At 73.3% G+C, this 56,511-nt stretch carries 55 protein-coding genes, 1 pseudogene and 1 riboswitch (2 of these 57 running past the window's edge); of the genes and pseudogenes, 24 read left to right on the top strand and 32 right to left on the bottom strand.

Annotated elements, in window-relative coordinates:
- From HJG43_09045 to HJG43_09030, 4 genes are all read right to left on the bottom strand, one after another.
- Positions 1–310, bottom strand: partial view of a hypothetical protein gene (locus HJG43_09045; GenBank protein UER55852.1) — the 5' portion only. It extends 101 nt beyond the left edge of the window; 310 of the gene's 411 nt are visible here — the first part of the coding sequence; it begins with the start codon at positions 308–310; its stop codon lies off the left edge, out of view.
- Positions 311–402: 92 nt separating this feature from the next.
- Positions 403–1,284, bottom strand: coding sequence for a hypothetical protein (locus HJG43_09040; GenBank protein UER54662.1), 882 nt, complete (start codon positions 1,282–1,284; stop codon positions 403–405).
- Positions 1,281–1,844 carry a hypothetical protein gene (locus HJG43_09035; GenBank protein ID UER54661.1) on the bottom strand — a complete coding sequence of 188 codons (564 nt, stop codon included), beginning with the start codon at positions 1,842–1,844 and terminating at the stop codon, positions 1,281–1,283. Before HJG43_09035 ends, HJG43_09040 begins: the two co-directional genes overlap by 4 nt.
- A gap of 146 nt (positions 1,845–1,990) precedes the next feature.
- Positions 1,991–2,641 (bottom strand): hypothetical protein, encoded by a 651-nt coding sequence (locus tag HJG43_09030; protein UER54660.1) that lies wholly within the window; start codon positions 2,639–2,641, stop codon positions 1,991–1,993.
- 267 nt (positions 2,642–2,908) lie between these two features.
- On the opposite strand from HJG43_09030, the gene lepB reads away from it, so the two are divergent.
- Positions 2,909–3,601 (top strand): signal peptidase I, encoded by a 693-nt coding sequence (gene lepB, locus HJG43_09025; protein UER54659.1) that lies wholly within the window; start codon positions 2,909–2,911, stop codon positions 3,599–3,601.
- A 68-nt stretch (positions 3,602–3,669) separates the two neighbouring features.
- On the opposite strand, the gene glnA is transcribed toward lepB, so the two are convergent.
- The gene (gene glnA, locus HJG43_09020; GenBank protein UER54658.1) at positions 3,670–5,094 is read right to left on the bottom strand and encodes a type I glutamate--ammonia ligase; all 1,425 of its coding nucleotides are present in this window, start codon (positions 5,092–5,094) and stop codon (positions 3,670–3,672) included.
- Between the two features lie 141 nt (positions 5,095–5,235).
- Between glnA and HJG43_09015 the strand changes: the two genes are divergently transcribed.
- Positions 5,236–5,682: an RDD family protein gene (locus tag HJG43_09015; protein UER54657.1), complete on the top strand. Its 447-nt coding sequence runs from the start codon at positions 5,236–5,238 to the stop codon at positions 5,680–5,682.
- A gap of 64 nt (positions 5,683–5,746) precedes the next feature.
- Here the strand turns inward: HJG43_09015 and HJG43_09010 are convergent, their stop codons facing one another.
- Together HJG43_09010 and lipA are read right to left on the bottom strand one after the other, a co-directional pair.
- The gene (locus HJG43_09010; GenBank protein UER54656.1) at positions 5,747–6,481 is read right to left on the bottom strand and encodes a DUF4191 domain-containing protein; all 735 of its coding nucleotides are present in this window, start codon (positions 6,479–6,481) and stop codon (positions 5,747–5,749) included.
- 19 nt (positions 6,482–6,500) lie between these two features.
- Positions 6,501–7,502, bottom strand: a complete 1,002-nt coding sequence (lipA, locus tag HJG43_09005) for a lipoyl synthase (GenBank protein UER54655.1) — start codon at positions 7,500–7,502, stop codon at positions 6,501–6,503.
- Positions 7,503–7,560: 58 nt separating this feature from the next.
- Here lipA and HJG43_09000 point away from each other — a divergent pair, with 58 nt between their 5' ends.
- Positions 7,561–8,487, top strand: a complete 927-nt coding sequence (locus tag HJG43_09000) for an LLM class F420-dependent oxidoreductase (protein ID UER54654.1) — start codon at positions 7,561–7,563, stop codon at positions 8,485–8,487.
- A gap of 6 nt (positions 8,488–8,493) precedes the next feature.
- Here the strand turns inward: HJG43_09000 and lipB are convergent, their stop codons facing one another.
- Positions 8,494–9,144: a lipoyl(octanoyl) transferase LipB gene (lipB, locus tag HJG43_08995; GenBank protein ID UER54653.1), complete on the bottom strand. Its 651-nt coding sequence runs from the start codon at positions 9,142–9,144 to the stop codon at positions 8,494–8,496.
- 112 nt (positions 9,145–9,256) lie between these two features.
- Here lipB and HJG43_08990 point away from each other — a divergent pair, with 112 nt between their 5' ends.
- Together HJG43_08990 and HJG43_08985 are read left to right on the top strand one after the other, a co-directional pair.
- A complete protein-coding gene (locus HJG43_08990; protein UER55851.1) occupies positions 9,257–10,273 on the top strand; it encodes a Gfo/Idh/MocA family oxidoreductase in 1,017 nt (338 codons plus the stop codon).
- A gap of 78 nt (positions 10,274–10,351) precedes the next feature.
- Positions 10,352–11,965: a serine/threonine protein kinase gene (locus HJG43_08985; protein ID UER54652.1), complete on the top strand. Its 1,614-nt coding sequence runs from the start codon at positions 10,352–10,354 to the stop codon at positions 11,963–11,965.
- A gap of 10 nt (positions 11,966–11,975) precedes the next feature.
- Here HJG43_08985 and HJG43_08980 read toward each other — a convergent pair whose 3' ends face one another.
- The 3 genes from HJG43_08980 to lpdA are packed head-to-tail and all read right to left on the bottom strand — an operon-like array spanning position 11,976 to position 16,245.
- Entirely contained in the window at positions 11,976–12,866 is an 891-nt protein-coding gene (locus HJG43_08980) for a TIGR01777 family protein (GenBank protein ID UER54651.1), read from the bottom strand.
- A gap of 1 nt (position 12,867) precedes the next feature.
- On the bottom strand, positions 12,868–14,826 hold the full coding sequence (gene sucB / locus HJG43_08975; GenBank protein UER54650.1) for a 2-oxoglutarate dehydrogenase, E2 component, dihydrolipoamide succinyltransferase: 1,959 nt from the start codon (positions 14,824–14,826) through the stop codon (positions 12,868–12,870).
- Between the two features lie 33 nt (positions 14,827–14,859).
- Positions 14,860–16,245, bottom strand: coding sequence for a dihydrolipoyl dehydrogenase (lpdA, locus tag HJG43_08970; protein UER54649.1), 1,386 nt, complete (start codon positions 16,243–16,245; stop codon positions 14,860–14,862).
- A 147-nt stretch (positions 16,246–16,392) separates the two neighbouring features.
- On the opposite strand from lpdA, the gene HJG43_08965 reads away from it, so the two are divergent.
- Complete coding sequence (locus HJG43_08965; protein UER54648.1) at positions 16,393–16,752, top strand: hypothetical protein; 360 nt, start codon at positions 16,393–16,395, stop codon at positions 16,750–16,752.
- 39 nt (positions 16,753–16,791) lie between these two features.
- Here HJG43_08965 and HJG43_08960 read toward each other — a convergent pair whose 3' ends face one another.
- Entirely contained in the window at positions 16,792–17,598 is an 807-nt protein-coding gene (locus HJG43_08960) for a hypothetical protein (GenBank protein UER54647.1), read from the bottom strand.
- Positions 17,599–17,780: 182 nt separating this feature from the next.
- Complete coding sequence (locus HJG43_08955; GenBank protein UER54646.1) at positions 17,781–19,295, bottom strand: leucyl aminopeptidase; 1,515 nt, start codon at positions 19,293–19,295, stop codon at positions 17,781–17,783.
- Between the two features lie 110 nt (positions 19,296–19,405).
- Between HJG43_08955 and gcvT the strand changes: the two genes are divergently transcribed.
- On the top strand, positions 19,406–20,536 hold the full coding sequence (gene gcvT, locus HJG43_08950) for a glycine cleavage system aminomethyltransferase GcvT (GenBank protein UER54645.1): 1,131 nt from the start codon (positions 19,406–19,408) through the stop codon (positions 20,534–20,536).
- Between the two features lie 37 nt (positions 20,537–20,573).
- Here gcvT and HJG43_08945 read toward each other — a convergent pair whose 3' ends face one another.
- Genes HJG43_08945 through HJG43_08920 form a run of 6 tightly spaced genes read right to left on the bottom strand, consistent with a single transcriptional unit; the run spans position 20,574 to position 27,012 of the window.
- Positions 20,574–21,314 (bottom strand): adenosylcobinamide-GDP ribazoletransferase, encoded by a 741-nt coding sequence (locus tag HJG43_08945; protein ID UER55850.1) that lies wholly within the window; start codon positions 21,312–21,314, stop codon positions 20,574–20,576.
- Between the two features lie 8 nt (positions 21,315–21,322).
- Positions 21,323–22,672 carry an MBL fold metallo-hydrolase gene (locus HJG43_08940; protein ID UER54644.1) on the bottom strand — a complete coding sequence of 450 codons (1,350 nt, stop codon included), beginning with the start codon at positions 22,670–22,672 and terminating at the stop codon, positions 21,323–21,325.
- Entirely contained in the window at positions 22,672–23,445 is a 774-nt protein-coding gene (locus HJG43_08935; GenBank protein ID UER55849.1) for an ECF transporter S component, read from the bottom strand. Before HJG43_08935 ends, HJG43_08940 begins: the two co-directional genes overlap by 1 nt.
- A gap of 20 nt (positions 23,446–23,465) precedes the next feature.
- Complete coding sequence (locus HJG43_08930) at positions 23,466–25,085, bottom strand: ATP-binding cassette domain-containing protein (GenBank protein ID UER54643.1); 1,620 nt, start codon at positions 25,083–25,085, stop codon at positions 23,466–23,468.
- Positions 25,082–26,233: an energy-coupling factor transporter transmembrane protein EcfT gene (locus tag HJG43_08925; GenBank protein UER54642.1), complete on the bottom strand. Its 1,152-nt coding sequence runs from the start codon at positions 26,231–26,233 to the stop codon at positions 25,082–25,084. Before HJG43_08925 ends, HJG43_08930 begins: the two co-directional genes overlap by 4 nt.
- A complete protein-coding gene (locus tag HJG43_08920) occupies positions 26,233–27,012 on the bottom strand; it encodes a hypothetical protein (GenBank protein UER54641.1) in 780 nt (259 codons plus the stop codon). The genes HJG43_08925 and HJG43_08920 overlap by 1 nt, the downstream gene beginning before the upstream one ends.
- Before the next feature lie 103 nt (positions 27,013–27,115).
- Positions 27,116–27,215: riboswitch (cobalamin riboswitch) on the bottom strand.
- A 175-nt stretch (positions 27,216–27,390) separates the two neighbouring features.
- Here HJG43_08920 and HJG43_08915 point away from each other — a divergent pair.
- Entirely contained in the window at positions 27,391–27,588 is a 198-nt protein-coding gene (locus HJG43_08915; GenBank protein ID UER55848.1) for a hypothetical protein, read from the top strand.
- Between the two features lie 412 nt (positions 27,589–28,000).
- Here HJG43_08915 and HJG43_08910 read toward each other — a convergent pair whose 3' ends face one another.
- Positions 28,001–29,011 carry an aldo/keto reductase family protein gene (locus HJG43_08910; protein ID UER54640.1) on the bottom strand — a complete coding sequence of 337 codons (1,011 nt, stop codon included), beginning with the start codon at positions 29,009–29,011 and terminating at the stop codon, positions 28,001–28,003.
- Positions 29,012–29,078: 67 nt separating this feature from the next.
- Positions 29,079–29,669 (bottom strand): DUF3043 domain-containing protein, encoded by a 591-nt coding sequence (locus HJG43_08905; GenBank protein UER54639.1) that lies wholly within the window; start codon positions 29,667–29,669, stop codon positions 29,079–29,081.
- Between the two features lie 43 nt (positions 29,670–29,712).
- On the opposite strand from HJG43_08905, the gene HJG43_08900 reads away from it, so the two are divergent.
- From HJG43_08900 to HJG43_08870, 7 genes are all read left to right on the top strand, one after another.
- Entirely contained in the window at positions 29,713–31,101 is a 1,389-nt protein-coding gene (locus HJG43_08900) for a dipeptidase (GenBank protein UER54638.1), read from the top strand.
- 5 nt (positions 31,102–31,106) lie between these two features.
- The gene (locus HJG43_08895; protein ID UER54637.1) at positions 31,107–32,249 is read left to right on the top strand and encodes a glycerate kinase; all 1,143 of its coding nucleotides are present in this window, start codon (positions 31,107–31,109) and stop codon (positions 32,247–32,249) included.
- A gap of 23 nt (positions 32,250–32,272) precedes the next feature.
- On the top strand, positions 32,273–32,626 hold the full coding sequence (erpA, locus tag HJG43_08890; GenBank protein ID UER54636.1) for an iron-sulfur cluster insertion protein ErpA: 354 nt from the start codon (positions 32,273–32,275) through the stop codon (positions 32,624–32,626).
- Positions 32,627–32,699: 73 nt separating this feature from the next.
- Positions 32,700–33,401 carry a leucyl/phenylalanyl-tRNA--protein transferase gene (locus HJG43_08885; GenBank protein UER54635.1) on the top strand — a complete coding sequence of 234 codons (702 nt, stop codon included), beginning with the start codon at positions 32,700–32,702 and terminating at the stop codon, positions 33,399–33,401.
- Positions 33,402–33,530: 129 nt separating this feature from the next.
- Positions 33,531–34,430, top strand: a complete 900-nt coding sequence (gene coxB / locus HJG43_08880; protein ID UER54634.1) for a cytochrome c oxidase subunit II — start codon at positions 33,531–33,533, stop codon at positions 34,428–34,430.
- Positions 34,427–36,166: a cytochrome c oxidase subunit I gene (gene ctaD / locus HJG43_08875; protein ID UER54633.1), complete on the top strand. Its 1,740-nt coding sequence runs from the start codon at positions 34,427–34,429 to the stop codon at positions 36,164–36,166. The genes coxB and ctaD overlap by 4 nt, the downstream gene beginning before the upstream one ends.
- The gene (locus HJG43_08870) at positions 36,163–36,561 is read left to right on the top strand and encodes a cytochrome c oxidase subunit 4 (GenBank protein ID UER54632.1); all 399 of its coding nucleotides are present in this window, start codon (positions 36,163–36,165) and stop codon (positions 36,559–36,561) included. Before ctaD ends, HJG43_08870 begins: the two co-directional genes overlap by 4 nt.
- A gap of 372 nt (positions 36,562–36,933) precedes the next feature.
- Here HJG43_08870 and HJG43_08865 read toward each other — a convergent pair whose 3' ends face one another.
- The 5 genes and pseudogenes from HJG43_08865 to HJG43_08845 form a co-directional block, all read right to left on the bottom strand.
- Complete coding sequence (locus tag HJG43_08865) at positions 36,934–37,455, bottom strand: hypothetical protein (protein ID UER54631.1); 522 nt, start codon at positions 37,453–37,455, stop codon at positions 36,934–36,936.
- Positions 37,389–38,595, bottom strand: a pseudogene (locus HJG43_08860) (cytochrome b). The gene HJG43_08865 and the pseudogene HJG43_08860 overlap by 67 nt, the downstream one beginning before the upstream one ends.
- Positions 38,592–39,605 carry a ubiquinol-cytochrome c reductase iron-sulfur subunit gene (locus HJG43_08855; GenBank protein ID UER55847.1) on the bottom strand — a complete coding sequence of 338 codons (1,014 nt, stop codon included), beginning with the start codon at positions 39,603–39,605 and terminating at the stop codon, positions 38,592–38,594. The pseudogene HJG43_08860 and the gene HJG43_08855 overlap by 4 nt, the downstream one beginning before the upstream one ends.
- A gap of 44 nt (positions 39,606–39,649) precedes the next feature.
- On the bottom strand, positions 39,650–40,444 hold the full coding sequence (locus tag HJG43_08850) for a c-type cytochrome (GenBank protein ID UER54630.1): 795 nt from the start codon (positions 40,442–40,444) through the stop codon (positions 39,650–39,652).
- A gap of 56 nt (positions 40,445–40,500) precedes the next feature.
- Positions 40,501–41,145: a heme-copper oxidase subunit III gene (locus HJG43_08845; GenBank protein ID UER54629.1), complete on the bottom strand. Its 645-nt coding sequence runs from the start codon at positions 41,143–41,145 to the stop codon at positions 40,501–40,503.
- Positions 41,146–41,237: 92 nt separating this feature from the next.
- On the opposite strand from HJG43_08845, the gene HJG43_08840 reads away from it, so the two are divergent.
- Together HJG43_08840 and trpD are read left to right on the top strand one after the other, a co-directional pair.
- Positions 41,238–41,678, top strand: a complete 441-nt coding sequence (locus HJG43_08840; protein ID UER54628.1) for a response regulator transcription factor — start codon at positions 41,238–41,240, stop codon at positions 41,676–41,678.
- Positions 41,679–41,682: 4 nt separating this feature from the next.
- Positions 41,683–42,705 (top strand): anthranilate phosphoribosyltransferase, encoded by a 1,023-nt coding sequence (gene trpD, locus HJG43_08835; protein ID UER54627.1) that lies wholly within the window; start codon positions 41,683–41,685, stop codon positions 42,703–42,705.
- A 290-nt stretch (positions 42,706–42,995) separates the two neighbouring features.
- On the opposite strand, the gene HJG43_08830 is transcribed toward trpD, so the two are convergent.
- The 3 genes from HJG43_08830 to HJG43_08820 all read right to left on the bottom strand — a co-directional run bounded on the left by HJG43_08830 (position 42,996) and on the right by HJG43_08820 (position 46,547).
- On the bottom strand, positions 42,996–43,973 hold the full coding sequence (locus HJG43_08830; GenBank protein ID UER54626.1) for an aldo/keto reductase: 978 nt from the start codon (positions 43,971–43,973) through the stop codon (positions 42,996–42,998).
- Between the two features lie 453 nt (positions 43,974–44,426).
- On the bottom strand, positions 44,427–44,711 hold the full coding sequence (locus HJG43_08825; protein ID UER54625.1) for an Lrp/AsnC ligand binding domain-containing protein: 285 nt from the start codon (positions 44,709–44,711) through the stop codon (positions 44,427–44,429).
- Positions 44,712–44,729: 18 nt separating this feature from the next.
- A complete protein-coding gene (locus HJG43_08820) occupies positions 44,730–46,547 on the bottom strand; it encodes a DEDD exonuclease domain-containing protein (GenBank protein UER54624.1) in 1,818 nt (605 codons plus the stop codon).
- A gap of 143 nt (positions 46,548–46,690) precedes the next feature.
- Here HJG43_08820 and HJG43_08815 point away from each other — a divergent pair, with 143 nt between their 5' ends.
- The 3 genes from HJG43_08815 to HJG43_08805 all read left to right on the top strand — a co-directional run bounded on the left by HJG43_08815 (position 46,691) and on the right by HJG43_08805 (position 49,513).
- Complete coding sequence (locus HJG43_08815; GenBank protein ID UER54623.1) at positions 46,691–46,915, top strand: hypothetical protein; 225 nt, start codon at positions 46,691–46,693, stop codon at positions 46,913–46,915.
- A complete protein-coding gene (locus tag HJG43_08810) occupies positions 46,887–48,368 on the top strand; it encodes a hypothetical protein (protein ID UER54622.1) in 1,482 nt (493 codons plus the stop codon). The genes HJG43_08815 and HJG43_08810 overlap by 29 nt, the downstream gene beginning before the upstream one ends.
- A gap of 80 nt (positions 48,369–48,448) precedes the next feature.
- Positions 48,449–49,513 carry a glycosyltransferase family 4 protein gene (locus HJG43_08805; GenBank protein ID UER55846.1) on the top strand — a complete coding sequence of 355 codons (1,065 nt, stop codon included), beginning with the start codon at positions 48,449–48,451 and terminating at the stop codon, positions 49,511–49,513.
- Between the two features lie 64 nt (positions 49,514–49,577).
- On the opposite strand, the gene HJG43_08800 is transcribed toward HJG43_08805, so the two are convergent.
- From HJG43_08800 to HJG43_08790, 3 genes are all read right to left on the bottom strand, one after another.
- Entirely contained in the window at positions 49,578–50,204 is a 627-nt protein-coding gene (locus tag HJG43_08800; GenBank protein UER54621.1) for a response regulator transcription factor, read from the bottom strand.
- Positions 50,201–51,901: a GAF domain-containing protein gene (locus HJG43_08795; GenBank protein ID UER54620.1), complete on the bottom strand. Its 1,701-nt coding sequence runs from the start codon at positions 51,899–51,901 to the stop codon at positions 50,201–50,203. The genes HJG43_08800 and HJG43_08795 overlap by 4 nt, the downstream gene beginning before the upstream one ends.
- A 103-nt stretch (positions 51,902–52,004) precedes the next feature.
- Positions 52,005–53,810: a long-chain fatty acid--CoA ligase gene (locus tag HJG43_08790; GenBank protein ID UER54619.1), complete on the bottom strand. Its 1,806-nt coding sequence runs from the start codon at positions 53,808–53,810 to the stop codon at positions 52,005–52,007.
- A 166-nt stretch (positions 53,811–53,976) separates the two neighbouring features.
- On the opposite strand from HJG43_08790, the gene HJG43_08785 reads away from it, so the two are divergent.
- The 4 genes from HJG43_08785 to HJG43_08770 form a co-directional block, all read left to right on the top strand.
- Positions 53,977–54,327 carry a hypothetical protein gene (locus HJG43_08785; protein UER54618.1) on the top strand — a complete coding sequence of 117 codons (351 nt, stop codon included), beginning with the start codon at positions 53,977–53,979 and terminating at the stop codon, positions 54,325–54,327.
- 72 nt (positions 54,328–54,399) lie between these two features.
- Complete coding sequence (locus tag HJG43_08780) at positions 54,400–54,843, top strand: SRPBCC family protein (GenBank protein UER54617.1); 444 nt, start codon at positions 54,400–54,402, stop codon at positions 54,841–54,843.
- Between the two features lie 8 nt (positions 54,844–54,851).
- The gene (locus HJG43_08775; GenBank protein UER54616.1) at positions 54,852–56,045 is read left to right on the top strand and encodes an ArsA family ATPase; all 1,194 of its coding nucleotides are present in this window, start codon (positions 54,852–54,854) and stop codon (positions 56,043–56,045) included.
- On the top strand, positions 56,042–56,511 hold the 5' portion of the coding sequence (locus HJG43_08770) for a hypothetical protein (protein UER54615.1). 10 nt of this gene lie beyond the right edge of the window; 470 of the gene's 480 nt are visible here — the first part of the coding sequence; it begins with the start codon at positions 56,042–56,044; its stop codon lies beyond the right edge, outside the window. Before HJG43_08775 ends, HJG43_08770 begins: the two co-directional genes overlap by 4 nt.

The following is a 56,511-nucleotide window of genomic DNA, read 5'->3' as shown; positions in this document are numbered from 1 at the left end:
CGCTGCCGACGAGGTACCCCCCGAGGTTCGCGGCGACGAACGCGGCCAGGGCGACGGCGAACGCGAAGATGCCGACCAAGGACCGGTAGTGCGGCGCGAACCACGCCACGAGCCCGAAGCTGACCAGGGCACCGCCGAGGATGTAGCCGGCCGAGTAGCTCCAACCGCCCGAGACCGCCAGCAGCGGGCCGAACGACATCGCCCGGATGATCCAGACGCCGGCGAGCATGGTCCACAGGCCGCCCCAGAACGGGCGGGTGCGGCGGAACGCGCGGAACCACGCCCACGTCCCGGCGATCGTACGGGTCAGCCGGTGGCGCCCCGGCGCTGCCGCGGGCGTCGCTTGGGCGCTGCCGGCCGCCGCCGGCGCCGGGGAGAACCGGTGGACGCGCTGGGTGGGGTTCACGACGCCGCCCCCGGGCAGTCGGCCTGGGTCTTCTCCCCGAGGAACACCTGGAGCTTCAGCCTCGGCAGGGTGATCTCGCCGCCGAAGCTGACTCCGTACGTCGCTGCGTGGAGACCAGCGAGATTGAGCCTCTCCGCGGAGAGCCCGAAGGCACCGGGAGTCGGCTGCGTCTGACCCGTGGGCCAGTCCACCCTGGCGCTGCCGTAGACCGACTCGGCGGACTGGCCCAGGTTGAGTCCGCCGATCTGGTTTCCGTAACCGCCCAGGGCGTCGGAGTTCAGGAACAGGTTCGACGCCTGGATCGCGCCCTCGAGACTGTCGCCGGCGAGAGCCCCGTCCTCGTCCAGGGTGACGCCGTCGGGCACGCTGGTCCCGGAGAAGGAGTCGTGCACCGGCTCCCCGGCGGTGATGACCAGGGACATCGCGGTGCCGGCCGGGAGGTCCTGCGTGGCGATGGCGCACAAGCCCGCGAACGCCGCCTGCCCGATGCCGAACTCGGCGACCCCCGTCGTGCCGTCCTCCGTGCCGTTCTCCGCCAGGTACGCGGCGACGCTCGTGCCCTGCAGGTAGTTCGAGTACACCGCGAAGGTGTCGGCGCTGGTGGTGAAGTTCACGGCCAGCGCGTTCTGGCTGACCGCGCCGAACATCGTCCCCAACCCGGCCAGGCCCACGGCGATCGTCGGGATGGACCGCTTACGGGTGCCGCGCTGGTCCGCGGCGGCCGCCATCATGGCCGTGCGCCTCGCACTGGCCGCGTCGACGGCGTCGTGCCCGACCTTCTGCAACCAGCGGGTGATCCGGCCCCACAGCCGCGGCGCGCCTCCGTCCGGTCCCGACGAGGAGGTTCGCTGCTCGAGAAGGCGTCGCGGCTGTCTCATGCTGCCTTCCTGCTCTCCGCCCGCCGTGACCACCGGAGCGGCCGGCGTGAGGTGCGCGCCGCCTTCCGCTCGGCCTTGGCGGCGACGGTGGCGAGCTGCGTGTCGGTGTAGGGCGTCCAGGCGAAGATCATGCCGGAACCGACGATCCCGGCCGCCATGCCGATGACCCAGCCACCGAGGTTGGCGAGCGGGAGCGAGGCCACCGACAGCCCCATCGCGACGATCGCAGGGAAGTGTCGCTGCGCCGGCTGGAACATCGCCACCAGGGCCGCTGCCGCCATGCCGAAGGCCAGCAGCAGGGGTGTCAGCGCCCTGGCGCCGACGTCGACGACGAAGGCGAACCCGCCACCGACGATCGGGTTGGCGATGAAGTAGGCGCCCAGGAGCAGGATGACCGCACCCCAGAACGGGCGGGTGCGGCGGAAGCGCCGGAAGCCCAGCCGGATCCGGCGGGAGAGGCTGCGCGCAGAAGGGGCAGCCGGCTCCGCGCGCTTGGCGGCAGGGGCAGATACGGCGGCAGGCGGGGTGGCCGGCTCAGCGGCCTCGACGGCGTCGGTCATCATCGGGTTCCTCGAAGACGTGCTCATCGGTGCCGCAGCGGCGGGGGGCGTCGTGGGGCGGGTTGGCCCCCCAGACGCCACCCCGCCGCCCGGCTCAGTGTCGGGGTGTCGGGTCGGACGTCAGCTAGTTGCTAAGGCAACGTCAGCTAGTTGCTAGGCAGGAGTGACACGCCCAGCGAGAGGTCCTCGACCTCGAGGCCCTCCAGCTGGATCGCGTAGGTCTGCGCGTCGAGGTTGTTGAGGGTCGAGTCGCCGGCGGTGAGCGCGAAGCCGTCCGGCACGTAGCCGGTGTCGGGGTTTGCGGCGAACCCTGCTTTGGACTGGGCCACACCGAGGGCGACGCCGTCCAGGACCGCCCCGGAAGAACCTCCGTCGGCTCCATTCTCACCGTCAGTCATCGCGAGCGTCTTGGCGTTGAGGATGACGCTGCCGAGCCCGATGGTGGGGTCGGTGGAGTCGATGCGGAGCTCAGCGGTGCCCAGCACCGGGAGCGGGACCTGCGCGGTCACCGTGATGCCGTTCGCGTTGGTCGTGCCGCCGGTCTCGGCGTAGACCGTCTCGTCGTAGACCGTCTCGTCAGCGCCGGTGGTGGCGGCTACGGCCTGACCGGGGCGCACCTTCAGCGAGTCACTCGTGATCGCCTTCGACTGCAGCGAGAAGCCGTCCGCCGAGGAGATCGCCGCGCCGACCATGCCCTGCACCATGGCCAGACCGAGCCCGCCTGCGGCGACCGTGGCCGGAACCGTGATCGCCGCGAAGCGGCTGAGCCGCGTGCGCCCCGCTGTCTGTCCTTCCATCCTTGCTCCCTCGCTCATTCGGCCGGATCGTCCCGACCGAGGTCATCTCACCGACATCGGCGGTAACCTCACCGACATCCCGGTTAACGGATCTGGACAGTGGCATGCGTCACAGCAGACTGTCAAGACATGTTCCCAAGAACTGTCAACGATGTAGACAAGGTGGATGGCGACGACAACGGGGACTGTGTCAGGAGGCGGCACGGTCGCGGCGACGGCGGTTACTGTGCCCCGAGTTGTCTGGTACCGCGCGGGGAGAGGACGAGCATGACGCAGTCGACCTCGGACCCCGTAGCCGGCGCCTCCCCGGAGCGCGGCAGGTGCCGCGGGGTCGTCGCGGTCGGAGCCCTGGTGCTGTTCCTGCTCGCCATGCTCGCCGTCGTCGCCGGCCTGACCTTCTCGGTCATGGTGACGGGCAGCAGCATGGAGCCGACCTTGCAGCAGGGTGACCGCCTCGAGCTCGACCTGCTCAACCGGCACGCGATCGAACGGTTCGACCTCGTCGAGGCGCTTCAGCCGGGCCCCGACGACGAGGGCGGCGGTCGCCCGATCGTCAAGCGGGTGATCGGTCTGCCCGGGGACCGGGTGGCGATCGTAGGAGACCCTGTCGCGCCGCAGGTGCTGATCAAACCGGCCGGCCAGGACGACGTCTTCCGCGTCGAGAACCCTGCCTGGCCGCCGCGCGTCGGTGCCGGCACCGAGTCGTGCTGCACCCCAGAGGGAGCCGTCGTGCGCGGTGGCGCGCAGGCATGGGCCACCGTGCCGGAGAGCTCCTACTGGGTGCTGGGGGACAACTGGGGGGCCTCCACGGACTCACGCATCTTCGGGTGGGTACCTCGAGAGGACATCCAGGCGCGGCTGTGGTTTCGGATCCTGCCGGTCAGCCGCTTCGGTACGGTGGACAACGACGTCCGCCTAGTCCCCGTGCCCGACCCCCCGCCGGTAGCCGGGGGCGCCTGAGACGCACCGACAGGGCCCCTCACCCTGTAGGTGCGCGGGAAGGTGCCCTGTCGGTGCGCCGGTGACGGTCAGATGTCGAAGTAGAGCTCGAACTCGTGCGGGTGCGGGCGCAGCCGGATGGGGTCGACCTCGTTCCGCCGCTTGAAGTCGATCCAGGTCTCGATGAGGTCGGGGGTGAACACGTCCCCCTCGGTGAGGTAGTCGTGGTCGTCCTCGAGCGCGTCGAGCACGGCGGGCAGCGACGAGGGCACCTGGTCGATGGCGGCGTGCTCGTCGGGCGGCAGTTCGTAGAGGTCCTTGTCGACCGGCTCGGGGGGCTCGATCCGGTTGCGGATCCCGTCCAGGCCGGCCATGACCATCGCCGAGAACGCCAGGTACGGGTTGGACGACGGGTCCGGCACCCGGAACTCGATGCGCTTGGCCTTCGGTGACGTCCCGGTCACCGGGATGCGCACGCACGCCGAGCGGTTGCGCTGGGAGTACACGAGGTTCACCGGTGCCTCGTACCCCGGCACCAGCCGGTGGTAGGAGTTGACGGTCGGGTTGGTGAACGCGAGCAGTGACGGGGCGTGCCGCAGCAGGCCGCCGATGTACCAGCGGGCGGTGTCGGACAGGCCGCCGTAGCCGCGCTCGTCGTAGAACAGCGGCTCGCCGTCCTTCCACAGCGACTGGTGGCTGTGCATGCCGGAGCCGTTGTCGCCGAACAGCGGCTTGGGCATGAACGTGACCGTCTTGCCGGCCCTCCACGCCACGTTCTTCACCACGTACTTGAAGATCATCAGCTGGTCGGCGGCGTGCTTCAGCGTGGAGAACCGGTAGTTGATCTCCTGCTGCCCCGCGGTGCCGACCTCGTGGTGCGCCCGCTCGACCTGCAGCCCGACGGCCTGGAGGGTGGTCGTCATCTCGTCGCGCAGGTCGGCGAAGTGGTCGACCGGCGGCACCGGGAAGTAGCCGCCCTTGTACCGGGTCTTGTACCCGCGGTTGCCGCCCTCCTCGGCGCGGCCGGTGTTCCAGGCCGCCTCGACGGAGTCGATGAAGTAGTACCCGGCGTTCTGCTTGGTCTCGAAGCGCACGTCGTCGAAGACGTAGAACTCCGCCTCCGCACCGAAGTACGCCGCGTCGGCGATCCCGGTGTTGCGCAGGTGCGCCTCTGCCTTCGCGGCGATGGTGCGCGGGTCGCGGGCGTACGGCTCGTCGGTGAACGGGTCGACGATCGAGTGGTTGATGACGAGGGTCTTGCGCTCACGGAACGGGTCGACGAACGCGGTCGCGGCGTCCGGGACGAGCTTCATGTCCGACTCGTGGATGGCCTGGAACCCGCGGATCGACGAGCCGTCGAACATCAGCCCGTCGGTGAACGCGCTGGAACCGAACGACTCCGCCGGCATGTTGAAGTGCTGCATCACCCCCGGCAGGTCGCAGAACCGCACGTCGACGAACTTCACGTCGTCGTCCTTGAGGTAGCGCAGCACCTCGTCGGCGTCCTTGAACATCGATCCTCCTTGTCACCCTCGGCGCGGTCCGGCCGTGGTGGCGTGAACCTAGGCAGCCGTAGTTTCCCGCCGGTGTCCCGAGTGTTTCACCGCCGTTACGGTGCCTGCCGCGAGCCTCCACGGCGCCAGTAGGCTGGCGCCGTGGTGGGTCGCCGGGACGTGGGGTCGTGGATCTCGGGGCCCTCCAGCGTGGCGCAGGGCCGGGACGACGACTGGCCCGGACGCCGGCTCGGCCGCCCCCGGCAGGGGGCCGGCTCGGTCGCCCGGGTGGGCCGCCGGCTGCTGGCCGTGGGAGTCGACTGGGCCCTGGCGTCGGCGATCTCCGCGGCGTTCCTCGACGGCGACCCGTGGGGCACCCTCGCGGTCTTCGGCCTGGCCCAGCTGGTCCTCGTCGGCACCCTGGGGATGGGCGTCGGCCACGCCCTGCTCGGGATGCGGGTGGTGCGCCTGGACGGCGGGTGGGCCGGACCGGGGCGAGCCGCGGTGCGCACCCTGCTGCTCTGCCTCGCCGTCCCGGCCCTGGTCTGGGACCGCGACCAGCGGGGGATGCACGACCGGGCCGCCGGGACGGTCCTCGTCCTGCGCTGAGCGCACGGTGTGACGCAGCAGGCGTCACGAACGAGCCGGCACGCAGGGCCGCAGCCGGGCCTCCTCAGCGGCCCCGCATCTGCTTGCGGTTCGGCCGCACCCGGAACGGGTCGATGCCCTGCGGGATCGGCGGGCGCAGCCCGCCGAGCGAGCGCAGCCGCTTGACGACCTGCGCCACCTCCGCCTTCGTCAGCTGCCGCTTGAGCTTCTGCACCTGGCGGGGGACCTTGCGCAGCGGCACCTGGCCCTCGCCGTTGCCGGCCTGGATGACGTGCACGGGGACACCGGGCAGGACCCGGGCGACCTTCCTGCGCTCCGCCTCCAGCAGCCTGCCGACCCGGTGCGGTGGCCCGTCACCGACGAGGACGACGCCCGGGCGCCCCACGACCCGGAACACCGAGTCCTGGGTCCGGGGGTCGACCGCCACCGGCTCCTCCTCGACCGTCCAGCCGCGGCGCAGCACGCGCAGCGCGGCGCCGGCGGCACCCGGCTGGCCCTCGATCTGGGTGAATGCGGCGCGCTCGGCCTTGCGGGCAAGGATCCACGTGACGGCGAGCAGCGCCAACGGCAGACCTAGGATGGTGGCGTAGGGCACCTGCTCGGTGAGCACCCCGATGAGCACCGCGACGCCGAGGACGGCGACGAAGGCACCGAGCATCCACCAGCTCACCGACCGGTCCGCCTGCCGGGTCATCCGGTAGACGGCGCGGATCTGGGCGAACCAGCCCTGCTTGCCGTTCCTGCGGCGCCGGCGGAACCGTCCGCGGCGAGGCGACTCGGTGTCGGTGCTCGTCGGCATGCAGGTGAGGATACGGCGGTCAGCGACCGACCAGGCTGGCGGCCTCCTGTCGGGCGCTGCCCGCCGTCGCCAGGTGGTGCAGCGCGTCCGGCAGCGTCTCACCGCGGCGCTGCATCGCCTGCGCCCACAGCCGGCCGGCGCGGTAGGAGGAGCGGACCAGCGGCCCGGCCATCACCCCGGCGAAGCCGATCCGCTGAGCCTCCTCGGACAGGGCGACGAACTCCTCCGGCTTGACCCAGCGCTCCACCGGGTGGTGCCGGACGCTGGGGCGCAGGTACTGGGTGATGGTGACCAGGTCGCAGCCGGCGTCGTGCAGGTCCTGCAGCGCCTCGACCGCCTCCTCGTAGGTCTCGCCCATGCCGAGGATCAGGTTCGACTTCGTCACCAGCCCGTCCTCGCGCGCCCGGGTGAGCACCGACAGCGACCGGTCGTACCGGAAGCCCGGCCGGATCCGCTTGAACACCCGGGGGACGGTCTCGAGGTTGTGCGCGAGCACCTCCGGGCGGGCCGAGAACACCTCGGCGAGCTGGTCGGGGACGGCGTTGAAGTCGGGGATGAGCACCTCGACCCCGGTGCCCGGGTTGAGCCGGTGGATCTCCCGCACCGTCTCGGCGTACAGCCAGGCCCCGCCGTCCGGCAGGTCGTCGCGGGCCACCCCGGTGACGGTGGCGTACCGCAGGCCCATCGCCCGCACCGACTCGGCGACCTTGCGCGGCTCCTCGCGGTCGAGCGCTGCGGGGCGACCGGTGTCGATCTGGCAGAAGTCGCACCGGCGGGTGCACTGGTCACCGCCGATGAGGAACGTCGCCTCCCGGTCCTCCCAGCACTCGAAGATGTTCGGGCAGCCGGCCTCCTCGCAGACGGTGTGCAGACCGTCCTTGTGCACGAGGTTCTTCAGCTCGGCGTACTCCGGGCCCATCGTGGCGCGGGTCCTGATCCACGACGGCTTCTTCTCGATCGGGGTCTGCGCGTTGCGCGCCTCCAGGCGCAGCATGCGGCGGCCCTCCGGTGCGACAGTCACCGCACCAGCCTAAGCCCGGCCGACCGGCCCCGCCGAGCCCCTCTCGTAGGGTGCGGCCATGGACCTGCGCATCTTCACCGAGCCCCAGCAGGGCGCCACCTACGACGACCTGCTCGCCGTCGCCAGGACCGCCGAGGACGCCGGCTTCGACGGCTTCTTCCGCTCCGACCACTACCTGGCCATGGGTCGCGACGGCCTGCCCGGACCGACCGACGCGTGGACGTCGCTGGCCGGCCTGGCGCGGGAGACCAGCCGGCTGCGACTGGGGACCCTCGTCACGTCGGCGACCTTCCGGGCGCCCGGGGTGCTCGCCGTCCAGGTGGCGCAGGTGGACCAGATGTCCGGCGGGCGGGTCGAGCTGGGGCTCGGGGCCGGCTGGTTCGAGGCCGAGCACCGGGCCTACGGCATCGAGTTCCCCGACGTGCGCGAGCGGTTCGACCGGTTCGCCGAGCAGCTGGAGCTGATCACCGGGCTGTGGTCGACGCCGGTGGGGGAGCGGTACTCCTTCTCCGGCGAGCACTACACGATCAGCGACTCCCCGGCACTGCCCAAGCCGGTGCAGCCGCGGGTGCCGATCATCATCGGTGGGTCCGGCAAGCGGCGCACCCCGGCGCTGACCGCCCGGTACGCCACGGAGTTCAACGCGAACTTCACCTCGGTGGAGCAGACCGCCGTCCAGTACGAGCGGGTGCGGGCCGCCTGCGGGCAGGCCGGTCGCGACCCCGGCGAGCTGACCTGGTCGGTGGCGCTCGCCGTCGTCCTGGGCGCCACCGACGCCGAGGTGCGCCGGCGCGCCGACGCCATCGGCCGGGACGTCGCCGAGCTGCGAGCCAACCACCTCGCCGGCACCCCGGACGAGGTCGTCGACCGGCTGGGCCGCTACGCCGAGGTCGGCTGCACCCGGGTGTACCTCCAGGTGCTCGACCTGGCCGACCTGCGGCACCTCGAGGAGATCGCCGAGTCCGTGCTGCCGCAGGTCGCCTGAACGGGCTCAGCCGGCGGCGGGCACCGCCGCCGGCAGGGTGCGCTCCAGGTGCCGCTCGACCACCGGGAGGGCGTCGGCGACCCGAACCGGACGGCCCAGCTCGGCGGTCAGCGAGGTCACCCCGGCGTCGGGGATCCCGCACGGCACGATCCGGGAGAACCAGGTGAGGTCGTTGTCGCAGTTGAGGGCGAACCCGTGCATGGTCACCCCCTGCGCGACCCGGATGCCGATCGCGGCGACCTTGCGGGCCGGGCCGGCGTCGTCCGCCGGCACCCAGACCCCGCTGCGGCCCTCCACCCTCCCGGCGGCCAGGCCCAGCTCGGCGCACACGTCGATGAGCACCTGCTCCAGCCGGCGCACGTAGGCCACCACGTCGACCGGGTCCGGCAGCCGCACGATCGGGTAGCCGACCAGCTGGCCGGGCCCGTGCCAGGTGATCTTGCCGCCGCGGTCGACGTCGATCACGGGTGTGCCGTCGAACGGCCGCTCGTGCGGCTCCGTGCGCTTGCCGGCGGTGTAGACCGGTGGGTGCTCGAGCAGGAGCACGGTGTCCGGACGCTCCCCGGCCACCACCTGGGCGTGCACCCGGCGCTGCAGGTCCCAACCTCTGCGGTAGTCGACGGCGTCCTCGCCGAAGCCGACGTGCTCGAGCTGCATGAGCGTCAGGTTACGCGCCGGCGCCGCGAGCAGGCTGAAGGGTCGCGACGAGCTCGGGGCGGAGGCGGTGGCCACTTGCGCGCCGATGTGGAGGAGGATGCGGCCGGTGGTGATGCTTCGCGTCGGACTGGTCGGCTACGGCGACGCCGGCCGGGGCATCCACTCTCCGCTGCTGCGCCGGGCCGGAGCCCGGGTCACGGCGGTGCAGACCCGCCACCCCGGGCGGTCGGCGGCCGCCGCGGCGGACCACCCCGGCGTCCAGGTGGTCTCCTCGCTCGCCGAGCTGCTCGACACCGGCCCGGACGTCGTCGTCCTGGCCTCCCCGAGCGGAGTGCACGCCGCGCAGGCGCTGGCCTGCGTGCAGGCCGGCGTCCCGGTCGTCGTCGACAAGCCGCTGGCCACCGACGCGGCGTCGGCCCGGGCGGTCGTGCAGGCCGCGGAGCAGGCCGGCGTGCCGCTCACCGTGTTCCAGAACCGGCGGTGGGACGGCGAGCACCTCACTCTGCGCCGGCTGCTGGCCGACGGGGCGCTGGGCGAGGTGATCCGGTTCGAGCGGCGGTGGGAGCGCTGGCGACCGGTGCCCAAGGACCGCTGGCGGGAGAACGCCGCCCCCGCCGACGGCGGCGGGCTGCTGCTCGACCTGCACACCCACCTGGTGGACTCCGCCGTCCAGCTGCTCGGACCGGTCACCGCGGTCTACGCCGAGCTGGCCGCCCGGACGACGCCGGCCGAGGACGACGCCTTCCTCGCCCTGACGCACCGGGGCGGTGCCCGCAGCCACCTCGGTGCGCTGTCCCTGGCGGCGGCGCCCGGTCCGCGGACCCGGGTCCTCGGGACCCGCGCCGCGTACGTCGCGACATCCTTCGAGGCGGAGCCGACCGCCTTCGCGGACCTCGCCGACCTCGACGACGACCACGCCGGCTGGCTCGTGGCCGGTGCCGACCGCACACCGGTCCGCCGCGAGCCTGGTCACCACGCGGACTTCTACGCCGCCGTCGCCGACGCCGTCCTCGGCGGCGGGCAGCCGGCGATGCCGGTGCAGCCGTGGGACGCCGTGCACGTGCTGGAGGTGATCGACGCCGCGCGGGTGAGCGCGGCCGAGACCCGGGTGGTCCGGCTCGACCGGTGAGGTCGCGGAGTGCCGGGTGTCGCCAGGGCCTGTGGACGACGGCCGCGGGAGACCGCCCGGATCCGCTGGACTGGGGCGATGGACGTCACCGACGGACACCACAGCGGCCGGGCCGACGACCCCGCCCCCAGCGACCCCGCTCCCAACAACCCCGCCGCCAGCGACCCGCCCCCCAGCGTCGCCGGGGTCCCCTTCGTCCCCGGGTACCGGACCGGGCGGCTGCTCGGGTTCGGGTCCACCGGGGAGGTGTGGGCGGCCGAGCACGAGCCGACCGGCGAGCCGGTGGCTCTCAAGGTGCTCCGCCGGCCCGACGACGACGCCGACCGGCTGCTGGCCGAGACGGCACTGCTGCGCCGGGTCCACCACCCCCACCTGGTCCGGCTGCGGGAGGTCGCCCGGGCGCCGGGCTACGGCCCTGCGCTCGTGCTCGACCGCGCACCGGGCGGCAGCCTCGCCGCGCTCGTGGCCGCCCGTGGCCAGCTGGACGTCGAGGAGGTCGTCACCCTCGTCACCCCGCTCGGCGGCCTGCTCGCAGAACTGCACGAGCAGGGACTGGTGCACGCTGACGTCGCGCCCGGCAACGTGCTGTTCGGGGACGACGGCCGTCCCCTCCTCGGGGACCTGTCCGCAGCATGCCTGGCGGGTGTGGGACCGCTCACCGGCGACCCGCCGGTCGGGACACCGGGCTACCGCGACCCCGCACTGGCCGCGGGCGACCTGCCCACTCCGGCGAGCGACGTCCACGGTCTCGCGGCAGTCGCCTGGTTCGCGCTGACCGGCCGGGCTCCCGAGCCGGTGGAGGAACGGCTGCCCCTGACCCTGCTGCGCCCCGACGTGCCCGACCGGCTGGCCACCGTCCTGCACCGGGCGCTGGACCCCGACCCGGGCGCGCGCCCCGACCCGCGGGACCTCGCCGCCGGCTGCTTCGCCGCGGCGCCGGCGCTGCCCGTGCGCATCGTGGCGTCCGACCCGGCTGCTTCTCCCGCCGAGCTCGTCACCCACCGGCTGCGCCGGGCCGCGGCGGCCCAGGACCCGGTGCTGCCGGCACCCGGCCGCAGGTCCGAGGCCGGGACCCGCCGCCGTCGCCGCGCCGCGCCGCCGCAGCGGCGTGCCTGGGCGGCCCCGACCACGACGGCCGTGGGCGCGGTGGCACTCGTCGCCGTCCTGGCCGGTGCCGTGCTCGTGCCCCGGCTCCTCGACGGCGACGGCGGCGGGCACCCGAGCGCCCCAGCACCCGCGGTCGCCGCGGTGCCGGACCGGCCGCCGGTCGGCACCACGGCTGCGCCGGCGGTGCCGGCGGCCGTCGACCGGGCGCTGCGGTCCGCCGACCCGGTGGCTGCCGTGCCCGCGCTCGCCTGGCTGCGGGCCCGGGCGCTGACCGAACGCGACGAGCGGCTCCTCCAGATGGCGAACGTACCGGGCGGGCCTGCGGCCGCGGACGACGCGGCGCTGTGGGCCGCGCTGGCCGAGCACCGGCTGCGCCTCGACGGGCTCGGGTTCGACGTCCGGTCCGCCGAGGTGGTCGAGCACGCCGGGGACCGGGCCCTGCTCGAGGTGCACGTCACGACGTCCGCGCACCGCCGGGTCGGCCCCGACGGTCAGGTCGTCGGCAACGTCCCTGCCCAGGAGCGGACCACCCGGCTGGAGCTGCTCCGCCACGACGGCCGCTGGCAGGTGGTCGCCAGCGGCTGACGGTGGCGGCTCAGGAGCGGACCAGCCACTCCACCCCGGCGTGGATGTCCGGGTGGCGGAAGGTGTGACCGGCGGCAGTCAGCACCTCGGGCAGCACCCGCCGGCTGCCCAGGACCACCTCGGCGAACTGGCCGACGGCGACCCGCAGCGCGAACGGGGGCACCGGCACGAGAGCGGGGCGGTGCAGGGCCCGGGCGAGCTCGCGGGTCAGCTCGCGGTTGCGCACCGGCTGCGGTGCGGTGAGGTTCACCGGTCCGTCGACGTCGGCGTCCAGCAGGAACCGGACCGCGCCGATGTGGTCCTCCAGGGTGATCCAGCTCCACCACGCCCGGCCGGTGCCCATCGGGCCGCCGACGCCGGCGCGGAACAGCGGCAGCAGCCGCCCGAACGCGCCGCCGCCCGGGGCGAGCACGAGCCCGGTGCGCAGTGTCGCGACCCGGATCCCGGCCTCCCGGGCCGGTTCGGCGGCCGCCTCCCAGGCGACGCAGACCTCCGCCAGAAAGGTGTCTCCCGGCGGCGAGGTCTCGGTGAGCCGTTCGTCGCCGCGCTCGCCGTAGTAGTCGACGCCGGACGCCGACAGCAGCACCTTCGGCTTCGGCTCGAGGCGGGCCAGGGCGTTCACCAGCGTCGTCGTCGCGTCGACCCGGGAGGTGCGGATCGTCTCCTTGTACGCGTCGGTCCACCGACGGTCGCCCACGCCGGCGCCGGCCAGGTTGATCGCGGCGTCCACCGGGCCCGCGGCGGTGAGGTCGAGGTCACCGGCGGCTGGGTCCCACTGCAGCTCTCCTGGCCCCCGGGGTGGGCGCCGGACCAGCTGGACGACGTCGTGGCCGTCGGCCCGCAGCCGGCGGAGCAGGGGCTGGCCGATCAGCCCCGAGGCGCCGGTGACGACGACGCGCACGCTACAGGCCGAGGTCGGCTTCGAAGGCGCCCTCTTCCAGCCGCTCCTTGATGGTGGCGAGGAAGCGGGCGGCGTCGGCGCCGTCGACCAGCCGGTGGTCGTAGGACAGCGCCAGGTACATCATCGACCGGATCGCGATGGTCTCCGCCCCGTCCACCTCGATGACGACCGGGCGCTTGACGACGCTGCCGGTGCCCAGGATGCCGACGTTCGGCTGGTTGATGATCGGGGTGTCGAACAGCGCGCCCCGGCTCCCGGTGTTGGTCAGCGTGAACGTGCCGCCGGACAGCTCGTCCGGCGTCACCTTGTTCGCGCGGGTCCGCTCGGCCAGGTCGGCGATCTTGCGGGCGAGACCGGCGATGTTGAGGTCACCGGCGTCCCGGATCACCGGGACGAGCAGGCCGCGCTCGGTGTCGACCGCGACCCCGAGATTCTCCTGACCGTGGTAGACGATCTCGTCGCCCTCGATGCTCGCGTTGACGACCGGGTGCGCCTTGAGCGCCTCGACCGTGGCCAGCGCGAAGAACGGCAGGAACGACAGCTTGACACCCTCGCGGGCCTCGAAGTCGGCCTTGGCCCGCGCCCGCAACCGGGCGATCTTCGTGACGTCCACCTCGACGACCGTCGTCAGCTGGGCGGAGGTCTGCAGCGACTCCACCATCCGGGCGGCGATCACCTTGCGCAGCCGACTCATCTTCTCGGTGGTGCCGCGCTTCGCACCCGCGGGCGCGGGGCGCCGGGCCGGTCCCCCGGAGGTGGACCCGGCCGGCTGCGCCGCCGGCTGCTCGGGCTGACGCGCCGCCTCCGCGGCCCGCTGCGCAGCAGCGAGCACGTCCTGCTTGCGGATCCGGCCACCCACGCCGGTGCCCTCGACGGTGGACAGGTCGACGCCGTGCTCGGCGGCGAGCTTGCGCACCAGGGGCGTGACGTAGGCGGCGTTGTCGCCGGTGGCCCGGCCGGCCGACGGCCTGGTCTCGGTGGTCCGCTCGTCCCGGCTCGAGCTCTCGTCCTGCGCCGGGGCGGCCTCCTGAGCCGGGGCGGCCTCCTGCGCCGCGGGCTGCCGGCGCTCCTCGGCGGCCTGCTCGCCGGCGCCGGCGGAGCCGGAGGGCTGGGTCGCCGCCTCAGCCTGCTCGGCGGCCTCCTCGCGCACCTCCGCCTCCTTCTCCAGGGAGCCGGCGGCGACGTCCTCGTCGTCCCCTGCCTCGTCCTGCCCTGCCTGGTCCTGCCCTGGCTCGTCCTGTCGGGGCTGCTCGGCCGCCGGGGCCGCCTGCCCGCCGCCACCGGACGCCGAGCCGACGATGGCCAGCTGTGCACCCACCTCGACGGTCTCGTCCTCGGAGACCAGGATCTTCTGGATCGTGCCGGCCACCGGGGAGGGGATCTCGGTGTCGACCTTGTCGGTGGACACCTCGAGCAGCGGCTCGTCGACCTCGACGGTGTCGCCCTCGGACTTCAGCCAGCGGGTGACCGTGCCCTCGGTGACGCTCTCACCGAGCGCCGGCATCGTCACCGGGGTCCCCTCCTGGTCCGTCCCCTGCTGCCCGGTGTCCTGCTGCCCGGTGTCCTGCTGGCCGGTGTCCTGGACGGAGGCCTCCGGCGGCACCTGCGGCTCCTCGGTGTCCTGGTCAGCGTGCCGGGTCGGCTCCTCCTGCGAGGCCTGCTCGGTCGCCGCGTCGTCGGACGACTCCGCGGTGCCTCCGGCGTCCTGCCCGCCGGCCTCGGAGGGCTCGCCGATGACGGCCAGCTTCGCGCCGACCTCGACGGTCTCGTCCTCATCGACGAGGATCTCGGTCAGCGTGCCCGCGAACGGCGAGGGGATCTCGGTGTCGACCTTGTCGGTGGACACCTCGAGCAGCGGCTCGTCGACCTCGACCGTGTCACCCACCTGCTTGAGCCACCGGGTCACGGTTCCCTCGGTGACGCTCTCGCCAAGGGCGGGCATCTCCACGGAGTTCGACATCGTTGGGGTCTCCGATCCTCGTGAGTGGGTGAGTCAGCTGTGGGAGTGCAGCGGCTTGCCGGCCAGCGCCAGGTGAGCCTCGCCCATGGCCTCGTTCTGCGTCGGGTGGGCGTGGACCAGCTGGGCGACCTCCTCGGGGAAGGCCTCCCAGTTGACGATGAGCTGCGCCTCGCCGACCTGCTCGCCCATCCTGGCGCCGACGGCGTGCACGCCGACGACCGGACCGTCCTTCTGCCGCACCAGCTTGATGAAGCCCTGGGTGCCGAGGATCTGGCTCCTGCCGTTGCCGCCGAGGTTGTACTCGTAGGTCTGTACCCCGTCCTCGCCGTGGACCTCCTTGGCCTGCGTCTCGGTGAGCCCGACGGAGGCGATCTCCGGGTCGCAGTAGGTGACGCGCGGGATGTTCGCCTCCACGATCGGGACGGGGTTCAGCCCGGCGATCTCCTCGGCGACGAAGATCCCCTGCTGGAAGCCGCGGTGGGCCAGCTGCAGGCCCGGGACGATGTCGCCGACGGCGAACACGTTCTCCACGTTGGTGCGCAGCCGCTCGTCAGTCGGCACGAAGCCGCGGTCGAGGGTGACCCCCGCCTCCTCGTAGCCGAGGCCGTCGGTGACCGGGCCGCGGCCGACGGCGACGAGGAGCAGGTCGGCCTCCAGGGTGTCGCCGCTCTCCAGGGACACCCGGACGCCGTTGTCGTCCTGTTCGACCCCGCTGAACTTCACGCCGGTCCGGAACCCGATCTTGCGCCTGCGGAAGGCCCGCTCGAGTGCCTTGGAGACGGCCTCGTCCTCGGCCGGGACCAGGCGGGGCAGGGCCTCGACGATGGTGACCTCGGCGCCGAAGGACCGCCACACGCTGGCGAACTCGACCCCGATGACGCCGCCGCCGAGCACGACCACCTTCTCCGGGACGTAGTCGAGCTGCAGCGCCTGGTCGCTGGTGATCACCCGACCGCCGATCTCCAGGCCGGGCAGCGAGCGCGCGTAGGAGCCGCTGGCCAGGACGACGTGACGGCCGGTGTACCGCCGGCCCTCGACCTCGACCGTGTCCTTGGCCACGAGCCGGCCCTCGCCCTCGACGAGGGTGAGGCGGTGGGCCTTGGCGAGCCCCTGCAGCCCCTTGTAGAGCCGGCCGACCACGCCGTCCTTGTAGGCGTTCACACCGGCCATGTCGATACCGCCGAGGCTGGTCTGGACCCCGAACTTCTCACCCTCGCGAGCCGTGTCGGCGATCTCCGCGGCGTGCAGCAGCGCCTTGGTGGGGATGCAGCCGCGGTGCAGGCAGGTGCCGCCGAACTTGTCCCTCTCGACGATGGCGACGCTCAGCCCCAGCTCGGCGGCGCGGAAGGCGCAGGCGTAACCGCCGCTGCCCCCGCCGAGGATGACGACATCGAAGACCTGCCCGTCGGAGTCGGCCACGGAAACGCTCCCTTGCGTGTCGATCTGCTCGCTCGGTGGTGCTGCTCGATCGGGGCCAATCCTGGCACTACCCGACACCGCCGCCGCAAGCGCACCTGCCGCCAGGTCCGAGAGCGTCCGGGGCCGCGCCCGGTACCGTCCTTGCGCATGGGTCTGTTCTCGCGACTGCGCCGCCGGTCGGCCGGGACGGGTGCGCCGTCCGGGTCGGCCTCGTCGTCCAAGGCTGCCCGCGGCGCGGCCTCCCGGCACCTCGAGGAGTTCGCCACCAGCCGCAAGGGGGTCGAGGGGTTCGTCGAACCGGCCACCACCGTCACCCCGACCACACTGCTGCTCGTCGCCCACGACGGGGAGTGGACCCGGCGGGCCGTCCCAGACCGGGAGACGGCGTTCGGCTTCGCGCGCCGGCTCGGCGTGCCGGTGTACGACGTGCACCTGTCGGGGTACCCGCAGCGGATGCGGGACTACAACGCGCGGCAGAAGCGGGACGGTGGCGCGGGACCGCGCTGAGCGCACCGCAGCTGGGGCGGTGAACGCCGCAGCGTTCCCTCAGCCCCGGTTCCGGCCCTTGCCGGGGGTGCCCTCCGAAGCCGGGGTGCTGGCGCGCTCCGAGCGCTCTCTGGTGGCCTTCTTCGCAGCGACGGCTGCCTTCTTCTCGACCACCCTCTGCGTCTTCTCGACCACCTTCTGCGTCGCCGCAGCACGCTGCTCGGGACTTACGGCGTCCGGCCTGGCCGCTGGGGCGGCGTCCTCCTCGGCGACCTCCTCCTCGGCGGCCGCCGTGCCGGTGGTGTCCTCCTCCGGGGCCGCGTCCTCGGGGGTCTCGGACTCCGGGACGACGCACCCCGTCCGGGCCGCCTCGCTGACCCGCTCGCCGTGGTTGCGGTAGTCCTCGCTGGTGGTCCGGTCCCGTGCGATCGAGGACACGTACTGGCCGTGGTTGGTGACGCCCTCGGGACATGCCGGAGGAACAGCCTCGTCACCGTTCTCGGTGTCCTCGCCGGTCTCCGTGTCGTCCTCCCCGGCCTCGGTGTCCTCGGTGTCCTCGGTGTCCTGAGGGTCCGGCGTGCTCTCCTCAGCCTCCCCGGTGTCGTCGGTGGACTCAGCGTCGTCGGTGGACTCAGCGTCGTCGGTGGACTCGGTGTCGTCGGTGCCGTCGGTGCCGTCGTCGAGGTCGAGGTCGAGGGCCCCGGTCGTCGCGTCGGGTGAGGCGTCGGACGTCTCGACCGAGGTGGTGGAGGAGGTCGGCTCCGTCGTGGCGGCGAGTGCGCCGCCGGCTCCCAGGGCGAGGGCTGCCGCGGCGACGGCTGCAACCTTCGCCTGCGAACCGATGAGGGACACCAGCGAACGGGACACGAGCTCTCCTCCGGGGCACTGGTCGTGAAGCACTGGTCTTGAGGCACAGGGCCGACGGTCGTCGACCTGACACCCTCCTATCGCCCGTCCGGGAGAGTTCGTTACACAGCGCTGCGTCCCCAATCCGCAGCGTCACCGTCAGACGCGTCGCCGGTGCGGCGCCGCGGCGTCCGGGGCGAGGCTCAGCGGGCGGAGGCCACGTCCTCGAGCAGCGTGACGAGCGTGCGGACGCCGACGCCGGTGCCCCCCTTGCCGGTGTAGCCCCACGGCGCGGACTCGTTGAACGCCGGGCCGGCGATGTCGAGGTGCGCCCACGGCAGACGTCGGCCGTCCTCGGTGGTCGGCACGAACTCCCGCAGGAAGAGCCCGGCGACGAGCATCCCGCCGAACCGGTCCCCGATGTTGGCGATGTCGGCCACCTGCGAGTCCAGGCTGGCGCGCAGCTCCTCGGGCAGCGGCATCGGCCAGAACTGCTCCCCGGCGGCGTCGGCCGCGGCGCGGACGTCCGCCACGAGCGCGTCGTCCGAGCCTATCACCGCCGAGACCCGGTTGCCGAGGGCGACCATCTGCGCCCCGGTGAGGGTAGCGATGTCGATGATGGCGTCGGGGTTCTCCTCGCCTGCCGCGACGATGGCGTCGGCAAGCACGAGCCGCCCCTCGGCGTCCGTGTTGAGCACCTCCACGGTGCGGCCACCGTAGGTGGTGAGCACGTCCGAGGGCCGCTGCGCGGTGCCCGACGGCATGTTCTCGGCCAGCGCCATCCAGCCGGTCACCCGCACCGGCAGTCCCAGCCGCGCCACCGCGAGCACGGTCTCCAGCACCACCGCGGCACCGGCCATGTCGAGCTTCATCGTCTCCATGCCCTGCGCCGGCTTGATCGACAGCCCGCCGGAGTCGAAGGTGATGCCCTTGCCGACGAGGGCGACGTGCCGCGCCGCGCCGCGCGGGTGGTAGGCGACCTTCACCAGTCGCGGCGGGCGGGAGGAGCCCTGCCCGACGCCGAGGATGCCGCCGTAGCCCCCCGCGGCGAGCTGCTTGTCGTCCAGGACGGTCACCTTCACCGGCGCGCCCTTGGCCTGGTCCTGGGCGCGCCGGGCGAACTCGGCCGGGTACAGGTCGGCCGGCGGGCAGTTCACCAGGTCCCGGGTGGCGGCCACCGCCTCGGCGACGACGTGGGCCCGCTCGATGGCGGCCTTGAGGTGCCTGTCCCGGTACCGCGGGGTGACCAGGTGCACGGTGGCGACCGGCTCCTTGTGCCGGTCAGCGGTGCGGGCCCGGTAGGCCCGGTAGGCGTACGCGCCGAGCAGGGCGCCCTCGGCGACCGCGGTCGCGGTCGCGACGTCGTCCGCCGGCAGCGCCACCGCGACGGTCGGGGTGCCGGCGAGCTCGCGGACGGCCGCACCTGCAGCCCGCCGCAGCGCCTCCAGCGACGGGGCCTCGTCCCCGGCCAGCGACCCGGTCCCGGTCAGCACCACCACCGGGGCCGCGACCTGCCCGCCGGAGGGGACGCGGTGCACCTCGTCGGCCTTGCCGCTCACCCCCAGCGCGCTCAGCGACGACAGCGCCGATCGCAGTCCCCGGGGCAGCGCGTCGGCGCCCAGCAGCACCGGGCCCTCCGGGGTCGCGGCGGTGGCCACGACGAGCGCGTCGGCCTTGACGGACCGAAGGTCCTTGCCGGTCGGGGACAGCGTGGGCACGGTAGCTCCTGGTGTCGCGGGCGGTGTGACGTGGCAGGTGGCGACCGGCCGAGCAGCGGCCGGCGTCGTCCGCCGATGCTAACGACACCGCCGGCGGTAGGTTGCCCGGCATGGCTTCCGAGACCAGCGCCCCGGCGAGCCCACGGACCGGACCCTTGCACGACCGGCACGTCGCCGCCGGTGCCAGGACGGCGGAGTTCGGCGGCTGGACGATGCCGTTGGAGTACCCCGGCGGAGGGGTGCTCAAGGAGCACGCGGCCGTCCGGGAGGCCGTCGGCCTCTTCGACGTCAGCCACCTCGGCAAGGCCGTCGTCCGGGGCCCCGGTGCGGCCGACCTGGTCAACCGCACGCTGACCAACGACCTGGCCCGGATCGCTCCGGGCCGGGCCCAGTACACGCTGTGCTGCGACGACGCCACCGGCGGCGTCGTCGACGACCTCATCGTCTACCTGCGCTCGCCCGAGGAGGTGTTCGCCGTCCCGAACGCGGCGAACGCGGCCGAGGTGATCCGACGGCTGCGCGACGCCGCCCCGGACGGCGTCGAGGTCGTCGACCAGCACACCGACCTGGCCGTGCTCGCCGTGCAGGGCCCGCTGGCGGACGACGTGCTCACCGACGTGGGTCTGCCCGCCGGGCACGAGTACATGAGCTTCATCGACACCACCTGGCGCGGTGTCCCGGTGACCGTGTGCCGCACCGGCTACACCGGCGAGCGGGGCTACGAGGTGCTGCCCCGGTGGGAGGACGCCGGCGAGGTGTGGGACGCCCTGCTCGCGGCCGTCACCGCACGGGGCGGGCTGCCGGCCGGTCTCGGCGCCCGGGACACGCTGCGCACGGAGATGGGGTACGCGCTGCACGGTCACGAGCTGTCGCTGGACATCACGCCAGTGATGGCGGGCGTCGGCTGGGCCGTCGGCTGGGACAAGCCGCAGTTCTGGGGCCGTGACGTCCTCGTCGAGCAGCGCGCCGCCAAGTCGGGCCCGCTGGCCCGTGGACTGCTGGCCCGCGACCGGGGCGTCCTGCGCGACGGGCTGGACGTCGTCCGCGGGCAGGGTGCCGAGGTCGTCGGCCGCACGACGTCCGGCACGTTCTCACCCACTCTGCGCAGGGGCATCGCCCTGGCCCTGCTCGACCGCGCCGTGCGCCTGGGGGACGAGGTCGCGGTTGACGTCCGGGGCCGGCCGGTGCGCTGCGAGGTGGTCCGTCCACCCTTCGTCCGCGACCGCACCCGGGAGGACTGAACCTCCGAGCGGTGCCCGGGTCGGCACCGTGCACGGGTCAGAACGACGCGACGACCAGGGCCGCGGTCGCGGCGGTCTCGACCGCGGCGCCCAGGACGTCGCCGGTCACCCCGCCGAGGCGTCGCACGCCGTGCACGACGAGCAGCCCGGCCGCTGCCCAGCCGGCCAGCACCGCCGGCGCCAGGCCCACCACCGCGGCGCCCGCGACCACGACGACACCCACGCCGACGGCCGCGGTCCTCGGGACGCTGCCGGCCACGGTCGCCCCCAGACCGTGCGGCCGCGCCGCCGGGACCCCCCGGGCGCAGGCCCCGGCGAGCACGGCCCGGCTGGCCAGGACGACCGCCAGTGCCGTGACGGCACCGCGACCCGCACCGTGCTCGGCGACCACGGCGCCCAGCGCGGCCACCTGGGCGAGCAGCACGAGCACCACCACGGCCACCCCGGCCGGACCGGAGTCCCCCCGGCGCATCACCTCTAGCGCCCGGTCCCGGTCGCGGGACGCCGCCAGCCCGTCGGCGGTGTCCGCCAGCCCGTCGAGGTGCAGTCCCCGGGTCGCCAGGGCGAGCGCGCCCACCGCGGCCGTCGCGGTGACCAGCGGCTCGGCACCGAGCGCCGCGAGCACGACGACGACACCCCCGGCCAGGGCGCCGAGGACCGCGCCGGGCACCACCGCCAGCGCCATCGCCGCGCCGGCCACCGCGCCGTCCACCTGTCGGGGGACCGGTACGGGCACCGCGGTGAGCGTCCCCACGGCGAGCCGCAGCCCGTCCCGCACCGGGAGCCTCACGGCAGCTCGAGGGTGCTGCCGGCGACCACGAGCAGGCGGCGCTCGCTGGCTGCCGCGACCCGCTGGTTGAGCCGCCCCAGCCAGTCCCGGAAGACACCCCCGGAGCGGTGCGCCGGCACGACACCCGAGCCGACCTCGTTGCTCACCGCCACCACCGGCACGGGCACCTGGCGCCACGCGGCGAGCAGCTCGTCGATCGCGTCGCCTGCCGTCTGCTCCCAGCCGGCGGCGTCGTCCCAGGCCCCGGCGTCCTCGAGGACTCCGGTCAGCCAGGTCCCGAGGCAGTCCACCAGGAGCGGTGTGCTGGCCGAGCGGAGGACGGCGGTGACGTCGCTGGTCTCCACCGTCCGCCAGCCAGGGGGGCGGTGCTGCTGGTGGTGGCGCACGCGCGCGTCCCAGTCGTCGTCGGCACCGTCCGCCGGGCGGCCGGTGGCCACGTAGGTGACGGCCGGCTCGGCGGCGAGCAGCCGCTCAGCGGCCGTCGACTTGCCGGAGCGGGCGCCGCCGAGCACGAGGGTCCGCCGGGCCGGCGTCGGCGGCCGGGGCCGGGCTCCTACGCCCACGGTGAGCGCCTCCCCATCCCGGCCGGCGGCGGCACCCCACGCGGCGAGCCGGCTGCTCAGCTGGGGCTCCGGTGGGTTGTGGTGGCCCAGGTGGACGGCGACCACACGGGTGCCACCGCCGACCGCGCCGGCGCGGCGCAGCCGGGCCAGGTCGGCGGCGAACGACGGCAGGTCGTGGTGCCGCGTGCCGTGGGTGTCGTGGTCCCCGAAGGTCTCCTCGAGCAGCAGGACGTCGAGCGGCTCGGCGCCGAGCGCAGCGACCGTCTCCTCGGGCAGCGGGCCGGTGTCGGTGGCGTACAGCAGGCGGCGGCCCTCTGCGTCGCGGACGAGCCACAGCACCGCCTCACCGTCGTGCTCCGCCGGCAGGGCCCGCACGCCGTACCCGCCGACCCGCAGCTCCTCGCCGGCCCGGACCGGGTACCACCGCAGCGCTGCGTCGGGTGCCGCCCAGGGCCGCCACTGCTCGATCACCTCGCCGGGCCCGGCGACGACGAGCGGCTCCGTGCGGTGCGCCCAGGACCGGGACAGCAGGGCCATCGGGGCACTGTGGTCGGGGTGCGCGTGGGTGAGCAGCACGGCCTCCAGCCGGTCCAGCCGCCGGCCGGCGCGCAGCGCGGCCCGCGGTGTCTCGGGTCCGCAGTCCAGCAGCAGGACGTCGTCGACGAGCGCGGACGTCGGCGTCCGCACGATCCCGGCGTCGAGCTGGGTGGCGCAGGAGGCGCACCGGCAGAACGGGTTCGGCCAGCCGTCGGCCGAGCCGGTGCCCAGCAGCAGCACCTCCATCAGGTGGTCACCACGGGGGCGTCGAAGGCGGCGCGGCGCAGGCCGCGGCGCAAGGTGGCCAGCACCGCCCGGCCGGCCACCAGGCACAGCACGGCGGTGAGCACGCCGCGCACGAGGTCCCACGCCAGGCTCGTCACGACGTAGAAGGCGGCGTAGTGGGCGAGGTTCTGGGCCGCCGAGGCCGTCGGGTCGTAGCCGCCGCCCTCAGGGCCGGTGGTCAGGAACGGCCAGAAGTACAGGTTCATCACGGCGCCGTACCCCAGGCCGGCCACCAGACCGTAGCCCGCCAGCAGCCATCGCTCCGCGCGCCCCGAGGCCCTGGGCAGCAGCCCGGCGCCCATCGTCACCCAGCCCGCCGCGAGCATCTGGAACGGCGCCCACGGGCCGATCCCGCCGGTGAGGAACGCGCCCACCAGCATCGCCAGGGTGCCGAGCAGGAACCCGGCACCCGGGCCGAGCGCCCGCCCGGCCACCACAAGGAGGAAGAACATCGGCTCCAGACCGGCGGTGCCGGCGCCCAGCACCCGCAGCGCCCCGCCCACCGAGGCCAGCACCCCGAGCAGGGCGACGGTCTTGGCGTCCAGCCCGCCGGAGGCCAGCTCCGCCGCGGCGACCGCCGCGAGCAGGCCGAGGACGACGACGAACAGCCACGGCGCTACCGCCTGCTGGCCGGCCTCGGTGGTGCGCAGGACGAACGGCCAGGTGAAGGCGGCCACCCCGACCAGCGACGTGCCGGCCAGCACGAGCGCGGCCCGTGGGCGGACCCGCAGCACCGGACGGTGCCCCGTGCTGTTCACGAGGCCGTCTCCAGCGCGGCCTGGAGGTCCTGCACCGTGAGCCACGGCGCCGGGTGCATCACCTTGGCGATCTGCGGGGCGAACGCGGGCGAGGCGGCCAGCACGTCGGCGGCCGGCCCCCCGGCGACCACCTCCCCGTCCGCGAGCACCACCACCTCGTCCGCGACCTCGGCCGCGAGCTCGACGTCGTGGGTGGCCATCAGCACGGCGTGGCCGGACGCCGCCAGCTGGCGCACGTGCGTGACCAGCCGGCCCTTGCTGCCGTAGTCCAGCCCCCGGGTGGGCTCGTCCAGCAGCAGCACCTTCGGCGCGGCCGCGAGCACGACGGACAGCGCGAGCGCCAGGCGCTGCCCCTCGGAGAGGTCGCGGGGGTGGGTGGCGTCGTCGATACCCGGTGCCAGGTGCTCGAGCAGGTCCCGGGTGGTACCGGCCAGCACCGCCAGGTCGGCGTCCGCGGTCGAGCACTCCTGCGCCACGGTCTCCGCGTAAAGCAGCACCGTCGGGTCCTGCGGCACCAGACCGACGGTGCGCACCAGCCGCTCCGGCGGGGTGCCGTCCGGCCGCAGCCCGTCGACCCTCACCCGTCCGCTCGCCGGGCGCACCTGCCCGGCCAGGGCCGCGAGCAGTGTCGACTTGCCGGCGCCGTTGCGTCCCATCAGCGCCGTGACGGTGCCCGGCGCCAGGGCGAGGTCGACGCCGCGCAGCACCGGCACCCCGCCGCGACGGACGACGAGCCGTTCCGTGGTCGCCAGCGGTGCCCGGTCCGGCGAGGTCACCGGTGCGGGCAGCACCCGGCGCGGGGCGACGCCGGCGAGGCGGCCACGCAGACCGGCGGCCGCACGGCGGGCGTCGCGCACGGACAGCGGCAGCGGCGACCAGCCGGCGAGCCGGCCGAGGTCCACCACCGGCGGGGTCACCGGGCTCGTCCGCATCGCCTCGGCAGGCAGGTCGTCGCGGACCGCGCCGTCCTCCACCACGACGACCCGGTCGGCGTACTGCACGACCCGCTCGAGGCGGTGCTCGGCGAGCAGCACGGTCAGCCCCAGGTCGTGCACGAGGCGCGTCAGCGTGCCGAGCACCTCCTCGGCGGCGACCGGGTCCAGGGCCGAGGTGGGCTCGTCGAGCACCAGCACCCGCGGGTTGGCCACCAGCACCGAACCGATCGCCACCCGCTGCTGCTGGCCTCCGGACAGCGTGCGCAGGGTGCGTGACCGGACGTCGACGAGCCCGAGCAGGTCGAGCATCTCCTCGACCCGCCGACGCATCGAGGCGCCGTCCGCGCCGAGCATCTCCAGGGAGTAGGCGAGCTCCTCCTCGACGGTGTCGGTGACGAAGCCCGAGGTGGGGTCCTGCCGGACGACGCCCACGACGTCCGCCAGGTCCCGCGGACGGTGCGTGCGGGTGTCGCGTCCGTCGACCACGACCCGGCCGCCCAGCACGCCTCCGGTGAAGTGCGGGACGAGCCCGTTGACGCACCCCAGCAGGGTCGACTTGCCCGACCCCGTCGGTCCGACGACGAGAGCGAGCTCCCCCTCGGAGATCTCGAGGTCGACGCCGCTGAGCGCCGGCCTCGGGGCGTCCGGGTACCGCACGGACACCCGCTCGAAGGTGATCACGACCGAGCCTCACCGGGTCTGACGGCCGGAGCCGCGCGGCGCGGTGCCGGTGGCAGCGTCGCGCGCAGCGGCGGCAGCGGGGCGAGCCAGGCCGGCAGCACGGCGACCAGGACGGCGAGCACGACGACCGACGGCATGGCCGGCACGCCCACGGGGGACGTCGGCGGCACCAGCCCCGGCAGACCGAGCTGGGCGTAGACCAGCACGACCACGGCCGGGACCAGTCCGCTGACGACCACTGCCCACTCGGGCAGCGCCCACGGGTCCGGCCGGTAACGGCTGCGCGGGTCGCGGCGCGCGCCTCGCCACAGCGCCACCGCACCGGCGGCCGCCCCGAGCACGACCAGTGGCAGGCCCAGCGCCGGTGGCGACCCGCCGTCCAGGAGTCCGTACACGCCGACCACCACGCCGGCGACGCTGGTCACGCTCAGTGCTCCGGCGAGCCGCCGGTCCCGCGGGTCCCGGTGCACGCTGCGACCATAGCCGCGGGACTCCATCGCGGCCGCTAGCTCCAGGGAGCGCTCCAGGGCACCCTCGAGAACCGGCACCGTGACCCGGGCGAGCTCGCGGGGGCCACGCCCCGGACGGCCGCGAAGGCGGCGGGCGCTGCGCACCCGGCGGGCGTCGTCCACCAGCTGGGGGGCGTACGTCATCGCGACGACCAGCGCCGTGCCCACCTCGTAGAGGGTGGCGGGCACGTGCCGCAGCAGCCGCCGTGGGCTGGCCAGCGCGTTCGCGGCGCCGACGCAGGCCAGCACGGCGGCGAGCCGGGCCCCCTCGTAGGCGGCGTACGCGACCTCCTCGGCGGTGACCGGCCCGCCGATCCGCACCCCCTCCAACGGTCCGGGCAGGGGCAGCCGCGGCAGCTCGAACAGGACGGTGCGGCCACCCACGCCGGAGCCCAGCACGAGCTGCACGACCACCCGGACGACGATCATGGTCAGCCCGAGCAGGAGGAACGCCGCGAACACCGGTGGGGTCCCCACCTCCCGGCGCGACGCCACGACGTAGGCGGCCACCGCCACGACCAGGGCCAGCACGAGCGGGTTCGTCGTCCGGCTGGCCGCCGTCGCCAGGCAGACGGCCCACACCCACCACGCCACCGGGTGCAGGTGACGGGCAAGGGTGGGGCGGTCCGCCGGGCGCATCAGCCGTCGGCCAGGTCCCGGCGCCGCCGGAACGCGGCCACCGCGAGGGCGACGACCGCGGCGGCGGCGGCGATACCCAGCCACAGCCCCGCGCCCGGGCCCTCGTCGTCCTCGGCTGCTGCGGCGTCGTCCGCGGCTGCTGCGGCGTCGTCGTCCGAGGTCTGACCCTCGGTGGCGTCGTCCGTCGGGGTCTGGCCCACCAGGCCGGTGAGCTCCACCGGCTCGTCCGCGGCCGCGGCCTCCGGTGACACCTCCGGGACGGGGTCGCCGCAGCCGGTCGCCGGGTAGCCGTCGAGGCCGCAGACCAGGCCGTCCTCGACGCGGGTCTCGGCGACGGTGGCGAGCACGTCGGCGCCACTCGCTGCCTCGTCCACCACGGCGCAGTCGGCGCGCGGTTCCGGCGGCTGCGCGCCGTCCGGGGCGTCGGCCTCCCGGCCGTAGTCGATCACGACGGCGACCCGCTTCTCACCCGCTGCGGCCTCCTCGGCGCCGCAGACCTCCTCGAAGGCGGGCAGAGCCCGGGGCGTGCGGACGTCGGAGGGACCGGCGACGGCGAAGCGCCAGCCCTCGACCGCGCCGTCGGCCGGCGTGGTGCCGTCCGGGCCGGTCTGGGCGAACGCCCACTCGCCCTCGGTGAGCTGGTAGTAGCCCCAGTAGCGGTAGGCGTCCTGGGTGCTGGTGGCGGCCGCGGGGGAGACCCCGGCGGTCACGGCCAGCGCGAGGGCGCCGAGCAGGGTGCCCGCGCGCACCAGGCGCTGGGGCAGACGGAACAGGGTCATCGGTGAGACCTCCCTTCGCGCTGGGCTCAGGAAGGCATGAGGCACCGTCCCGGCTCCAGTCCGCGAACCACGACGGACGACAGGTGGAGCCAACGCCCGCGCCAGGTGCTCCGGCTCGCCGCCAGGCCCGCCAGCCCCTGATGGGGAGCAGCGAGGGCGGCCTACGGTTGCGGGTCAGCGCCGGAATCCGACCGGCTTCCCCTGCACGCGAGGTCGACGGGCGGATGCTCCCACTACGGGTGTGCCCGCGTCAAAGCGCTGTGGCCGGGTGACGCTGTGGCTGGGTGATGCTGTGGCGGGAGGTGGTGTCCTTGACGACGACGGCGCCGCTGACGGGCCTGCTGCCCGTACGGTGAGACCGTGACGAGTTTCAGCTGGATGTTCGAGGATGCCGCCGGCGATCCGGTGCCTGTCGACGTGGGCCAGCCGTCAGACGGCTTCCCCACGCAGGCGGACGCCGAGACCTGGATCGGCGAGACCTGGCGGGACCTGCTCGACGCCGGGGTCGAGCAGGTGCGACTGCTGGAGGACGCCCACGAGGTCTACGGCCCGATGAGCCTGCGCCCCGCCGAGTAACCCCCCACCCCGCCCCCCTCTCGGTGATCATGCAATCCCGCCACCCCCCGCCCCCTCTCGGTGATCATGCAATCCCGCCACCTCCCCAGACGAGGGCGGACGGCACGGTGGGACGCCTCATGGCCACTGGCGGCCGCTCCGAAAGTGGCCACTCCGAAGAGGGAGGCCACTCCGAAAGGTGACATGGGCCTTGGTGGCCGTGGCAGCCGACGTCCGGTCAGGGCCCACCACCACAGAATGCTGCGCTCGGCACCCCCTGACCGGCGTGTCGCGCCACCAACCCAGCATTCTGCGAGGCGGACGGCGGTCGGCTGGGTGGCGGGATTGCATGATCACCGAGAGGGGGAGGGTGGCGGGATTGCATGATCACCGAGAGGGGGAGGGTGGCGGGATTGCATGATCACGGAGGGGGTTAGGCGGCGCGGGTTCGGGGAGCACCCTCGGCCGTCTTGCCCGGGTCACGCTCGACGACGTCGCCGAGCGCCTCGTCGATGCGGTGCATCGCGTCCTGCGGGATGCGCACGCCCGAGGCCTTGGCGTTCTCGCTCACCTGCTCGGGCCGTGAGGCGCCGATGATGGCCGCGGCAACGTTGTCGTTCTGCAGCACCCAGGCGACGGCTAGCTGCGCCATCGTCAGGCCGAGCTCGTCGGCGATCGGCCTCAGTCGCTGCACCCGCTCGAGCACGTCGTCGTTCAGGAACCGCGCGATCGTGCTGGCACCACCCTTCTCGTCGGTGGCCCGTGAGCCCTCCGGCACCGGCTGACCCGGCTGGTACTTGCCGGTGAGCACGCCCTGGGCGATGGGCGACCAGACGATCTGGGAGATCCCCAGCTCGCGCGAGGTCGGGATGACCTCGCCCTCGATCACGCGCCACAGCATGGAGTACTGAGGCTGGTTGGAGATCAGCTGGACGCCGAGCTCCCGGGCCAGCGCGTGGCCCTGGCGGATCTGGTCGGCGGTCCACTCGCTGACCCCGATGTACAGCGCCTTGCCGGCCCGGACGATGTCGGCGAACGCCTGCATCGTCTCCTCCAGCGGCGTCTCCGTGTCGTACCGGTGCGCCTGGTAGAGGTCGACGTAGTCGGTCTGCAGCCGGCGCAGCGAGCCGTTGATCGACTCCATGATGTGCTTGCGGGACAGCCCGGTGTCGTTCGGACCCTTCGGGCCGGTCGGCCAGTAGACCTTCGTGAAAATCTCCAGGCTCTCCCGGCGCTCGCCCTTGAGTGCCTCGCCCAGCACGCTCTCCGCCACCGTGTTCGCGTACGCGTCCGCCGTGTCGAAGGTGGTGATGCCCTCGTCGAGGGCGGCCCGCACGCACCGGGTCGCGACGTCGTTCTCGACCTGGGAACCGTGGGTGAGCCAGTTGCCGTAGGTGATCTCGGAGATCTTCAGACCGCTGTTGCCGAGGTATCGGAATTCCATACCCGGCAGCCTAGGCCCGCCCAAGTCATCCCACGACTCGACGTCATGCCATGACTCGATCCACTGGTCAGCTCGGGTACTGCCCCCGGGCGACCATCGGCTTGGGCAGCCGCGTCCGGCGGATCTGGAAGGCGCGCAGGACGCCGTACCGCACCGAGCCCTTCGGCACGCCGTCCGGGCCGAACTTCTCAGCCAGTCGCCGGGACAGCTGCCTGGACAGCACGAAGCCGTCGACGAGGGAGAACACGACCGTCAGCCACAGCAGGGCGGTGGCCACCAGCTGGGCGACCGGGTCCATGACGAACGTCAGCAGGACGACGACCATCGCCACGACGAGGAAGTACTCGCCGGCGTTGCGGCGGGCGTCCACGTAGTCCCGCACGAACCGCTTGACCGGTCCGCGGTCGCGCTCGGGCAGGTGGCGCTCGTCACCGGTCAGCATCGCCTCGCGGGTCTTGGCGCGCTCTGCCTTCATCTGCTCGCGGTAGGCCTTCGCGGCGGCCTTGCGGTCGTTGGGCACCAGCGGGCGCTTGCGGGCCGCCTCACGCTCTCGGCGCTTCGGCGTCGGCCGACCCTTGCCGCCCACCTTCTCCACCACCGAAGCGGTGGTGGTTGCCGAGCCGTCGTTGCGAGCGTCGTCCTTGCTCCGTCCGAACACCCGCCCAGCCTATGCGGTCACCGCGCCGGTAGTTTCCGGCGTCATGACCACCCAGCCGGAGATCGACGTCCAGACCCACCGTGACCGGCTCGAGGAGCTGTGGGACGGCGTGCGCGCCGACCTGGAGGACCTCGTCCGGATCCCGAGCGTCTCGGCCGCCGCCTTCGACCAGGGGCACGTGGCCGCCAGCGCCGAACGAGTCGCCGGCCTGCTGCGGGACGCCGGGATGCCCGAGGTGGACATCCTCACCGCCCCCCGGCCGGACGGCACCGACGGCGCCCCCGCCGTCGTGGCCCGCCGGCCCGCGCCGGCCGGCGCCCCGACCGTGCTGCTCTACGCCCACCACGACGTCCAGCCGCCCGGAGGTGAGCAGGACTGGACCACCCCGGCCTTCGACCCGGTCGAGCGCGACGGACGGCTCTACGGCCGCGGGACGGCGGACGACAAGGCCGGCGTGATGACCCACGTCGCCGCGCTGCGTGCCCTGCTGCCGACGTGGGGCCCGGACGAGGGCGTCGGCGTCACGGTGTTCGTCGAGGGCGAGGAGGAGGTCGGCTCCCCGTCCTTCGGCGCGTTCCTGCGCGAGCACCGCGACCGGCTGGCCGCTGACGTCATGGTCGTCGCCGACTCCGACAACTGGACGGTGGACCAGCCGTCGCTGACGACGTCCCTGCGCGGCCTCGTCGAGGCGGTCGTCGAGGTGCGCACCCTGCGGCACGCCGTGCACTCCGGCATGTACGGCGGCGCCGTTCCGGACGCGATGACCGCGACCCTGCGGCTGCTCGACCGGCTCTGGGACGACGACGGGGCCGTCGCCGTGCCCGGGCTGCTCCGCAGCGAGGCGGCGGACCTGGACTATGCCGAGCAGACCCTGCGAGCGGACGCCGGCGTGCTGGACGGCGTCCGGCTTCTCGGTCACGGGTCGCTGCTCTCGCGGATGTGGACCCAGCCGTCCCTGACCATCGTCGGCATCGACGCCCCGAGCGTGGCGCACGCCTCGAACACCCTGCTGCCGGCCGTGCGGGCGAAGCTGTCGCTGCGGGTGGCCCCGGGCCAGGACCCGTCCGAGGCCTACGAGGCGCTGCGACGTCACCTGCTGGACTCGGCCCCGTTCGGGGCGCAGGTCGAGGTCAGCCTCAAGGAGACCGGCAGCGCGTTCGCCGGTGAGGTGGACGGGCCCGTCTACGACACCGCGCGCTGGGCGCTGTCCCAGGCCTGGGAGGGCGCCGACGTCGTGCACGCCGGGGTCGGCGGGTCGATCCCGTTCGTCGCGGACCTCAAGGAGCAGTTCCCCGACGCCACGGTGCTCATCACCGGCGTGGAGGACCCGGACACCCGGGCGCACGGCTACGACGAGTCACTGCACCTCACGGTGCTGCGGCGCGCCGCGCTCGCCGAGACGCTGCTGCTCGCCGCGCTGAGCGGACGCTGACAGCCGTGCGCGTCCTCCTCGCGCCGGACTGCTTCACCGGCACGCTGACCGCCGCCCAGGCCGCCGAGGCGCTCGCAGCCGGCTGGGCCGACCACGCCCCGGACGACGTGCTCGACCTGTGCCCCCTGTCGGACGGCGGCCCGGGCTTCGTCGACGTCCTGCACCGGTCCCTGGGGGGGCAGCTGCGCTCGCTGACCGTGCCCGGGCCACTCGGTGAGGACGTCCCGGCGGCGATGCTCGTCGTCGACGGCACGGCGTACGTGGAGTCTGCCCACGCCTGCGGGCTGCACCTCGTCCCCGTCGAACGACGAGACCCCACCCGGACGACGTCCGCCGGGCTGGGAGCCTTGCTGGAGGCCGCTGCCGAGGCGGCCGGCCGCGTCGTCGTCGGCCTCGGTGGGACCGGCACGGTCGACGGGGGAGCGGGCCTGCTCGCCGCGCTGGGGGCGGGAGACCCCGCCCTGCTCGGCCGCGGCGGTGGCGCGCTGGCCGACCTGCCGGACGAGGCCCTGGCCGGACTGGCCGCTGTGCGCGACCGGTTCGCCGGGACCGAGATCGTCGCCGCCACGGACGTCGACGTCCCGCTGCTCGGGTTCCACGGGGCTGCCGCCGGTTTCGCCGAGCAGAAGGGCGCCAGCCCCGAACAGGCCCAGCAGCTGGGTACGGCGCTCGGCCGGTTCGCCGAGGTGGCACTCGCCGCACTCGGTCCGGACGTCGCTCCCCAGCGGCTCGTCGCCGAGCCGGGCGCCGGCGCCGCCGGCGGGATCGGGTTCGCCCTGCTGCTGCTCGGGGCGACCCGTCGCTCGGGCACCGAGACCGTCCTCGAGGCCGTCGGGTTCGCCGACCGCCTGCGCCGCAGCGACCTCGTCGTCACCGGTGAGGGCACCGTGGACTGGCAGTCGATGCGCGGCAAGGTCGTCGCCGGAGTGGCGCACGAGGCACTTGCGGCCGGTGTACCGGTCGTCGCCGTGGCCGGGCAGGTGCACGCCGGCCGCCGGGAGATGCTTGCTGTGGGGATCGAGACTGCCTACGCGGTCGCGGAGACACCCGAGCAGGTGCGGGCTGCGTTGGCCGACCCGGCTGGCACGCTCCGTGCCCGGGCACGTCGGGTGGCCCGGACGTGGAGCCCGCGGTCATGGAAGCGATGAGTGCGGGGGGTTACCCTGGTCCCATGACCGAGACCGTCTCCACCACCCAGACCCACGGCGTCGAGCTGACCACCGTCGCGGCGAGCAAGGTCAAGAGCCTGCTCGAGCAGGAGGGACGTGACGACCTGCGGCTGCGCGTCGCCGTCCAGCCCGGCGGCTGCTCGGGCCTCATCTACCAGCTGTACTTCGACGAGCGGACTCTCGACGGCGACGCCGTCCGGGACTTCGACGGCGTCGAGGTCGTCGTCGACCGGATGAGCGTGCCGTACCTCGACGGGGCGACGATCGACTTCTCCGACACCATCGAGAAGCAGGGCTTCACGATCGACAACCCGAACGCGCAGTCGTCCTGCGCGTGCGGCGACTCCTTCAGCTGAGGCCCGACCGCCGCACGACAGCAGGCCGAGCGGTCGCTCGCCGCCGCGCGGCACGGCGCTGAGCGCCGTCCCGGTGCCGCTCGAACCGCCCGCGTCGCCCTGGGCCGCGGAGCTCGCCCGGCGTGTCGTGACTGCCCCCGCGGGGGAGGACCTGGTCGCAGTCGGCGCCGACCTCGCCCCCGGCACCCTGCTGGCCGCCTACCGGGTCGGGGCGTTCCCGATGGGGGTGGGACGACACGGTCGCCCACCGCTCGGCTGGTGGTCCCCGGACCCCCGCGGCGTCCTGCACCCCAGCGACCTGCGGGTGTCCCGCTCGCTGCGGCGCTCGATGCGCCGGTTCGAGCTGAGGGTCGACACTGCCTTCGATGAGGTCGTCGCCGGGTGCGCTGACCCTGGCCGGGACGGTCGCTGGATCACACCGGAGATCGCGGACGCCTACCGCCTGCTGCACGCCCTGGGCTGGGCGCACTCGGTGGAGACCTGGTGTGATGGCCGCCTGGCCGGCGGCCTGTACGGCGTCGCCGTCGGGGGCCTCTTCGCCGGGGAGTCGATGTTCCACCGGGAGACGGACGCGTCCAAGGCCGCCCTCGTCGGGCTCGTCGCGCTGCTGCGAGGCGACGGAGACCCGCGCCGGCTCATCGACGTCCAGTGGCGTACTGCGCACCTCGCCACGCTGGGGGTGACCGAGGTGCCACGGAAGCGGTACCTGCGGCTGCTGGAGCGCGCGCTCACCGCGCCCGACACCGACTGGGGCGTCCGGGATCCCAGCGTCTGATCCGGGATGAAACGCGGTCACCCTGCCCTCCGCGGTCGAGGGCAGGGGGGTAGGGTGACGCCACGTCGATACCGCTGCTCCGGCGCTCCCGGGGCCGTTCTGGAGTGGAAGGCCGACTTGCGTCAGCAGATGCGAAGCCGTACCCGCCGCGCCCCCGCGCGCCTGGCGGCCCTGGCCGCCGTCGCCCTCGTCACCACGGGGTGCTCGGCGCAGGAGGTCCAGCAAGGCTGGATGCCCGGGCAGCCGGGGCTTACCGACAAGTGGGACCTCACCAAGGACCTCTGGGTGGGCTCCTGGATCGCCGCGCTCGCCGTCGGCGTCCTGGTCTGGGGCCTCATCATCTGGGCGGTGGTCGCCTACCGCCGGCGCAAGGACGACACCGGTTACCCGGACCAGCTTCGGTACCACGTCCCGATCGAGATCCTCTACACCGTCGTCCCGTTCATGATGATCGCCGTGCTGTTCTACTTCACCGCACGGGACCAGACGATCATCGAGTCGCTGGAGGAGGAGCCGGACCTCACCATCCAGGTGATCGGCAAGCAGTGGAGCTGGGACTTCAACTACCTCGACGACAACGTCTACGAGGCCGGCATCCAGACACCTGTCGGCACGCCGCAAGAGGACGAGCAGATCCCCACCCTCTACCTGCCGGTGGACCAGACCGTCCGGCTGGAGCTGCAGTCCCGTGACGTCATCCACTCGTTCTGGGTGCCGGAGTTCCTCTACAAGAAGGACCTGATCCCCGGGCGGACGAACTACTACCAGGTCACACCCCAGATCGAGGGCGTCTACGCGGGCAAGTGCGCCGAGTTGTGCGGCGAGTTCCACTCGGAGATGCTCTTCAACGTCGCGGTCGTGGACCAGGAGGAGTACGACCGGCAGATGGACGCGCTGCGGGCACGCGGGCAGGAAGGGGCGTTGCCGGTGAACCTCGGCCGCATCACCACCGAGCCGGACGAGCAGACCGAGGACCGCATCGGTGAGGATCGGGGCGGCCAGGAGAACGAGGGCGGGCAGAACGGATGACGCAGTACGAGGAGGCAGCTGCGACCACCGGCACGAGCGCCGAGCCCGTCCGGACGCTGGACCCGCCGGAGCGGCGGGGCAACGTCGTCGTCCGGTGGATGACGTCCACGGACCACAAGACCATCGGCTACCTGTACCTGATCACGTCCTTCGCGTGGTTCTGCATCGGCGGGGTGATGGCCCTGGTGATCCGGGCTGAGCTCTGGCAGCCCGGCCTGGAGGTCGTGCAGAGCAAGGAGCAGTACAACCAGCTGTTCACGATGCACGGCACGATCATGCTGCTGCTGTTCGCGACCCCGTTGTTCGCCGGCTTCGCGAACGTGATCATGCCGTTGCAGATCGGCTCGCCGGACGTCGCGTTCCCGCGGCTCAACATGTTCGCCTACTGGCTGTACCTGTTCGGTGGGCTCATCGTCGCGGCAGGGTTCTTCACCCCCGGTGGAGCGGCGAGCTTCGGCTGGTTCGCCTATGCGCCGTTGTCGAACGCCACCTTCTCACCGGGGGTCGGGGGCGACCTGTGGGTCTTCGGCCTCGCGCTCGCCGGATTCGGAACCATCCTCGGTGCGGTCAACTTCATCACGACCATCATCACGATGCGCGCCCCGGGCATGACGATGTTCCGGATGCCGATCTTCACCTGGAACACCCTGCTCACGTCGGTGCTCGTCCTCATGGCGTTCCCGGTGCTGGCGGCCGCCCTGTTCGCCCTCGGCTCCGACCGTCGGCTCGGTTCCCAGGTGTTCAACCCCGAGAACGGCGGCGCCATCCTGTGGCAGCACATGTTCTGGTTCTTCGGGCACCCCGAGGTCTACATCATCGCGCTGCCGTTCTTTGGCATCATCTCCGAGGTCCTCCCGGTGTTCAGCCGCAAGCCGATCTTCGGCTACAAGGGCCTCGTCTTCGCGACGATCGCGATCGCCGGTCTGTCCGTGACGGTCTGGGCGCACCACATGTACACCACCGGCGCCGTCCTCCTGCCGTTCTTCGCGTTCATGTCCATGCTCATCGCGATCCCGACCGGGGTGAAGTTCTTCAACTGGATCGGCACGATGTGGAAGGGGTCGTTGACGTTCGAGACGCCGATGTTGTGGTCCCTCGGCTTTCTCGTCACCTTCCTGTTCGGCGGCCTGACCGGTGTCATCCTCGCCAGTCCGCCGCTGGACTTCCAGGTCTCGGACACGTACTTCGTCGTGGCGCACTTCCACTACACGGTCTTCGGCACCGTGGTGTTCGCGATGTTCGCCGGCTTCTACTTCTGGTGGCCGAAGTTCACCGGCACGATGCTCGACGAGCGTCTCGGCAAGATCCACTTCTGGATGCTGTTCTTCGGCTTCCATATCACGTTCCTCATCCAGCACTGGCTCGGCGTGGTCGGCATGCCGCGCCGGTACCCGGACTACCTCGCCAGCGACGGCTTCACCTGGATGAACCAGGTCTCCACGCTCGGGTCGTTCCTCCTCGGCGCCTCGATGCTGCCGTTCTTCTGGAACGTGTACGTCAGCTGGCGCAGTGCCCCGCGGGTCACCACCGACGACCCCTGGGGCTTCGGCCGGTCCCTGGAGTGGGCGACGTCCTCCCCGCCGCCGCGGCACAACTTCGTGTCGATCCCCCGGATCCGTTCGGAGTCCCCGGCCTTCGACCTGCACCACCCGGAGGTGGGTGCGGACAACCTGGCGCAGCCCGACTCCGCGCTCGCCAACGCGGTTGGCCCGGCCGACATGGGAGACAAGAAGTGAAGATCGAGACACTGGTCTTCGGCATGGGGGTGTTCTTCTTCACCCCAGTGGCCGTGATCTACGGCCTGCTGTCGAGTTGGGAGCCGGTGGGCACGGCAGCCCTGGCGCTGACCGCGGGGATGTCCGGCCTCGTCGGCGCCTACCTGTGGCTCACCGGCCGCAGGATCGGTGAGAGACCGGAGGACAACCCCCAGGGCGAGATCGCGGACGTGTCCGGCGAGTACGGCGAGTTCAGCCCGTGGTCGTGGTGGCCGCTGCCACTGGCCCTCAGCGGCGCCATCATCTTCGCCGGGCTCGCCGTCGGCTGGTGGCTGGTCCTCATCGGCATCGGGTTCAGCGCGATCGCCCTCGTCGGCTGGGTCTACGAGTACTACCGCGGGGCGCACGCCCACTAGAGCTGAAGCCTTGTCGGCCCAACTAGGTCCGTCCGGGTGGCCGGTTGCAGGCTCTCCCGTACGTGAGCCGGTGTCGCTTGCCAGCGTGATGGGACCACCCCACGTCGCCGACCGGTTCACCCCACCGACGACGACAGCACCTCTGACGGCCAGGGCACGGTTCGACTCCTACGCCACGGCCGTGCGCGAGGCGCTGTCGCACGCGGTTGCTCGTGGCCGCACGGTCGACGCCGCTGGCAGGCCTGCACTCGCGCCCGGTGCACCGCCTCCCCAGGCACGAAGGACGCAACGCCTTCGGCGTCCGCCGCACCAGCGTGCTGGTCGGCGACGTGCGCGACTTTGGTCGTCGTGGACGTCGCCGACCGCAGGCTCTCAGCGGTGAGGCTGGGAGGCCACAGCCTCCTGGACGTCGGAGGTCTCCACCTCGCCGTGGGCCGCGTGGTGCTGCGCGGCCTCGATCTCCGCCGGCGTGGGCGGCTCCACCCGGTCCTCGAAGTAGAACCGCGACAGCCGCTGGCGCCACCGGTCGCGGCGGGCGCCAGGCCGACGCACGCCGTTCTCGTCGACCTCCGGCTCGATCTCCAGCGGTCGGTAGACCGGGTGCTGGACGAGCACCCACCGCTCCTGCTCACTGAGCGGCTCGTGGACCTCGAAGTACTCGCCGTCCGCGGTCCGCACCACACGCCCGGTCTCGCGGCCGTGCAGAGCGAGCTCACGGTCCTTGCGCTGCAGGCCCAGAGCGATCCGCTTGGTGACCCAGAACGCGATCGGTGGGAGCACGATGAGCCCGATGCGGAAGATCCACATGAGGTCGTTGATGGACATGTTCAGCGACGTGGCGATGATGTCATTGCCACCGTTGGCCCACAGGATCCCGTAGAACGTGATCGCCATGACACCCAGGCCGGTGCGGGTGGGGTTGTTGCGGGGGCGGTCCAGCAGGTGGTGCTCCCGCTTGTCCCCGGTAGCCGCGGCCTCGATGAAGGGGTAGGCGACGAGCGCCGTCACCATCAGGCCCGGCAGGATCACTGCCGGGATGAGGATGTTGAACGACAGCGTGAACCCCAGGACGGTCCACTCCCACCCGGGCATGAGCCGCAGCGCGCCGTCGAGGAAGCCGACGTACCAGTCCGGTTGGGTGCCGGCGCTGATGGGGGAGGGGTCGTACGGGCCGTAGTTCCAGACCGCGTTGATCTGCACCGTGGCCGCGACGAGCGCGATGAGACCGAACACGACGAAGAAGAAGCCGCCGGCCTTGGCCATGTACACCGGCATGAGCGGGTAGCCGACGACGTTGTCGTTGGTGCGGCCCGGCCCCGGGTACTGGGTGTGCTTCTGCAGGAACACCAGCCCCAGGTGAGCCCCGATGAGGGCGAGGAGGATGCCGGGGATCAGCAGCACGTGCGCGATGAACAGCCGCGGGATGATGGCCTCTCCGGGGAACTCGCCGCCGAAGATGAAGAACGACAGGTAGGTGCCGACCACCGGGATCGCCTTGATGATGCCGTCGATGATCCGCAGGCCGTTGCCCGAGAGCATGTCGTCCGGCAGCGAGTAGCCGGTGAAGCCGGCCGCGATGCCGAGCAGGGTCAGCACCGAGCCGATCATCCAGTTGACCTCGCGCGGCTTGCGGAACGCCCCGGTGAAGAACACGCGGAACATGTGCACGACCATCGAGGCGACGAACAGGAGCGCGGCCCAGTGGTGGATCTGCCGCATGAGCAGCCCGCCGCGGACGTCGAAGGACAGGTGCAGCGTCGAGGCGAAGGCCTCGGACATCTCCAGGCCGTTCATCGGGGCGTAGCTGCCCTCGTAGGTGACCAGGCCCATGCTCGGGTTGAACCACAGGGTGAGGAACGTGCCCGACAGCAGCAGGACGATGAAGCTGTAGAGGGCGATCTCGCCGAGGAGGAACGACCAGTGGTCAGGGAAGATCTTGCGGGCCAGGCCACGGACCGCCTTGGAGGCGCCGAGCCGGGTGTCGAGGAAGTCGGCCACCGATCCCGTGGCGCCGGAGGTCGTCGTGGTGCTCATCCGCGCTCCCAGAAGCTCGGGCCGACAGGTTCGTGGAAGTCGCTCTGCGCGACGAGGTACCCCTCGTCGTCCACGCTGATGGGTAGCTGTGGCAACGGCCGCTTCGCCGGACCGAAGATCACCTTGCAGTGCTGCTCGACGTCGAAGGTCGACTGGTGGCAGGGGCAGAGCAGGTGGTGCGTGGTCTGCTCGTAGAGGGCGACCGGGCAGCCGACGTGCGTGCAGATCTTCGAGTACGCGTAGATGCCGTCGACGTCCCAGCCTTCCCGCCCGGGCATCGGCTCGACGTCCTGGGGATCGAGCCGGATGAGCAGGACGGCGGCTTTCGCTTTCTCCTCGAGCGGGTGCTCGGCGTCCTCGATGCCTTCAGGCATGACGTGGTAGACCGACCCGCGGGTGACCTCCGAGGCCTTGATCGGGGTCCCGGACGGGTCCCGGGCGAGCCGCTTGCCGCGCTCCCAGAACGTGTGCGCCAGCTTGTCCTGGGGCAACGGACCCAGGTCGCCGAGCAGCAGGAGGGCCGGCAGCGGGGCGAGCGCTGCGGCCCCGATGAGCGAGTTGCGCAGCAGTGCCCGACGGCCCAGGCCGGACTCCTGCGCCCCCAGGGCCAGGATCTCGGCGGCAGCCTCGCGGTCCTCGTCGCTGCCCCGCATCGGGTGACGCATCTCGATCCGCTCGGTGTCCGGCATCAGCGTCTTGGCCCAGTGGATGGCGCCGACTCCGATCCCGAACATCGCCAGGCCGAGGCCCAGACCGAGTCCGAGGTTGGACTTGAACAGGGTGGCGAAGGTGCCGTCCAGGGGGACGGCGAAGTACGTGACGATGAGCAGGATGCTGCCGAGCGCGGACAGGCCGAACAGCAGGGCGACCTGGCGTTCGGCGCGCTTCGCGGCCCGTGGGTCGGTGTCCGCCAACCGGTGCCGGTGGGCCGGCAGGCCGGGGTTCTCGAAGCGCTCGGGCGCGTCGGTGCGTGTGGCGACGTCCGTGCCGGGCTCCTGCTCGCTGCTCATCGTGTCCTTCGAGTGGTCGTTACCGGGCGGAGGCGTCGGCGTGCTCACGAGGACTTCGCCCCCAGCCACACCGCGGCGCCGATGAGCAGGCCGAGCAGGCCCACCCAGACGAAGAGGCCCTCGCTGACCGGTCCGAGCGATCCGAGCGACCAGCCGCCGGCGGGGGAGCGCTCCTCGACGTTCTTGAGGTAGCTGATGATGCTCTGCTTCTCGTCGGGGGTGATGTTCGCGTCGTTGAACACCGGCATCGCCTGCGGCCCGGTCTGCATGGCCTCGTAGATGTGCACGGGCTCGACGTCCATGAGCGCCGGGGCGTACTTGCCACGGGTCAGGGCGCCGCCGGCACCGACGACGTTGTGGCACATCGCGCAGTTGACCCGGAACAGCTCGTAGCCCTCGGCGATCCGGTCGGGGTCGTCGAGCGGCTGGACGTACTCGTCGTCCGGGATGGCGGGCCCGGGGCCCAGGGAGGCGACGTAGGCCGCCAGCTGGCGGATCTCGTCCTCGCTGAACTCGCCGGGACCACGGCGCGGGGCCTGGACGTCGGTCTTCTGCAGCGGCATCCGCCCGGTGCCGACCTGGAAGTGGACGGCGGCCGCGCCCACCCCGATGAGGCTCGGGCCGTTACGGGTGCCCTCGGCCTGGGTGCCGTGGCAGGTCGCGCAGTTCGCTAGGAACAGCTCCTGGCCGGCCTCGACGTCGTCGGCGCCGGCCGTGGTGCTCGCGGTCGCCTCCCGCGGGGCGACGGTCGCGTAGGCGGCGCCGGTCACCAGGAGGGCCAGGAGGAGCAGCACCACCGTGGCGAGCGGGTGGCGCCGGCGGGCGGCGAGTGCTGTCACTGCGGATCCCTCGTCTCTGGAGAGGTCGTTCAGGTGCGGGCGGGGGACGGGTACGGCTACTGGATGACGTAGATGATGATGAACAGGCCGATCCAGACCACGTCGACGAAGTGCCAGTAGTACGAGGTCACGATCGCGCTGGTGGCTTCGCGATGACCGAACCGCCGGACGGCGAACGCCCGCCCGATGATCATCAGGAAGGCGATGAGGCCGCCGAGCACGTGCAACCCGTGGAAGCCCGTGGTCAGGTAGAAGACGGAGCCGTAGGGGCTGCTCGCGATCGTCACCCCCTCGGTGACGAGCACGGCGTACTCGTAGACCTGGCCGGCGATGAACACCGACCCCATGAGGAAGGTCAGGACGTACCACTCGACCATGCCCCAGCGGCGGACGTCCAGCAGGCCACCGGTGCGCTGCGGCTGGAACCGCTCGGCCGCGAACACCCCCATCTGGCAGGTGAACGAGCTCGCCACGAGGACGAGGGTGTTGACCGTGGAGAACGGCAGGTTCAGCTTCTCCGGCTCGCTCACCCACAGCCCCGGCTCGACGGCCCGGATCGTGAAGTACATCGCGAACAGCCCAGCGAAGAACATCAGCTCGCTGGACAGCCACACGATGGTCCCGACCGCGACCGTGTTGGGCCGGTTGACGGTTACCGGAGCAGCGGCGTGCGCCGTGGTTGCTGTCGACACGGGCGTCATTATGGCCATGAAGCCCCCCTGGCGGGGGACCACCCCCGGATTGTCCGGCGTGCCCTGCGGTCCGCGCCGTCCGGGTCGGTAGCATCCCGGGCGTGGACAGCTTCCCCGGCGACGGACCCCCGGCACGCGAGCAGCCGCTGCGCGTCCTGCTCTACAGCGACGACATCGACACCCGCAACGCGGTGCAGTTGGCCGTCGGCCGTCGGCCGGCCCGGGACCTGCCGCCGGTGGAGTGGTTCGAGTGCGCCACGGCACCCGCCGTCATCGAACGGATGGACGCCGGCCTCGTGGACGTCGCCGTCCTGGACGGCGAGGCGGCCCCGACCGGTGGGATGGGCCTGTGCCGGCAGCTCAAGAACGAGATCTACCGCTGTCCCCCCATTCTCGTCCTCACTGGGCGTCCCCAGGACGCGTGGCTCGCGGCCTGGTCGCTCGCGGACGCCGCGGTGCCGCACCCGCTGGACCCGTTCGACCTCACCGAGGCGCTGGTCGGGCTGGCTCGCACCCGCCTCGGCGGCGTCCGGGCCGGCTGAGCCCGTGCGCAGCTGGCCTCAGCTGATCGCTGACCTGCTGGCCGGGCACGACCTCGCGGCGGCGGACACCGCCTGGGCCATGGAGCAGGTGATGACCGAGCGGGCCACGCCGGCCCAGCTCGCGGGGTTCCTCGTCGCGCTCCGCGCCAAGGGGGAGACGGTCGCGGAGCTCGACGGGCTCGCCTCGGCCATGCTCGAGCACGCCGTCCCCATCGACGTCCCCGGTCCGCTCGTCGACGTCGTCGGTACCGGCGGCGACCGCGCTCACACGGTGAACATCTCGACGATGGCCACGCTCGTGGTCGCCGGCACCGGACGCACCGTCGTCAAGCACGGAAACCGGGCTGCGTCGTCCGCCTGCGGGTCGGCTGACGTCCTGGAGGCCCTCGGCGTCCGGCTGGACCTGCCGCCTGCCCGGGTGCAGGAGGTCGCCACCGAGGTCGGCATCACGTTCTGCTTCGCGCAGGTCTTCCACCCGTCGTTCCGGCACGCGGCAGTGCCTCGGCGTGAGCTCGGGGTGCCGACCGCCTTCAACTTTCTCGGGCCGCTGACGAACCCGGCGCGACCCCAGGCCTGCGCGGTCGGGGTGGCGGACCTGCGGATGGCGCCGCTCATGGCCGGGGTGCTCGCCGCGCGGGGCACGTCGGCTCTGGTCTTTCGGGGAGAGGACGGGCTCGACGAGCTGACACCGACCGCCCCCACCAGGGTGTGGGAGGTGACCAGCGGCACCGTCCGCGAGCAGCTCGTCGACCCGGTCGACCTCGGCGTGCCCCGAGCGAGCGTGGAGGACCTGCGCGGCGCGGACGCTCGGCACAACGCGGACGTCGCCCGCCGGGTCCTGGACGGCGAACGCGGCCCGGTGCGGGACGCCGTGCTGCTCAACGCCGCCGCGGCGCTGGTGGCCGCCGGGGTTGGTCAGGGCGACCTGACGGAGCGGCTCCGGGCCGGCCTGGCCGAGGCAGAGCGATCCGTGGACGACGGCGCCGCCCGCGCCGTCCTCGACCGCTGGGTCGCCGCCACGCAGTAATCCCCCCGTGATCATGCAATCCCGCCACCCCCGCACGCCCCCTCGTGATCATGCAATCCCGCCACCCCCGGCCCGGGCAACTCCGTGATCATGCAATCCCGCCACCCACCGGGTAGCGGGTCCGGCTCACAGGATGCTGGGTTGGTGGCGCGACACGCCGGCTAGGCCGTGCGCGGCGCAGCATTCTGTGGTCCAGGCGCCTGACCCGACGGGGCCGCCAGGGCCACCAAGCCGCACCCCGTGTCGCTCCGGTGGATGACGGCCCGGAGCGGCCGCCGGGGTGCAGGCCTCTAGCGGTTGACGGTGGACATGTCCTCGTAGCGGTCACCCACCGGGGCAGCCACCTTGTCGAGGGCGGCCAGCTGGTCGGTGGTCAGCTCGATGGCGTCGGCCGCGACGTTCTCCTCTAGGTAAGCCACCCGCTTGGTACCGGGAATGGGCGCGATGTCGTCACCCTGGGCGAGCAGCCAGGCCAAGGCGACCTGCCCGGGCTTCACGCCCAGCTCGGCCGCCACCGCGTCGACCTGCTCGACGATCCGGATGTTGTGCTTGAGGTTCTCCCCGGCGAAGCGCGGGTTGTGGCGGCGGAAGTCCTGCTCGTCCAGCTGCTCCACGGAGCGGATCGTGCCGGTGAGGAAGCCACGTCCCAGTGGGGAGTAGGGCACGAATCCGATGCCCAGCTCCCGGACGGTGGGGAGGATCTCTTCCTCGGGGTCACGCGTCCACAGCGAGTACTCGGTCTGCAGCGCGGTCACCGGGTGGACCGCGTGGGCTCGGCGGATGGTCTCCGGGGCGGCCTCCGAGAGTCCGACGTGAAGAATCTTGCCCTCCTGGACCAGCTCGGCCAAGGCCCCCATGGTCTCCTCCACGGGGGTGGCCGGGTCCACGCGGTGCTGGTAGTACAGGTCGATGTAGTCGGTGTTCAAACGCCTCAGTGCACCCTCCACCGACAGCCGCACGTTCTCCGCGCTGCCGTCCAGCCCAGGGGTGTCGCCGGCGCGGTGGGAGATGGTGCCGAACTTGGTGGCGACCACTACCTCCGAGCGGCGGCGGCCCAGGGCTCGTCCCAGCAGCTCCTCGTTGGTGTAGGGCCCGTACATCTCAGCGGTGTCGAAGAAGGTGACGCCGAGATCCACTGCCCGCTGGATGGTGGCGATCGACTCGGAGTCGCTGGTGCCGCTGCCGGTGTAGAAGGCGGACATGCCCATACAGCCCAAGCCGAGACGTGAGACGTCCAGTCCTGCGGTTCCCAGGGTGACGTGCTTCATGCGTTCTTCCCTTCCCACTCGGTCGTGCCAGGGCCCGAGCCGCGGCTGCGGGCAGGCCGTGAGAGGCGCGCCGTCGCGGCGTCGTCGGGGCCGGACGCTTCGTTCCGGCGGCGAAGGGCCTCGTGCTCGCCGGTGGCACCAGTGCCTGCTCTTCGACGAACGTCACCAGGCTACCGCCGGCTCCGTGGACGGCCACACGAGCGACCGCACACGGTCGGTGAGCATCACCACAGAATGCTGAGCTGGGCGCGGCATTGCCGGCGTGTCGTGCCACCAACCCAGCATTCCGCGAGCGGGCAGTGGGGGCTGGTGGCGGGATTGCATGATCACGAAGAGCGGTGATCAGGGGAGGGGGGTGCGGGGGTGGCGGGATTGCATGATCACGGAGGGGGGGGAGAGGGGTGCGGACGGCGGATCGCGGGGGGGGGGGGGGGGGGGGAGGGAGAGAGAGTGTCAGTCGCCGTCGAGGCCGATGGCGAAGGCTGCCTCGAGGTCGTGCCGGGAGTAGGTGCGGAAGGCGATGAAGGTCTTCGTCTTGCGGACGCCGGGGATCTTGGAGACGCGGTCGGCGATGACGTCGGCGAGCTGCTCGTGCTCGGCCACTCGCACCATCGCGATGAGGTCGGTGTCGCCGGTGACGGAGAAGACCTCGGAGACCTGCTCGATCTCGGCGATCTCCTGCGCCGCCTCGGGGATGCGGTCGACGTCGGTGTCGATGAGCACGATGGCGGTGATCACGGCGTCACCCTACTGCGGTCACCCGGCTCGTCGGGGCGCTCGCACCGCCCCCCAGTGCGGTGTCTCGGGAAACGGCGTGGCGGCCGCCCGGGCGGACCCGAGCGGGTCGAGCCGGGCCCGGGCAGCGCCTGCACCGTGCACCGGGCTCGCCCACTGCCCGTCGAGGGACACCAGCCGGACTCCCGGGGACTCCAGCCAGCGCAGGATCGTCTCGGTCTCCTCTGGGTGCGCGGCCGGGACGGGCCCGACCGGGCGGGTCACGTGCTCGGCGGTCGAGCGCAGGGCCTCGATGTAGGGCGTCGGGTCCTGGCCCGCCGGTGTCACCGTCGTCCCGGCCATCCGGCCGAACCGGACGACGACCACCTCCCACCCGCCGGCATCGGCGCGGCGGGCGGCCACGAGCTCAGGGGTGCGGGCCAGCGGAGTGATCCGCTGGGTGCGGGCGGCTGCCCGGACGAGCACGAGCAGCCGGTCGCGGTGGGTGGCGGCGTCCTCGAACCGCTGCGCCGCGGAGAGCCCGGCGATCCGCTCGAGCAGGCACTCCACGACGTCCCGCAGGTCACCGGTGAGCGCGTCCCGGACGGCGGTCACGATCCCGCCGTAGTCGTCCCGCGACTGGTCTCCGGTGCACGGCGCTCCGCACCGGCCCATCTCGGCCAGCACGCAGGCGCTCGCCGTGGGGGAGGGGCGTAGCGGCAACCGGCGCGTGCACTGCCGCAGCCGGAACGCCTCGTGCAAGGCCGCGACCGCCGCCTCGGCTGCCGCGACCGACCCGAACGGACCGAGGTACTGCGCCCCGCGCTCCGCGTCCGGGCCCACCGTGCGCACGATGGACAGTCGGGGGAAGGGCTCGGCGGTCAGCTTGACCCACGGTGCCCGCTCCGGGTGGCGGGACCGGCGGTTGTACCGCGGCTTGTGCTCGGCGATGAGGCGCTGCTCGCGTACCTGCGCCTCCAACGCGGTGGCGCACACGATCGGGGTGACGGCCGCGGCGACCGAGACCATCTCCGCCATCCGGCTGCGGGTCTCCGACGCCGTGAAGTACGACCGCACCCTGGTGCGGATGTCCTTGGAGGTGCCCACGTAGAGCACCCGCCCGCGGTCGTCGCTGAACGTGTAGACGCCAGGGGCGTGCGGCAGTGACTCGGCGAGGTGCCGCTTGCGCCGCTGCGCGGCGGTGACCCGGGAGGTGAAGGTCGTGAGCTCCTCGAGGGAGGTCACCCCGAGGTTGCCCAGTCGGGCGATCATCGCGTGCAGGACGTCGACCGTGGCCCGTGCGTCGTCCAGGGCGCGGTGCGTGGGCGTGGTCGTCGCGCCGAAGAGGCGGGCGAGGGTGGCGAGCTTACGGTTCGGCGCCTCGTCGTCGGTCACGACGTGCCGCGCGATCCGGACGGTGTCGAGCACCTCGAAGCCCGGCCACGGGATCTCCTGCCGGGCTGCGTTCGCCTTGAGGAAGCCGACGTCGAACCCGGCGTTGTGCGCGACCAGGACGCTGTCACGGGCGAACTCGAGGAACGCGGGCAGCGCCTGCTCGATCCGCGGCGCCCGGGCGACCATCGCGTCGTCGATCCCGGTGAGCAGGGCGATGAACGGCGGGATCGGGGTCCCGGGGTTGACGAGCGTCTGGAACTCCCCGAGGACCTCTCCGCCGCGCACCCGGACGGCGCCGATCTCGGTGATGCCGTTCGTCTGCGGCGACCCGCCGGTGGTCTCCAGGTCGACGACGACGAAGGTCGTGTCGCGAAGCGGCGTGCCGAGCTCGTCCAGGGTGGTCTGGACCGGCACGCCGCCACGCGCGACGGCGGAGGAGGGCCGCGCGAGCACCGACGAGGTCATGGCCGGAACGCTAGGCGGGACCACCGACAACCCCGCGGACCGCCACGCGGTCGAGACCGTCCGGAGACCGTTGTCGGTGGTCCCGCCTAGCGTCCGTCGGGCCGGCGCGGAGAGCCCGCCCGGCACGAGGAGGTGCGCGCGACGTGCTCATCGACTGCGAGACCTGCGTGGTGCGGGACGTGGCCTGTGCCGACTGTGTCGTCACCGTGCTGCTGGACCGGCCCGAGTCGCAGGCGCCGGTGGTCCTGGACGACGAGGAGCGCGCCGCGATCGGCGTGCTCGCCGACTCTGGGCTGGTGCCGCCGCTGCGACTGGTGCCGGCAACCTACGATGAGCGGCGTGCAGGGGGTGCGGCGCGGGCCGGCTGAGCGGGTGCGGCCCGGGCACCGCGGCGAGGGTGGGGCCCGTCCCTCGGTCGCGGTCGTCGTCACCGCGGCGCTCGCCGCCCTGCTCGTGGTCGCTGGCCTGCTGCTGGGCGGTGGGGCCGTCCGACTCGGGCCGGGCGGTGAGTCGAGTGCGAGGTCGGGAGCCGCGACCGCGCCGGGGTCCGGCGACGGCACCGGCGCGGGACCGTCGGCTCCGGGCACGGTCGGGCCCCTCACCCCCTCGGTCGACCCGGCGGCGCTGCGCCTGCAGGCGCTCGACGAGCTGCTGGCGGCCCGGGCGGACGCCGTCCTGCGCCGTGACCGCGCTGCCTGGCTGGCGACGGTCGACCCCGCCGCCGGAGAGTTCGCCGCCCGGCAGGCACAGGTCCTCGACCACCTCGCCGAGGTGCCGCTGGCCGACTGGCGGTACGAGTACGCCGGCGAGGGACCTTCGCTGTCCGCCGAGCGGCGCGCCGTCCTGGGACCCGAGGCCTGGGTCGCCCGCGTCGTGCTCGTCTACCGGCTGGACACCGGCACCGGCGGGCCCGCCGGTGCCGAGTCCGCCGGGTCCGCCGGTCCCGCCGGAACTGCTGGCACCGTCACCGGAGAGGTCCGCCGGGAGCAGCACCTCACCCTCGTCCGCCGGGGCGACGACTGGTTCGTCGCCGACGACCAGGACGGCGACACCGCCCCGGACCTGTGGGACCTCGGGCCGGTGCACGTGGTCCGGGGGCAGCGCTCGCTCGTGCTCGGCACCGCGCCGGTGGCGGACCTCACTCGCTACGCCGCGGAGACCGACGACGCCGCCGTGCGCGTCGACGCGGTCTGGGGCGGCGACTGGCCGCGCACCGTCGTCGTCCTCGTCCCCCGCAGCCAGGAGGAGATGGCTCGCCTGCTGCTGCGCGACGACGACGCCGGCCTGGAGCAGATCGCCGCCGTCACCACCGGTGAGGTCGGGCTCGACGACCCGGGGGAGTCGGCCGACCGCATCGTGGTGAACCCGGCCGGGTTCGACCAGCTCGGTCCGCTCGGGCGCCGGGTCGTGCTGACCCACGAGATCACGCACGTCGCCACGCGGGCGACGACGACCGAGGCGGTGCCGATCTGGCTCAGTGAGGGGTTCGCCGACCACGTCGCCTACCGCGAGACCGGGGTCGCCAAGCAGGTCATCGCCCAGGACGTCCTCGACCGGGTCCGCGCCGGCCAGCTGCCCGCGGCGCTGCCGACCCGGCTCGACTTCGACCCCTCCCACGGCGACATCGCCCCCGCCTACTCGGGGTCGTGGCTGGCCGCCGACCTCGTCGCGGTGCGCTGGGGGGAGGAGGCGCTCGTCGGCCTCTACCGGACCGTCGCCGCGGGCACCCCCGTCGACGAGGCCCTGACCGCACTCCTCGGTCTTGACGAGGCCGCGTTCACCCGTGAGTGGCAGGCGTACCTCACTCAGCTCGCCTCGTAGGGTGGCGCCTCGTGCGCACCCTCGTCGTCACGAACGACTTCCCGCCGCGGACCGGAGGGATCGAGTCGTTCGTGCTGGCGATGGTGCAGCGGATGCCGCCCGGGTCGGTCGTCGTGCACACCGCTCGCCAACCCGGTGACCGGGCCTTCGACGCACACCTCGACGCCCCCGTGGTGCGGGACTCCTCCCGGTTCATGGTCCCCACCCCGGCGATCGCCCACCGGGCCGCCGACCTCGCCCGCGCCGAGGGCTGCGACCGGGTCTGGTTCGGCGCCGCCGCACCGCTGGCCCTGATGGCCCCCACCCTGCGTGCCGCCGGCGTGCGGCGGGCGGTCGCCACCACGCACGGGCACGAGGTGTGGTGGGCCGGGGTCCCGGGGACCCGTCAGGCCCTGCACGCGATCGGGGACCGCACCGACGTCGTCACCTACCTCGGGGAGTCCACCCGCTCGCGCATCGCCCCGGCGCTGAGCCCGGCCGCCCGGGCCCGGATGGTCCAGCTGACCCCCGGCGTCGACCCGGAGGTCTTTCACCCGGACGTCGACGGGACCGTCGTCCGAGCCCGGCACGGGCTGCAGGACCGCCCGGTGGTCGTCTGCGTGTCCCGGATGGTCGCGCGCAAGGGACAGGACGTGCTGGTCCGGGCGCTGCCGCTGATTCGCGCCCGGGTCCCGGACGCCGCCCTGCTCCTCGTCGGGGACGGCCCTCACCGGCCGACGGTCGAGCGCCTGGTCCGCCAGCTCGGCCTGGAGCGGGACGTCGTCCTGACCGGGCGGGTGCCGTGGGGGGAGATCCAGCACCACTTCGCCGCCGGGGACGTGTTCGCGATGCCGAGCCGGACCCGGCTCGGCGGGCTGGAGGTCGAGGGGCTCGGCATCGTCTACCTGGAGGCGGCCGCGGCGGGACTGCCGGTCGTCGCCGGCAGCTCAGGCGGTGCTCCGGACGCCGTTCTGGACGGCGAGAACGGGTTCGTCGTCGACGGGCGGCGGGTGGTCGACGTCGCCGACCGGGTCACCCGGCTGCTGCTCGACCGCCGGCTCGCCGCCGACTTCGCCCGCCGGGGTCGCCAGTGGGTCCTGGAGAAGTGGTCGTGGTCCCAGCAGGCCGACCGGCTGCAGCGCCTGCTCGCCGGCCACCCGGTCTGACCTCACGGCCCGCCGACCAGCTGCATCGTCGCGGCGACGACCGCCAGCCCGAGCAGCGCGGCGCTCAGTCCGAGGGGATGAGCCGCAGCCGGACGGCGTTCATCACCGCCTGGGCCCGGTTCGTCGCACCCAGCTTGTCGTAGACCTTGGCGACGTGGGTCTTGACCGTGGACTCCGACAGGTAGAGCCGGCGCGCCACCTGGTGGATGGACAGACCGTCCTTGAGCAGGTGGAGCACCTCGGACTCCCGGGGTGTCAGCCGCGGCCGGTCGTCGGTGGCTCGCCGGCGCACCGCCGCCGCCAGGTCGGCGGCGGAGAACGTGTCCGGGGCGGTGGCTGCCCGGCGTACTGCCGAGACGACGTCGTCCAGGTCGGCGCTCTTGAGGACGAGGGCCGTGGCGCCGGCCTCCAGGGCCGCGAACAGGGTGTCGTCGTCGCCGTGCATGGTGAGGACGACGATGCCGAGTCGGGGCATCTCCCGCCGGGCGCGGCGGCACAGGTCGAGCCCGTTGCCGTCGCCCAGGGAGACGTCGCAGACGAGGACGTCGGGCCGCGCGTCCAGCAGCGCCGTCCACCCGCTCTGCACGCCGTCCGCCTCGGCGACGACCTCGAGCCCCTCCTCGGCGTCGAGGATCGCGCGGATCCCGCCGCGTACCACGGTGTGGTCGTCCACCAGCAGGATGCGGGTCATCGCAACGCATCCGTCCTCTCGGGCCCGGGTCGTGCGGTCCCGGCGGTTTCGCCTGCGACCCCTGGCTGGAGGCCGCCGTCCTCCGCGGCCGCGTCGACGGGGCCGATCCGCAGCGCGGTGACCCAGCCCTGAGCGGCCCCGGTCGTGGTGATCCGCCCGCCGAGGCCCGCGAGCGCGGCGGCGAACTCCGGTGCCGGTTCCCAGCGCGCCCTGCCGTCGTGGCGCAGCTCCAGCTCGGCGGCCGGAGGGTCGGTCCGCAGCGCCACGTGCACCCGGGTGACGCCCGGGTCGCCGCGCACCGCCGTGAGGAAGTCCTGCGCCAGGCGCATCAGCGCGGACTCCACGTGAGCCGGCAGCCGGAACGGCGACTCCCTCAGCTCCGAGGTCACCGCGGCACCGGTGGCCGGGCCCAGGCTCTGCACGGCGGCGGACAGCGCAGCGCCAAGGCCCCGTTCGGGGCGTACCGAGGTGCGCAGCGCGGCGATGGAGTACCGGATGTCCTGGATGGTCTGGTTGAGCTGTCGGCGGACGGCGAGCAGCTCCCCGGCGAGCTCGGGGTCACGCTGGCGCAGCCGGCGCTGGACGAGGTCGAGTCCGAACCCCAGGGCGACGAGGTCCTGGGCCACGCCGTCGTGCATCTCTCTGGCCAGTCGTTCCCGCTCTGCGACCTCGCTGAGCGTACGGAGCTCGATGAACGCCATCGCGGCGTGCAGCCGAGGGGCGCTGGTGCGAATGGCGCCCTCCACCGCCCGGACCTCCTCGGCGGAGAACGGCCTGGCGGCGAGTCGTTCGAGAATGAGCACGCCGAGCAGCTCGTCGGCCCGGTCGGCCACGGGCACGACGAGCACGGCGGATCCCGTCCGCCGGCCTGCGGCGTCCGCCTCCCGGACGTCGTGGACGGTCCGCCGTGACACCCAGGCCTCGTGCGCGGTGCCCTGCTCCTTCACCGGGTCCCGCCAGGGCACGCGGTCGGCGCCCCGGACGACGACCGGGCTCACCTCGTCGGGTCCGATCTGGACGAGGACGGCGGCCCGCTCGGCTGGTGCAGCGGCCAGGGCCGTGTCGAGGAGCATCTCGGCGACGGCGGGGACGTCGAACCCCGCGGGGAGCCGCCGTGCCAGGTCCCGCAGCCGCCCCAGCAGCAGGCCGGCCTCCTCGGCCGCCGCCTCGGTGCGGCGCTGCGCGTCGACGCCTGCGGTCGCGCCGTACGCCCAGCCACCGAGCAGGGCGATGGCTAGCGCGAGGGCGGACCACTGAACGGCGGGCAGCCACGGTCCGGACGTGGTGAAGTGCCACGCGGTGGCGGCTGCGGCGCTGCCGACGGTCACTGCCGCGAGCACGCCGGACGTCGCCAGCCCGGCCCGCAGCCCGTGCTGCTCGCCGGCGCGGAAGGCGGGCACGAGCAGCAGCGGGAGGAGGGCGGCGTGTCCCGGGTAGCCCACGACGACCGCGAGCAGCACCAGCCCGGTCTGCAGGCTGAGCACCTGCAGCCGCCGCCGGTTCGCAGTGGTCTGCGCCGCGACGACCTCGAGGACCACCAGCCCGAGCGCCCACGGCAGCACCTCGATGAGGGACCCCTGCGCGGCGGCGACGACGAGCGCGAGCAGGGACAGGCCGATCCGCACCCAGCCCGGCAGGTCGGGCAGCGTCACTCGCTCCCGTGCCCAGCGCTCTAGGCCGTTCGTCGTGGACGGCATGACGTGATCGGACCTCCCCCCACACCCCACCAGCATGATCGGCGGCTGCGGCGCTGTCAGCCGATTGCCCCAAGTCGCCGTCCGACGGCCCGACCGCGAGCGGTCAGCCCTTGTACATCTCGTCCACCTTGTGCGCGAAGTCCTTGAGCACCTCGCTGCGCTTGAGCTTCAGTGACGGGGTGAGGTGACCCGACCCCTCGGTGAGCTCGCTGTGCAGGATCTCGAACTTGCGGATCGACTCGGCCCGCGACACCGAGGCGTTCGCCTCGTCGATGGCCGACTGGATCGCCGCCCGCACGTCCGGGTCCTGGGCGGCCTGGGCCGGGGTCATCTCCGGCTTGCCGTGGTTCGACAGCCACGTGGGCAGCATCTCCGGGTCGAGGGTGATCAGAGCCGCGATGTACGGCTTCTGGTCCCCGATGACCAGGCACTGGTCGACCAGTGGGTGCGCGCGGATCCGGTCCTCGAGCGCTGCGGGGGCGACGTTCTTGCCGCCGGCGGTCACGAGGATCTCCTTCTTGCGCCCGGTGATCCGCAGGAAGCCGTCCTCGTCGAGCTCGCCGAGGTCACCGGTCTTGAACCAGCCGTCCTCGTCGAACGCCTCCTTCGTCGCGGCCTCGTTGTTCCAGTAGCCGCGGAACACGTGCGGCCCCTTGATCAGGATCTCCCCGTCGTCGGCGATCTTCACCGAGTTGCCGGGCAGCTGCGGCCCCACCGTGCCGATCTTGATGAGGTCCGGGGTGTTGACACTGGTCGGTGCGGTCGTCTCGGTGAGCCCGTAGCCCTCCAGGACGACGAGACCGATGCCGCGGAAGAAGTGACCCAGCCGCTCCCCGAGCGGTGCGCCGCCGGAGATCGCGTACTTCGCACGGCCACCGAGGGCCTGTCGGATCTTGCCGTAGACGAGCCGGTCGAAGACGGCGTGCTGAATCCGCAGCACCAGGCCCGGACCACCGGAGTCCTGCGCCCGGGAGTAGTCGATGGCGACCGCGGCGGCCCGGCGGAAGATGTTGCCCCGGCCGTCGGCCTCGGCCTTCTGCTCCGCGGAGTTGTAGACCTTCTCGAAGACCCTGGGGACTGCCAGCACGTAGGTGGGCCGGAAGCTCGCCAGGTCAGGCATGAGGTTCTTGACGTCGGGGGTGTGCCCCATCGTCACCGCCGCGGCGACGTTGAGGACCTGGATGAAGCGGGCCAGCACGTGGGCCAGCGGCAGGAACATCAGGGCCGAGGCCTCTGTGTCGTCGACTCTGTAGTCGACGACCTCGTGCAGCCGGGCCACGGCGTTCTTGGACAGCACGACGAAGTTGCCGTGGGTGAGCTCGCAGCCCTTGGGCCGCCCGGTCGTGCCCGAGGTGTAGATGATCGTCGCCAGGTCGTGCAGGCCGGCGATCCGGCGTCGCTCCTCCACCGTGGCGTCGTCGACCTCGGTGCCGGCCGCGGTGACCTCGGCGACCGCGCCGCTCTCGATCTGCCAGACGTCGCGCAGGGCGGGCAGCTTGTCCCGCGCGCTCGCCACCGTCGCGGCGTGCGAGGAGGTCTCGACGAAGCAGGCGACGGCGCCGGAGTCGCCGAGGATCCACTGGACCTGCTCGGCGGAGGAGGTCTCGTAGATGGGGACCGTGACCGCACCGGCGAACCAGTTCGCGAAGTCGATGAGCGTCCACTCGTACCTGGTCCGGGCCATCAGCCCCACCCGGTCGCCGGGCTGTACCCCGGCGGCGATGAGCCCCTTGGCGAGCCCGGTGACCTCGGCGAGGAACTCCCGGGCGGTGACGTCCTGCCAGCGGTCGGCGACCGGCCGGCGAAACACCACCTTGTGCGGGTCGGACACCGCGTTGTCGACCACGAGGTCGGTGAGGTTCGACGACGGGTCGACCTCGACGAGCAGCGGGACGTGCACTTCACGCACGGGGGACTCCAGTTCCGAGAGGGCGAGCGATCCTGCTCGTGACCCTAGCGGCCGCCACTGACGAACGGGAGACCTGTGACCGCGCTGTGACCTGTGGCGCTTCCGGCTGTGACCTGCGGCGCTGTCGTTCAAGTCCGCCGGTCCGGCTGACGATGGGGCTCGGGAGATGACCAGGGACGACGACCGCCCGCCAGCCGCTGACCGCTGCCCGCAGTGCGCGGCCCGCAACGCCGCCACCGCCCAGTGGTGCACCCAGTGCTACGCACCGCTCGGTGGCGGGGCCTCGGACGTCGCACCGGCTCCGGTGACGGTGCCGGTCACGGACCAGCCAGGGGCCCCGGACGCCGAGCGGCTGCTCGCCGAGCTCGCCGCCGCCGAGCGGCGCCCGACGCCCTCGCCGCGGCTGTCCGCACTCGTCGCGACACCCGGCTCGCGAGTCGCCGTCATGCTGGTGGGCACCGTGCTCGTCAGCGCTGTCGGGTTCGGTCTGCTCGCCCTGGTCGGCTCGGTGCTGTGACGGTGGTGCGCGGTAGCCTTCCGCGCACCACGGGCGCCCCGCCCACCACCCGTGACCGGAGGAGCCGGGCCGATGGCCGACCGCACCGAGTCCCGCACGCACGTCGACGCCGCGCCGGCCGACGTGCTCGCGGTCATCGCGGACCTCGAGGCCTACCCGCAGTGGGCCAACGGGATGAAGGACGTCGAGGTGCTGGCCCGTGACGGCGACGGCCGCCCGGAGCAGGCCCGCTTCGTCGTGGACAGCGGGCCGGTCAGCGACACGTACACCCTGGCCTACACGTGGGACGTCGCTCCCGACGGCACCGGGACCGTGTCCTGGCGGCTGGTCGAGGCGCAGGTCATCACCCGGCTGGACGGCGAGTACGAGCTGGTGGCGGACGGCGACGGCACGGATGTCTCCTACCGGCTCACCGTCGACGTCCGCATCCCGATGCTCGGCATGCTCAAGCGCAGGGCGGAGAAGGTCGTCATCGACACCGCGCTCAAGGAGCTGAAGAAGCGGGCCGAGGGCTGACGTCGTCCGTGCGGGTCATCCTCCTCACCGGCAAGGGCGGCGTCGGCAAGACCACCACGGCGGCCGCCACGGGGCTGCACGCCGCCCGCCGCGGCACGAAGACCCTCGTGCTGTCCACCGACCCGGCGCACTCCCTCGCCGACGCGCTCGGCGTCCCGGTCGGGGCCGAGCCGACCGAGGTCGAGCCCGGGCTCTTCGCCCAGCACGCGGACCCCCGGACCCGGATGGACCGGGCCTGGCAGGGCGTCCGGGAGTACCTGCTCGCCGTCCTCGACGCGGTCGGGGTCGAGCCGGTCGCCGCGGAGGAGCTCACGGTCCTGCCCGGGGTGGACGACGTCCTCGCCCTGCTCGAGCTGCGCGACCAGGTGCGGACCGGGCCGTGGGACCTCGTCGTCGTCGACTGCGGGGCCACCGCCGAGACCCTTCGGCTGCTCGCCCTGCCCGAGTCGCTGTCCTGGTACCTGGACGCCGCGGTGCCGGCCGAGCGCCGGATCGCCCGCGCCGTCCGGCCAGTGCTGGAGCGGGCCGGCGGGCTGCCGCTGCCGTCCGAGGCGGTCCTCGGGGCCGTGGACCGGCTGCGCCGCGAGCTGACCGACGTGCACGCCGTGCTGACCGCGCCCACCACCTCGGTGCGGGTGGTGCTGACGCCAGAGGCCGTGGCCGTGGCGGAGGCCCGACGCACGCTGACGTCGCTGGCCCTGTTCGGGTTCGCCGTCGACGGCGTCGTCGTCAACCGCCTCGTGCCGGACGGCGCGGACCCGTGGCGGTCGGCGTGGGCCCGGGCGCAGGCCGAGCAGCTGAGCGCCGTCCGGGCCGCGGTGGGGCCGCTGCCGGTCGTGACCGGGCCGTACCTGCCCGCCGAGCCGGTGGGGGTGGACGCGCTCGCCGACCTCGCCGGCCGGCTGTACCCCGGTGGCGCGGCGGCCGGGGACCCGCTGGCGGTTGCGCCGAGGCCCCCGCCGGTCCAGGTGCAGCGGGACGGCCAGGACTTCGTGCTGGAGCTGCGCCTGCCGGACGCCCGGGGCGAGGACGTCGACCTGGCCCGTGACGGCGACGACCTCGTCGTCACCGTCGGCCCGTACCGCCGTCACCTCACCCTGCCGTCCGCCTTGCGGCGCTGCGACGTCCAGGGCGCCGTGCTGCGGCAGGGCGTCCTGGGCGTCCGGTTCCGCCCGGACCCGGCGCTGTGGAGGACCTGGTGAGCGCCACACCGCCGCACGGCAGCCTCGCCGAGGAGGCGGCCCGGCTGGTCTCGGCCCTGCAGGACGCCGCCTCGGCCTGGTCCGCCAGTGCCGGTGAGGGGGCCGGTGAGCGGGCCGGTGAGCGGGCCGGGCCCGACGGCCAGCACGAGCACACCGCCACCCCGGCGGCGTGCCGGGTCTGCCCGCTGTGCCAGGCGATCGCCGTCGTCCAGAGCCTGCGGCCGCAGACCCTCCAGCACCTGTCGGACGCCGCCGCCTCGCTGGCGGCGGCCGTCGCCGACGTCGTCGCGGCCACCCGCGCCGCCACCACCGACCCCGCCGGCCGCGCCGCCACCACCGACCCTGCCGGCCCGGCTGACGCCACCGACCCCGCCGGCCGCACCGGCCCCGCTGCCACGCCGTCGGGCACCGCCGGGCAGCCGCCGCCGCGGGACGCCCGCCTGCAGCACATCGACATCACCGTCCG

Source organism: Kineosporiaceae bacterium SCSIO 59966, from assembly GCA_020881835.1.
Classification (GTDB): Bacteria; Actinomycetota; Actinomycetes; order Actinomycetales; family SCSIO-59966; genus SCSIO-59966.
The sequence above is the reverse complement of the archived record's forward strand: the minus strand, read 5'-3'. Positions and strand labels throughout refer to the sequence as shown.

Coding starts and splice junctions, on each gene's coding strand:
- HJG43_09040 (UER54662.1), bottom strand. CDS start 1,284: ATGAGACAGCCGCGACGCCTTCTCGAGCAGCGAACCTCCTCGTCGGGA.
- HJG43_09035 (UER54661.1), bottom strand. CDS start 1,844: ATGACCGACGCCGTCGAGGCCGCTGAGCCGGCCACCCCGCCTGCCGCC.
- HJG43_09030 (UER54660.1), bottom strand. CDS start 2,641: ATGGAAGGACAGACAGCGGGGCGCACGCGGCTCAGCCGCTTCGCGGCG.
- lepB (UER54659.1), top strand. CDS start 2,909: ATGACGCAGTCGACCTCGGACCCCGTAGCCGGCGCCTCCCCGGAGCGC.
- glnA (UER54658.1), bottom strand. CDS start 5,094: ATGTTCAAGGACGCCGACGAGGTGCTGCGCTACCTCAAGGACGACGAC.
- HJG43_09010 (UER54656.1), bottom strand. CDS start 6,481: ATGCCGACGAGCACCGACACCGAGTCGCCTCGCCGCGGACGGTTCCGC.
- HJG43_09000 (UER54654.1), top strand. CDS start 7,561: ATGGACCTGCGCATCTTCACCGAGCCCCAGCAGGGCGCCACCTACGAC.
- lipB (UER54653.1), bottom strand. CDS start 9,144: ATGCAGCTCGAGCACGTCGGCTTCGGCGAGGACGCCGTCGACTACCGC.
- HJG43_08990 (UER55851.1), top strand. CDS start 9,257: ATGCTTCGCGTCGGACTGGTCGGCTACGGCGACGCCGGCCGGGGCATC.
- HJG43_08985 (UER54652.1), top strand. CDS start 10,352: ATGGACGTCACCGACGGACACCACAGCGGCCGGGCCGACGACCCCGCC.
- sucB (UER54650.1), bottom strand. CDS start 14,826: ATGTCGAACTCCGTGGAGATGCCCGCCCTTGGCGAGAGCGTCACCGAG.
- HJG43_08965 (UER54648.1), top strand. CDS start 16,393: ATGGGTCTGTTCTCGCGACTGCGCCGCCGGTCGGCCGGGACGGGTGCG.
- gcvT (UER54645.1), top strand. CDS start 19,406: ATGGCTTCCGAGACCAGCGCCCCGGCGAGCCCACGGACCGGACCCTTG.
- HJG43_08940 (UER54644.1), bottom strand. CDS start 22,672: ATGGAGGTGCTGCTGCTGGGCACCGGCTCGGCCGACGGCTGGCCGAAC.
- HJG43_08925 (UER54642.1), bottom strand. CDS start 26,233: ATGCGCCCGGCGGACCGCCCCACCCTTGCCCGTCACCTGCACCCGGTG.
- HJG43_08920 (UER54641.1), bottom strand. CDS start 27,012: ATGACCCTGTTCCGTCTGCCCCAGCGCCTGGTGCGCGCGGGCACCCTG.
- HJG43_08915 (UER55848.1), top strand. CDS start 27,391: ATGTTCGAGGATGCCGCCGGCGATCCGGTGCCTGTCGACGTGGGCCAG.
- HJG43_08910 (UER54640.1), bottom strand. CDS start 29,011: ATGGAATTCCGATACCTCGGCAACAGCGGTCTGAAGATCTCCGAGATC.
- HJG43_08900 (UER54638.1), top strand. CDS start 29,713: ATGACCACCCAGCCGGAGATCGACGTCCAGACCCACCGTGACCGGCTC.
- erpA (UER54636.1), top strand. CDS start 32,273: ATGACCGAGACCGTCTCCACCACCCAGACCCACGGCGTCGAGCTGACC.
- coxB (UER54634.1), top strand. CDS start 33,531: ATGCGAAGCCGTACCCGCCGCGCCCCCGCGCGCCTGGCGGCCCTGGCC.
- ctaD (UER54633.1), top strand. CDS start 34,427: ATGACGCAGTACGAGGAGGCAGCTGCGACCACCGGCACGAGCGCCGAG.
- HJG43_08865 (UER54631.1), bottom strand. CDS start 37,455: ATGGCGATCACGTTCTACGGGATCCTGTGGGCCAACGGTGGCAATGAC.
- HJG43_08855 (UER55847.1), bottom strand. CDS start 39,605: ATGAGCAGCGAGCAGGAGCCCGGCACGGACGTCGCCACACGCACCGAC.
- HJG43_08845 (UER54629.1), bottom strand. CDS start 41,145: ATGACGCCCGTGTCGACAGCAACCACGGCGCACGCCGCTGCTCCGGTA.
- HJG43_08830 (UER54626.1), bottom strand. CDS start 43,973: ATGAAGCACGTCACCCTGGGAACCGCAGGACTGGACGTCTCACGTCTC.
- HJG43_08820 (UER54624.1), bottom strand. CDS start 46,547: ATGACCTCGTCGGTGCTCGCGCGGCCCTCCTCCGCCGTCGCGCGTGGC.
- HJG43_08805 (UER55846.1), top strand. CDS start 48,449: ATGGTGCAGCGGATGCCGCCCGGGTCGGTCGTCGTGCACACCGCTCGC.
- HJG43_08800 (UER54621.1), bottom strand. CDS start 50,204: ATGACCCGCATCCTGCTGGTGGACGACCACACCGTGGTACGCGGCGGG.
- HJG43_08795 (UER54620.1), bottom strand. CDS start 51,901: ATGCCGTCCACGACGAACGGCCTAGAGCGCTGGGCACGGGAGCGAGTG.
- HJG43_08785 (UER54618.1), top strand. CDS start 53,977: ATGACCAGGGACGACGACCGCCCGCCAGCCGCTGACCGCTGCCCGCAG.
- HJG43_08780 (UER54617.1), top strand. CDS start 54,400: ATGGCCGACCGCACCGAGTCCCGCACGCACGTCGACGCCGCGCCGGCC.